Annotated in this window: 52 protein-coding genes and 1 tRNA gene (1 of these 53 cut by a window edge); 31 read left to right on the top strand and 22 right to left on the bottom strand. The window is 62.2% G+C overall.

Annotated elements, in window-relative coordinates; genetic code table 11:
- From JQ624_RS31040 to JQ624_RS31005, 8 genes are all read right to left on the bottom strand, one after another.
- On the bottom strand, window positions 1-150 hold the start of the coding sequence (locus JQ624_RS31040) for a helix-turn-helix domain-containing protein (RefSeq protein WP_249130199.1). The gene continues 636 nt to the left of window position 1, outside the view; only the first 150 of its 786 coding nucleotides appear in the window; its start codon is at window positions 148-150; the stop codon falls past the left edge of the window.
- A 12-nt stretch (window positions 151-162) separates the two neighbouring features.
- Complete coding sequence (locus JQ624_RS31035; RefSeq protein WP_212422706.1) at window positions 163-483, bottom strand: helix-turn-helix domain-containing protein; 321 nt, start codon at window positions 481-483, stop codon at window positions 163-165.
- A 601-nt stretch (window positions 484-1,084) separates the two neighbouring features.
- Window positions 1,085-1,438, bottom strand: coding sequence for a hypothetical protein (locus JQ624_RS31030; RefSeq protein WP_212422705.1), 354 nt, complete (start codon window positions 1,436-1,438; stop codon window positions 1,085-1,087).
- Window positions 1,435-3,930 (bottom strand): arylsulfatase, encoded by a 2,496-nt coding sequence (locus JQ624_RS31025; RefSeq protein WP_212422728.1) that lies wholly within the window; start codon window positions 3,928-3,930, stop codon window positions 1,435-1,437. The genes JQ624_RS31030 and JQ624_RS31025 overlap by 4 nt, the downstream gene beginning before the upstream one ends.
- Before the next feature lie 356 nt (window positions 3,931-4,286).
- The gene (locus JQ624_RS31020; RefSeq protein WP_249130198.1) at window positions 4,287-4,571 is read right to left on the bottom strand and encodes a hypothetical protein; all 285 of its coding nucleotides are present in this window, start codon (window positions 4,569-4,571) and stop codon (window positions 4,287-4,289) included.
- Window positions 4,572-4,927: 356 nt separating this feature from the next.
- Window positions 4,928-5,299, bottom strand: a complete 372-nt coding sequence (locus JQ624_RS31015; protein WP_212422704.1) for a hypothetical protein — start codon at window positions 5,297-5,299, stop codon at window positions 4,928-4,930.
- An 83-nt stretch (window positions 5,300-5,382) separates the two neighbouring features.
- Entirely contained in the window at window positions 5,383-5,679 is a 297-nt protein-coding gene (locus JQ624_RS31010) for an outer membrane protein (RefSeq protein ID WP_212422703.1), read from the bottom strand.
- An 89-nt stretch (window positions 5,680-5,768) separates the two neighbouring features.
- Window positions 5,769-6,425: a hypothetical protein gene (locus JQ624_RS31005; RefSeq protein ID WP_249130196.1), complete on the bottom strand. Its 657-nt coding sequence runs from the start codon at window positions 6,423-6,425 to the stop codon at window positions 5,769-5,771.
- Between the two features lie 645 nt (window positions 6,426-7,070).
- On the opposite strand from JQ624_RS31005, the gene JQ624_RS31000 reads away from it, so the two are divergent.
- Window positions 7,071-10,208 carry an ABC transporter substrate-binding protein gene (locus JQ624_RS31000; RefSeq protein ID WP_212422702.1) on the top strand — a complete coding sequence of 1,046 codons (3,138 nt, stop codon included), beginning with the start codon at window positions 7,071-7,073 and terminating at the stop codon, window positions 10,206-10,208.
- A 105-nt stretch (window positions 10,209-10,313) separates the two neighbouring features.
- On the opposite strand, the gene JQ624_RS30995 is transcribed toward JQ624_RS31000, so the two are convergent.
- Window positions 10,314-11,357, bottom strand: coding sequence for a transporter (locus JQ624_RS30995; RefSeq protein WP_212422726.1), 1,044 nt, complete (start codon window positions 11,355-11,357; stop codon window positions 10,314-10,316).
- Window positions 11,358-12,383: 1,026 nt separating this feature from the next.
- Here JQ624_RS30995 and JQ624_RS30990 point away from each other — a divergent pair.
- The 4 genes from JQ624_RS30990 to JQ624_RS30975 all read left to right on the top strand — a co-directional run bounded on the left by JQ624_RS30990 (window position 12,384) and on the right by JQ624_RS30975 (window position 17,976).
- On the top strand, window positions 12,384-14,870 hold the full coding sequence (locus JQ624_RS30990; protein ID WP_212422701.1) for an arylsulfatase: 2,487 nt from the start codon (window positions 12,384-12,386) through the stop codon (window positions 14,868-14,870).
- Between the two features lie 156 nt (window positions 14,871-15,026).
- Window positions 15,027-16,463 carry a DUF1254 domain-containing protein gene (locus JQ624_RS30985; RefSeq protein WP_212422700.1) on the top strand — a complete coding sequence of 479 codons (1,437 nt, stop codon included), beginning with the start codon at window positions 15,027-15,029 and terminating at the stop codon, window positions 16,461-16,463.
- A 70-nt stretch (window positions 16,464-16,533) separates the two neighbouring features.
- Window positions 16,534-16,986, top strand: a complete 453-nt coding sequence (locus JQ624_RS30980) for a DUF2721 domain-containing protein (RefSeq protein WP_212422699.1) — start codon at window positions 16,534-16,536, stop codon at window positions 16,984-16,986.
- A gap of 72 nt (window positions 16,987-17,058) precedes the next feature.
- The gene (locus JQ624_RS30975; protein ID WP_249130195.1) at window positions 17,059-17,976 is read left to right on the top strand and encodes a hypothetical protein; all 918 of its coding nucleotides are present in this window, start codon (window positions 17,059-17,061) and stop codon (window positions 17,974-17,976) included.
- Between the two features lie 196 nt (window positions 17,977-18,172).
- On the opposite strand, the gene JQ624_RS39565 is transcribed toward JQ624_RS30975, so the two are convergent.
- A complete protein-coding gene (locus tag JQ624_RS39565) occupies window positions 18,173-18,514 on the bottom strand; it encodes a hypothetical protein (protein WP_312014522.1) in 342 nt (113 codons plus the stop codon).
- Between JQ624_RS39565 and JQ624_RS30970 the strand changes: the two genes are divergently transcribed.
- Complete coding sequence (locus tag JQ624_RS30970) at window positions 18,506-20,452, top strand: cytochrome c3 family protein (protein ID WP_312014521.1); 1,947 nt, start codon at window positions 18,506-18,508, stop codon at window positions 20,450-20,452. The two genes, JQ624_RS39565 and JQ624_RS30970, sit on opposite strands and share 9 nt — an antisense overlap.
- Window positions 20,453-21,046: 594 nt before the next feature.
- On the opposite strand, the gene JQ624_RS30965 is transcribed toward JQ624_RS30970, so the two are convergent.
- From JQ624_RS30965 to JQ624_RS30955, 3 genes are all read right to left on the bottom strand, one after another.
- On the bottom strand, window positions 21,047-23,137 hold the full coding sequence (locus JQ624_RS30965; RefSeq protein WP_249130194.1) for a DUF3363 domain-containing protein: 2,091 nt from the start codon (window positions 23,135-23,137) through the stop codon (window positions 21,047-21,049).
- Window positions 23,138-23,625: 488 nt separating this feature from the next.
- Window positions 23,626-24,894 (bottom strand): site-specific integrase, encoded by a 1,269-nt coding sequence (locus tag JQ624_RS30960; protein WP_212422697.1) that lies wholly within the window; start codon window positions 24,892-24,894, stop codon window positions 23,626-23,628.
- Window positions 24,895-25,076: 182 nt separating this feature from the next.
- Window positions 25,077-25,166: transfer RNA gene (locus JQ624_RS30955), tRNA-Ser, on the bottom strand.
- 122 nt (window positions 25,167-25,288) lie between these two features.
- Between JQ624_RS30955 and JQ624_RS30950 the strand changes: the two genes are divergently transcribed.
- Window positions 25,289-26,191: an alpha/beta fold hydrolase gene (locus tag JQ624_RS30950; protein WP_212422696.1), complete on the top strand. Its 903-nt coding sequence runs from the start codon at window positions 25,289-25,291 to the stop codon at window positions 26,189-26,191.
- A 152-nt stretch (window positions 26,192-26,343) separates the two neighbouring features.
- Here JQ624_RS30950 and JQ624_RS30945 read toward each other — a convergent pair whose 3' ends face one another.
- The gene (locus JQ624_RS30945) at window positions 26,344-27,444 is read right to left on the bottom strand and encodes an ROK family protein (RefSeq protein ID WP_212422695.1); all 1,101 of its coding nucleotides are present in this window, start codon (window positions 27,442-27,444) and stop codon (window positions 26,344-26,346) included.
- A 375-nt stretch (window positions 27,445-27,819) separates the two neighbouring features.
- Here JQ624_RS30945 and rplU point away from each other — a divergent pair, with 375 nt between their 5' ends.
- The 3 genes from rplU to JQ624_RS30930 all read left to right on the top strand — a co-directional run bounded on the left by rplU (window position 27,820) and on the right by JQ624_RS30930 (window position 29,399).
- On the top strand, window positions 27,820-28,311 hold the full coding sequence (gene rplU / locus JQ624_RS30940; protein ID WP_212422694.1) for a 50S ribosomal protein L21: 492 nt from the start codon (window positions 27,820-27,822) through the stop codon (window positions 28,309-28,311).
- A 90-nt stretch (window positions 28,312-28,401) separates the two neighbouring features.
- Entirely contained in the window at window positions 28,402-28,671 is a 270-nt protein-coding gene (gene rpmA / locus JQ624_RS30935; protein ID WP_028348532.1) for a 50S ribosomal protein L27, read from the top strand.
- Between the two features lie 125 nt (window positions 28,672-28,796).
- On the top strand, window positions 28,797-29,399 hold the full coding sequence (locus tag JQ624_RS30930) for a GNAT family N-acetyltransferase (RefSeq protein ID WP_212422693.1): 603 nt from the start codon (window positions 28,797-28,799) through the stop codon (window positions 29,397-29,399).
- 158 nt (window positions 29,400-29,557) lie between these two features.
- Here the strand turns inward: JQ624_RS30930 and JQ624_RS30925 are convergent, their stop codons facing one another.
- Window positions 29,558-30,472 carry a DMT family transporter gene (locus JQ624_RS30925; protein ID WP_212422692.1) on the bottom strand — a complete coding sequence of 305 codons (915 nt, stop codon included), beginning with the start codon at window positions 30,470-30,472 and terminating at the stop codon, window positions 29,558-29,560.
- Window positions 30,473-30,737: 265 nt separating this feature from the next.
- Between JQ624_RS30925 and JQ624_RS30920 the strand changes: the two genes are divergently transcribed.
- The 17 genes from JQ624_RS30920 (at window position 30,738) to JQ624_RS30840 (ending at window position 45,607) form a co-directional block, all read left to right on the top strand.
- Window positions 30,738-31,217: a MaoC family dehydratase gene (locus JQ624_RS30920; protein WP_212422691.1), complete on the top strand. Its 480-nt coding sequence runs from the start codon at window positions 30,738-30,740 to the stop codon at window positions 31,215-31,217.
- Between the two features lie 113 nt (window positions 31,218-31,330).
- Window positions 31,331-32,383: a GTPase ObgE gene (gene obgE / locus JQ624_RS30915; protein WP_212422690.1), complete on the top strand. Its 1,053-nt coding sequence runs from the start codon at window positions 31,331-31,333 to the stop codon at window positions 32,381-32,383.
- Window positions 32,384-32,474: 91 nt separating this feature from the next.
- Complete coding sequence (proB, locus tag JQ624_RS30910; protein ID WP_212422689.1) at window positions 32,475-33,617, top strand: glutamate 5-kinase; 1,143 nt, start codon at window positions 32,475-32,477, stop codon at window positions 33,615-33,617.
- A 116-nt stretch (window positions 33,618-33,733) separates the two neighbouring features.
- Window positions 33,734-35,026: a glutamate-5-semialdehyde dehydrogenase gene (locus tag JQ624_RS30905; protein ID WP_212422688.1), complete on the top strand. Its 1,293-nt coding sequence runs from the start codon at window positions 33,734-33,736 to the stop codon at window positions 35,024-35,026.
- A 31-nt stretch (window positions 35,027-35,057) separates the two neighbouring features.
- On the top strand, window positions 35,058-35,687 hold the full coding sequence (locus JQ624_RS30900; RefSeq protein ID WP_212422687.1) for a nicotinate-nucleotide adenylyltransferase: 630 nt from the start codon (window positions 35,058-35,060) through the stop codon (window positions 35,685-35,687).
- Between the two features lie 219 nt (window positions 35,688-35,906).
- Complete coding sequence (rsfS, locus tag JQ624_RS30895; protein WP_212422686.1) at window positions 35,907-36,260, top strand: ribosome silencing factor; 354 nt, start codon at window positions 35,907-35,909, stop codon at window positions 36,258-36,260.
- A 96-nt stretch (window positions 36,261-36,356) separates the two neighbouring features.
- On the top strand, window positions 36,357-36,839 hold the full coding sequence (gene rlmH / locus JQ624_RS30890) for a 23S rRNA (pseudouridine(1915)-N(3))-methyltransferase RlmH (protein WP_212422685.1): 483 nt from the start codon (window positions 36,357-36,359) through the stop codon (window positions 36,837-36,839).
- A 40-nt stretch (window positions 36,840-36,879) separates the two neighbouring features.
- A complete protein-coding gene (locus JQ624_RS30885) occupies window positions 36,880-38,259 on the top strand; it encodes a peptidoglycan DD-metalloendopeptidase family protein (protein ID WP_212422684.1) in 1,380 nt (459 codons plus the stop codon).
- Window positions 38,256-39,614, top strand: coding sequence for a S41 family peptidase (locus tag JQ624_RS30880; protein WP_212422683.1), 1,359 nt, complete (start codon window positions 38,256-38,258; stop codon window positions 39,612-39,614). The genes JQ624_RS30885 and JQ624_RS30880 overlap by 4 nt, the downstream gene beginning before the upstream one ends.
- Before the next feature lie 281 nt (window positions 39,615-39,895).
- Window positions 39,896-41,095, top strand: a complete 1,200-nt coding sequence (locus tag JQ624_RS30875) for a divergent polysaccharide deacetylase family protein (protein ID WP_212422682.1) — start codon at window positions 39,896-39,898, stop codon at window positions 41,093-41,095.
- Between the two features lie 96 nt (window positions 41,096-41,191).
- Complete coding sequence (locus JQ624_RS30870; RefSeq protein ID WP_212422681.1) at window positions 41,192-41,695, top strand: RNA pyrophosphohydrolase; 504 nt, start codon at window positions 41,192-41,194, stop codon at window positions 41,693-41,695.
- 53 nt (window positions 41,696-41,748) lie between these two features.
- Window positions 41,749-42,246: an RNA pyrophosphohydrolase gene (locus JQ624_RS30865; protein WP_212422680.1), complete on the top strand. Its 498-nt coding sequence runs from the start codon at window positions 41,749-41,751 to the stop codon at window positions 42,244-42,246.
- A 187-nt stretch (window positions 42,247-42,433) separates the two neighbouring features.
- On the top strand, window positions 42,434-42,706 hold the full coding sequence (locus JQ624_RS30860; protein ID WP_212422679.1) for a hypothetical protein: 273 nt from the start codon (window positions 42,434-42,436) through the stop codon (window positions 42,704-42,706).
- Window positions 42,707-42,900: 194 nt separating this feature from the next.
- Entirely contained in the window at window positions 42,901-43,353 is a 453-nt protein-coding gene (locus tag JQ624_RS30855; RefSeq protein WP_212422678.1) for an Hsp20 family protein, read from the top strand.
- A 97-nt stretch (window positions 43,354-43,450) separates the two neighbouring features.
- Window positions 43,451-43,951, top strand: a complete 501-nt coding sequence (locus tag JQ624_RS30850; protein WP_212422677.1) for an Hsp20/alpha crystallin family protein — start codon at window positions 43,451-43,453, stop codon at window positions 43,949-43,951.
- An 83-nt stretch (window positions 43,952-44,034) separates the two neighbouring features.
- Window positions 44,035-44,364 carry a hypothetical protein gene (locus tag JQ624_RS30845; protein WP_249130193.1) on the top strand — a complete coding sequence of 110 codons (330 nt, stop codon included), beginning with the start codon at window positions 44,035-44,037 and terminating at the stop codon, window positions 44,362-44,364.
- A gap of 184 nt (window positions 44,365-44,548) precedes the next feature.
- Window positions 44,549-45,607: a Do family serine endopeptidase gene (locus JQ624_RS30840; RefSeq protein WP_409334392.1), complete on the top strand. Its 1,059-nt coding sequence runs from the start codon at window positions 44,549-44,551 to the stop codon at window positions 45,605-45,607.
- A 100-nt stretch (window positions 45,608-45,707) separates the two neighbouring features.
- Here JQ624_RS30840 and JQ624_RS30835 read toward each other — a convergent pair whose 3' ends face one another.
- The 6 genes from JQ624_RS30835 to JQ624_RS30810 form a co-directional block, all read right to left on the bottom strand.
- Entirely contained in the window at window positions 45,708-46,115 is a 408-nt protein-coding gene (locus JQ624_RS30835; protein WP_212422675.1) for a F0F1 ATP synthase subunit epsilon, read from the bottom strand.
- Window positions 46,116-46,208: 93 nt separating this feature from the next.
- Window positions 46,209-47,651: a F0F1 ATP synthase subunit beta gene (gene atpD, locus JQ624_RS30830; protein ID WP_212422674.1), complete on the bottom strand. Its 1,443-nt coding sequence runs from the start codon at window positions 47,649-47,651 to the stop codon at window positions 46,209-46,211.
- A 59-nt stretch (window positions 47,652-47,710) separates the two neighbouring features.
- Complete coding sequence (locus JQ624_RS30825) at window positions 47,711-48,589, bottom strand: F0F1 ATP synthase subunit gamma (RefSeq protein ID WP_212422673.1); 879 nt, start codon at window positions 48,587-48,589, stop codon at window positions 47,711-47,713.
- A 121-nt stretch (window positions 48,590-48,710) separates the two neighbouring features.
- Entirely contained in the window at window positions 48,711-50,240 is a 1,530-nt protein-coding gene (gene atpA, locus JQ624_RS30820; RefSeq protein WP_212422672.1) for a F0F1 ATP synthase subunit alpha, read from the bottom strand.
- Complete coding sequence (locus JQ624_RS30815) at window positions 50,240-50,800, bottom strand: F0F1 ATP synthase subunit delta (RefSeq protein ID WP_212422671.1); 561 nt, start codon at window positions 50,798-50,800, stop codon at window positions 50,240-50,242. The genes atpA and JQ624_RS30815 overlap by 1 nt, the downstream gene beginning before the upstream one ends.
- Window positions 50,801-50,886: 86 nt before the next feature.
- The gene (locus tag JQ624_RS30810) at window positions 50,887-51,183 is read right to left on the bottom strand and encodes a hypothetical protein (RefSeq protein WP_212422670.1); all 297 of its coding nucleotides are present in this window, start codon (window positions 51,181-51,183) and stop codon (window positions 50,887-50,889) included.
- Window positions 51,184-51,455: 272 nt separating this feature from the next.
- On the opposite strand from JQ624_RS30810, the gene JQ624_RS30805 reads away from it, so the two are divergent.
- Window positions 51,456-51,953 (top strand): septal ring lytic transglycosylase RlpA family protein, encoded by a 498-nt coding sequence (locus JQ624_RS30805; protein WP_212422669.1) that lies wholly within the window; start codon window positions 51,456-51,458, stop codon window positions 51,951-51,953.
- Window positions 51,954-52,193: 240 nt separating this feature from the next.
- Entirely contained in the window at window positions 52,194-52,817 is a 624-nt protein-coding gene (locus tag JQ624_RS30800; RefSeq protein WP_212422668.1) for an MSMEG_1061 family FMN-dependent PPOX-type flavoprotein, read from the top strand.
- 31 nt (window positions 52,818-52,848) lie between these two features.
- Here JQ624_RS30800 and JQ624_RS30795 read toward each other — a convergent pair whose 3' ends face one another.
- The gene (locus JQ624_RS30795) at window positions 52,849-55,059 is read right to left on the bottom strand and encodes a primosomal protein N' (protein ID WP_212422667.1); all 2,211 of its coding nucleotides are present in this window, start codon (window positions 55,057-55,059) and stop codon (window positions 52,849-52,851) included.
- Between the two features lie 119 nt (window positions 55,060-55,178).
- Between JQ624_RS30795 and JQ624_RS30790 the strand changes: the two genes are divergently transcribed.
- Both JQ624_RS30790 and JQ624_RS30785 read left to right on the top strand, forming a co-directional pair.
- The gene (locus tag JQ624_RS30790; RefSeq protein WP_212422666.1) at window positions 55,179-56,150 is read left to right on the top strand and encodes a tyrosine recombinase XerC; all 972 of its coding nucleotides are present in this window, start codon (window positions 55,179-55,181) and stop codon (window positions 56,148-56,150) included.
- Between the two features lie 116 nt (window positions 56,151-56,266).
- Window positions 56,267-56,857, top strand: a complete 591-nt coding sequence (locus JQ624_RS30785; protein WP_212422665.1) for a DUF4337 domain-containing protein — start codon at window positions 56,267-56,269, stop codon at window positions 56,855-56,857.
- The last annotated feature ends 165 nt before the right edge of the window (window positions 56,858-57,022 follow it).

Here is a 57,022-nt window from a genome sequence, read left to right as displayed (position 1 = left end):
GACGTATTCGAGTCGAACGCGCCACATGTGCGGACGCGACAGAAGATAGCCGAGCACGCCCTTGGCCTCGACTGAGAGCCGCGTGTCGGTGAACAACGCATTCGGCACGATGGTGAAATGCGCCCTGTGCTCGCGACGGACAATGGTCACCGCCAGCGCCGTTCAAACCTTCGGCCGCCGGCCCGATGCGGCGTGCAATGCTGCGCTCTTCAGCCTTGTCAGGAATGCCGCGAGATCCATCGCGTAGAACAAGGTCTTCTTGCCGAATTTGATCGGCGTCAGTTCGCCGCGCTTCACGGCCGCATAGAGCGACGTTCGCCCGATGCTGAGCAACTCGATCGTTTCGCCGACCCCGTAGGCGACCTTCGTCAGACCGAACGCGCGTGGATCGGTGTGACTTGCATCGATGCCGCTTGGGAGATTCTGGCTCCCCGTATCTTGGATCGTGCGCTGTTGGCCGTGGGAATGATCGCGAGCAGGCATGAACACACTATGCCACAAGTGTCGCGTCTCACTAATACGCCAAGTCTGCGCTTTCCTACGCCGTTGCTTTCGATGAAGCCGCAAGCTGACCGATCAGTTTTTCGATAGACTTGATCAGCATAGTTGTTTGATGGAGAGCGGGGGGTGGCGAACTTCCACATGCCTTCGGTGCGTGCCGGACCTGTGCCGTACGAGACGATCTGTCAAACCGCGAGGCCCATAGGGCGCGCTCGAAGCGCGTGGGCTTGACGGATCGGCTCGCTCCTGCCGCGTAGCCCGCGCGCGCGGAAGGCGACTTACGACCGATGCGGCGCGGTCACATGCCGGCACACGAACTCTCTGGCGTGTACGAGGGTCCCAAGACTAGGAAATGTCGCCGGCGCGTGTCGCAGCGGTGACCTGACGTTGGATGCAGTTAGCGATGAGATGACTTGCCGCCTGAGGCCGGTAGCGCCAGTGGGCGCTTGCGAGCGAAACTGAACCAGCGAGCAATCGCCCTCGAACGATCCTGTTCGGAAAGGCGCGCCACCCAGAACAACACCACGAACTCTTATGTGATTGGTCGCATGCCCGCTTTGTGCGGCGCATGATGATCAGCTCACTAGCGCAGTTCGTACTGCATTCGCACGGCGTCACGAGTCAACAGCACGGTCAGGATCGCGTGAAGGATGACCGCTGGCCACAGAAGGACGCCGGACAAACCACCTGCAAAACCGAGGTAGGCAAGAAACAGCGTTACCAGGGCGCTGTAGGTCAACATGCCAAGGAGTGGAGGACCTGGCCAGCAGGCGATCCCCAAAGCAATCAAAGCGATCCCGCTTACGCGTGCAACCGGTAAGGCGACGCCCGCAAGTTGCTCACCAAGCAACAACTGACCGACCAGCGAGGGAGCGATCAGCAACGCCAATCCTGTGATCGCCTCGCCTACGGCCGCGAATGCCAGCGCGCTTTTCATCGTTTCCCGGCGTTCGTGCCTGTTTTTTTGGCCTTCGGCTCTTCAATAGGATCTGGCTCCGGCGCTGGCGTAGCTCCGAGTTCTGCCTTGGCTTGCATCGGGTCCTTGAGCTCCGGTTCGAGCTTGAACGTCAGCTTGTTGATCTTGCCGGTGAACTTGAACGGAGGATCGTAGCGATATTCGATCATCGCGACGCCTGAGCGGGTGTCCATGCCGACGTCGAAGGTCTCGTCCTCAGGGAATGTGACCGGTGTGCCGTGTTCGATGGACTTCTTATCCACTTCCTTGCCGTCCACAACGAGAACACCTGTGCCTCCCTTGCCCAAGCCCGGACCATCCGACTTGAAGTCAAAGACGATGGTGTGCTTGCCGGCGCTGAGCTCCGGCCCGGACCAGATCGTGCGCTTGAGGTTGAGCAGGTTGTAGAGGAACACGGGCTTGCCAGAACGAATGCCCGCCACACCCTTGCTCAGGAACAGCCCGTAGCCGCCGAAGCGCCCACCTTCCGTGACGATCATGCCTTCTGCGCCGCCCTTTGGAATCTCGACCTCGGCGGTGATGGTGTAGGACTTGTTCAGGATGCTCGGCGCAGCGCTGGCCGGCACGCCGCTAAGTTCGCCCGAATAGGTGAAGATCGTGCGTCCGGCCGTGAGGCTCGGGCGCGGCGCATTCCAGCGCGGGAGCGTCGTGTTATCGAGCGGCAACACATTGTACTTCTTCGCCTCGGAATCGAAGATGGCCTGCAACTCCTTGACCTTCTCCGGCATCTGGGTGGCGAGGTCGTTGTACTGGGTGGGGTCTTCCTTGACGTTGTAGAGCTCCCACTTGTACCCGGTGATGACGTCCGGTGCCGGGGCGCTGCTCAGCTCCCACGGCAAGGTCACCGGCGTGGTCGCCGCCACCCACCCCTCGTGATAGATGGCGCGATTGCCCAGCATCTCGAAATACTGCGAGGTGTGCCGGGTCACTTCGTTCGCGTTGGCCTTGTCCCACGTGTAAGCCATGCTCACACCTTCAATAGGACTTTGCTTGATTCCGTTGACCATCTCCGGCTGCGAAATGCCGGTCGCTTCGAGGATGGTCGGGACGACATCGATGACGTGGTGGAACTGGCGGCGGATGCCGCCGACGTCCTTGATGTGGCCGGGCCAGGAGATGGCCATGCCCTGAGCCGTTCCGCCAAAATGTGACGGCACCTGCTTCACCCATTTGAACGGGGTGCTCATCGCCCATGCCCAAGGCGCGGCAAAATGCGGGAAGGTCTTGTCCGATCCCCAGAATGGGTACCAGAGGTACTGAGCCTTCACCGGTACCGGCACACCATTGAAGGTGGTGAACTCGTTCGGCGTACCCTTCAGCATGCCTTCGGCGCTCGCGCCGTTGTCGCCACTGATATAGATGATCAAGGTGTTGTCGAGCTGGCCGAGGTCTTCGACAGCCTGGATGACCCGGCCGATCTCGTGGTCGGTATAGGCGAGGTAAGCGCCATAGACATCGGCCTGCTTGATGAAGAGTTTCTTCTCCACCTCGCTGATGGAATCCCACTGCGGCAGTTCTTTCGGCCACGGCGTCAGCTTGGCGTAGTCGGGCATGATGCCCAGCCGCTTCTGATTGGCGAAGATCGTTTCACGCAGCTTGTTCCAGCCTTCATCGAACAAATGCATATCGCCGATCTTCTTGACCCACTCCGGCGTCGGATGATGCGGCGCGTGGGTGCCGCCGGGCACGTAGTACACAAAGAACGGCTTTTCGGGCGCGATCTCCTTCAATTGCTTCATGTGCTGGATAGCATCGTCCGCCATCGCGGTCGTCAGGTTCCAGCCGGGATTGTCCTGGAACGGATAGATCGCCGTCGTATTGCGGAACAGGTTCGGTTGCCACTGGCTGGCGTCACCTCCGACGAAGCCATAGAAATACTCGAAGCCCATGCCATTGGGCCACTGATTGAACGGCCCGGCCTGGCTTGATTGGAATGAAGGCGTGTTGTGGTTCTTGCCGAACCACGAGGTTGCGTAGCCATTCTCCTTCAGGATCGTACCGATGGTGCCTTTGTCGATTGGGATGATCGTGTCGTAACCGGGAAACCCCGTTGCCAGTTCGCCCACCACGCCTGTACCCACCGAGTGATGGTTGCGGCCCGTGATGATGGCGGCCCGCGTCGGCGAGCAGAGCGCGGTGGAGTGGAAATTGGTGTAGCGCAGCCCCTGCGCGGCGATACGGTCGAGCGCCGGTGTGGGGACCACCCCGCCAAACGTACCCGGCGCACCAAAGCCGGCATCGTCGGTCATGATCAGCAGCACATTGGGTGCGCCCTTCGGCGGCACGACGCGCGGAGCCCACCACGCCGTCGACTCCGAGGCCTTTTCCTTGATCACCCCGCCGAAATTCGGTTCGGGGGGCGGAAGTTGTTTTCCGTCGATGGTGGTAGTGGCACCGGGCGAACCTGGAGTGCCCGTGATCTGCTGTGCCATCGCGTTGGGCACAAGTAACATACAAACCAGAATGCTTGATGCTGATAGGACATTTGCGATTTTGATCACGACGGCTCTCCAGTGCTGGCCAGTTGCGAGAGGCAGCATGCAAGCTTGCTAAACAGGGCGCGGTCTTCAGCGTCTACTCGCAGCTTCTCAAGCTGCGCTTCCGTATTCCATGGAGCGGCCTGCGGTGGCGTTGTAAGTCCTTGGCAAGATGCGGACGATCCTGCCTCCATTATCAATAGACCGCGGCAGGCATACAACCTATTCGCATTCAACTCAGAACGCTGCCAGTTCCAGTCATTCAGCTATCTCCGCTGGCGAGGAGGCGCAATTGGACCGAGGTCGCGCTGCCAGACCGTGCCATTGTCGAACTAGATCAGCATGCCGTCCGGTGAATAGACCGCGCTATAATTCAATGCATCGATCCAGATCCTGTTTGCAGGGGAGAACCAGTCCGGCCAAGCCCGCGACGAAAGACCCGCTTCCGTCAACAGATTAAGTTCGGTCCCGTTCTGGGTGACATAGCCCGGCAAATCTCCACGACATATTTGAATGCATTTGTAGATGCCCGTCAGATTAATCGATTGGGCCGAAGCGCCGGTGATCACAAGCGCGACCGCGACGCCTAAAGCCAGCGATAAGCGTTTCATCAGCATTAGCTCGTTTTCGAATGATCGGGCCCCGCCACGGGGCCACTGCCTACCGACAGACCCAAACTCCGTTCACCAGCACGCGGGCGCATTTTGGCGCCACGACCGTCGCCGCTGCACCTGCCGCGGCTGCGCCGCCGACTACCGCCCGACGTGTGGTCCGGCGCGCGACGCCGGCAACGCTTCCGGGAGTGGCCGGACGCCCCACCCTGGCCTCCGCGCTGCCGATCGAGAACGAAAGGCCATCCTGTTGCGACCAATGCGCGGAGCTGATCGTTGCGCAGGCAATAATCACGACGCCAAGCCAGTACTTTCTACAAGCGTATTTCATGAGGACCTCCTCTGGTTAAATTAACTCTCACCTACTTCTTGTTCCGGTTCTTGCTCGCACCTCTTAGGTTGGGCGCCGCCGTTGGTGCACTCACTAGCCCTGCCATCTGGATGCAGGTGAGAAGATCGACATAGCTTTGGCTGTCACCGGCGATTGCCTCCCCTTCGCACCTGTCTCGGACCGAGGTCGCGGTCGCTTGCCAGAGTGGGCGCAGCTGCTGCTGCGCGTCTGTTTCATCGCGTATGCAGTCCGAAAAACTCTGAGCTTCGCTGAGCCCCATTTTTTTGTCGTCGGCGGTGGTGGCTTGGCACAACGCCTCTACCTTTAGTTCGGGTACGCGATCAGAGATGAGTGTCAGAAAGTTGCTTCCGAGCATTGCAAGCGAGAACAAGATCGCCTTCATCTGCTGAGTCCTTTCAAGCTTTTTGACTGGCGGTACTTATAGGTGCCGATCAGTTCTCCCGCTTCTGGCAAGCCGATGCATCGTCAGACCGCCCTTGCAAAGAGGAGCTCCGACTGGCGATCTCGATCCAAAAACTTGTAGTTCGCACCGAAGCGAATCAAATTGAGATGGTCCTTGCTCACGCCAATTCCCGCCGCGGAGATGTAGTGATATTCTCCCTTGACGGTCCAATTCGGCGTGAATGTATATTCCGCACCAAGACCTGCGGCGAGGCCGGGACGCCAATGTGACTCGGTGCAGCCAACCAGAACGCCAGCCGTTCCGCAGGGCACGCCCGCAAAGCTGGGACCGTTGGCCGTTTCTCGCAGGAATGGCTTCATAGGCTTTCTTCATCAAGTCTCGCGTGCCCAACTGCTTGCTCGACCAGCGCGCGTGGACACCCACCCAGGCACCGGCGTCTGCGTGGTCATTAGCAGGGCGGATACGGGTAGTACCCGCAACGCGGCGCATATGCCCCGTAAGCAGCCGCACCGACTGCTGCAGCCCCAACGGCCGCCGCGCCGGCATAGTAAGCGCCTCGGTACGCCGTTCGGCGGCCTACCCCCGCAACTGACATGGGTGTGAGAGGACGACCGATGATGTCGATGAACACCGAAGCAGCACCATCTGCACCCCTGATGTCACCCTCTAGAACATCAACATCAAATGCCAGATTTTCGCCTTCGAGCTTGGGATTCTTCAGAACAACGACTGCGTCACGCACGCCATTGCCGTCCTTCTGAAATGCGGACACGGTCGCGTTTGGTGGATCCTTCTGGAAATTGTCGCTGCCTGAAGCCCAGTCCTCAACAATGCGGCTGGTCAGATCGTGGCCTGCGGAGCGTACGGGACGATCAGCGAACACGATCGCGTTCGGTGACACTCCGACGAGAACGAGCTTTCCATTCTGCAGCGTCGCACCTTTGGAGTTCAGCACGAAAAGCGAAGGCACAACTTCCGGCTTGGCGGCACCGATCGTCTTTTGCAGCGGCACGTGCGCCGGCGGCGCGTTCTGTGCAAATGATGAGCCCGCAATTGCGACAGCTGCTGCAGCAAGGAAAACGCGCAATGGAGGATTGAACAACATGGCAAACCTCACAAAAGAATATTTTGATAACGAGCCACGGAGTTCCGGGCCGCGCGTTGATGCAAATCAATCTCTGCGCGTCGAAGACGGTGGCGGTGGGGCGCGTTGCGCGCGACGAGGCAAAACGTTCTATCGAACCAACTCAGTGACTTATGGGAAACCGTGCGGTTTGCGATCGCTGTATGTCAGTAGTGCTTACAGAGTAAAGACAGGCATTGCATCGCCTTGCCGCAACGGTCTCAGCCTGCAAGCGCAGCCGATTTTGTTTGGCGCAAGACCACTGACTCGGCGCTGTTTCTAGCTTTCGCGTCAGGAAGGACGCCGCGACGGATCGGTTTGATCCATTTCAAACGACTCGAGCACTTTAATGAAAAGCGAAGGCTGACTGCCGATCGGTGCCAGCCTTGGCGAGAAATCCGGGCACGTCTGCCGCTGGTCCAAAGCGACTGCCCCGGTGAAGGCGATTACCTTGCGATCATCCGCTTCGGTGGCGTGGGCAAAGGGCCCGGAAATGGTGAGACTTGATCTAAGTCACGCTCCCGAACGGCGCGCCCGCTTATTTTTGATGGTGGTGCGACATTATAAACATTAAGGCTGGCAATGCGCGCACAGCCCGGCATGTCCAAGGCAAGGGAAAGTTGCTCGATGTGGCGACGGCGGGTTTGGTCGTCTGCCTGCGTTATCGCATGCGCCGCCGCGCTGACGATTAGCTCCGCCCGCGCGCTCGATCAGGTCTCGCTACAGCTCAAGTGGAAGCACCAATTCCAGTTCGCCGGCTACTACGCGGCGATCGAGAAGGGCTTTTATCGCGACAAGGGCCTCGAGGTCGAGCTTCGCGAGGGTGGCCCTGGCCTGGATGCAGGTGCCGCGGTAGCCGCAGGCGCCGCAGATTTTGGCGTGTGCTCGACCAGCGTACTCGTCGATAGAGCCGAGCGCGCGAACAACGTGGTCCTCGGCGTGGTTTTTCAACACTCAGCGGCCGTTATCCTGGTGCCGTACCGCGCTGGCATCCGTACGGTCTCCGAATTGAAGGGACACCGTCTGATGGATGCGCCCGGCAGCGACGACATCGCTGCGATGCTGAAGCATGAAGGCGTCGACTACGCAAGCCTGCCTCGCATCGACCATGATGGTAACCCGCGCGATCTGCTCAGTGGCAAGGCGGATGCGATGGTGGCCTACAACACCAACGAAACTTATGCGCTCGAAAAGCTCGGCACGCCATATTTGACGTTCGCGCCCCGCTCCTACGGGGTCGACTTTTACGGCGATAATCTGTGCACCTCGAAACGGCAAGTCGCAGAGCACGCCGAGCGCGTGCGGGCGTTTCGCGCGGCCAGCCTGATGGGCTGGGAGTATGCTCTCGCCCACAAGGACGAGATCGTCGACCTGATCAGTCGCAAGTACGTGACGCAGAAGAGCCGTGAGGCGCTGCTGTTCGAGGCGGCGCGGACCGAACTGCTGATCCAGCCACATCTCACGCCGATCGGCGATCAAAGCCGCGAGCGTTGGCAGTCCATAGCCAAGACCTATGTTGATCTTGGCATGACGCGTGAGGGGAATCTGCCCGAGGGACTGATATACATGCCCACCGACGGAGGATGGCGAGCGTGGCTGCATGTAGCGTTGTGGACTCTGCTCGCGACAATTCTTGCTTTCGCTTTGGTTTGGGTTCTCTACCGAAACGCCCGCGCGTTCGGCGCAATGCGGCTCAGCGCGGTGATGTCGGGATTGTTCGTCCTTCTCAGCATTCCCGTGCTGATCTTCATCCTGGTCTACAATTATCGGCAGAACGCCGCCGCGATCAACGCGACTCTGAACGACGTTGTCGCCAAGACCAAACAGGCGAGCGTTGAAGACGCGGAGAACCTGATCAATCCGGTTGCAGCCACGCTGACGCTGCTTGCAACAGTCGCCGCACAGGATCCGGAGGCGTTTCGAAAGGAGGAGAGCCGGGACCTGCTCTATCAGGCGCTTACCTCGGCGCGGCAGATTGATGCCGCCTATGTCAGCTTAGAAGACGGCTATCATCGTGTAGTGACCCGGATCGACGACGACCGCAGGCGCTCCGATCCAAAGATCCCGTCGTCAGCGAACTGGCACTCCAGTTATATCGACAGCTTTTCCGGCTCGACGCGACGAGTCCGGCATCGGACGTTTTTTGACATTTGGCCTCATGTCGTCGGGAATTACGATGTCGAGACAACCACCGATATCAGGACTCTACCTGGGTACCAGGCTGCGAAGGAAGCGCGCGCTCTCATCGTCGAAGCACCATCCCTCAATCCGGATACCGGCTATCCGATCATTTCCATCCGATTTCCGATTATCAGGGACGGCACGTTCATTGGCTGCGCCTCGGCCAATCTTACGCTCGACGTGTTGTCACGGTTTCTCACCAGCCATCGCGCCAGCCCCCACAGCACCACGATCATCGCCAATCCGAGCAACGGCACGATCATCGCGGCGCCCGACCTCCGAAAGGCCCTTCGGACGGACAACGGCCGACCGGAACTAGCGAGACTTGACACGATCGCCGACGATGACGTGCGCGAAGCCTATCGCCTCCAGAGCAGTTCGAACAACGACGACTTCTTGTTCCGCTCGCCGCGGAGCGGCGAAGAGATCAGTGCCTCGTTTGCCCGCTTTCCTGGCAGTTTCGGTTCCCCGTGGGAGGTCATCATCCTGACTCCGACTGCCGACTTTGTCGGCACGCTCGAACGAACGAACAGGCAGATGATCGTCCTGACTGCCGCCCTGACCGGCATCGAGCTGCTGCTGATCTATGTGTTCTCACGACGGCTGTCGCGGCCGATCGAAGGTGTGTCGCAGGAGTTGCGATCGGTCGAGGACCTGACATTCTCGCACTCGTTGTCGCAGTCGTCGAACATAAAGGAGATCAAGGCGCTTCAAACCGCCGTGTCGCTGTTCGAGACCTCGCTGCGCTCGTTCTCCTCGTTCGTACCGCTCGACTTGGTCCGACAGCTGATCAAGACCGGAACTCCGCTGACGCTCGGCGTTGAGCCGCGCTTCATGACTGTGCTGTTTTCCGACCTACGGGATTTTTCCAGTCTCGCGGAGCAGATGGCGCCGAACGAGTTGCTCGCTCAATTGTCGGTCTATTTTGAGGCCGTCTCGCAGGCAATTGCGGAGGAGTCCGGCACGGTCGACAAGTTTATCGGCGATGGCATCATGGCGTTCTGGGGTGCGCCGAGCCATCGCGACGACCACGTTCTCCGAGCCTGCTGTGGCGCGTTGCGGTCCGCACGGCGGATGCAACAGCTCAATGCGGAATGGAAAGCACAGGGACGGCCGCAGTTGCACCTGCGTGTCGGCTTGCACAGTGCGAATGTCCTAGTCGGAAATGTCGGCTCAAGCTCGCGGCTGAGCTACACGGTGATGGGCGACGGTGTCAACGTCGCCTCGCGGCTCGAAGGCATCAACAAGACCTTCGGCACCACAATCTGCATCAGCGACAGTGTCGTCGAGGCCATCGGACCGGACATCGTGGCAAGGCCCATCAGGAAAGTTCAGGTCAAGGGGCGCAAGCACGAGTTCATGATCTACGAGCTTCTCGGAATCAGGACCAACAACGATCCGGACTTGAAGGCATCATCGGAAGTCGTCAGGCTGTGCGAGATGACGCGGGATGCTTCAAGCTACTTCGATCGTGGGGAATTCGATGTCGCTGCCCGCCGCTACGAAGACATCCTGCGGGCGTTTCCTGACGATCCTGTGGCAAGGTCGTTGCTCGCGATGTGTTCAGCAAACGCGCCACTATAGCGGACAGGTACCCAATCCAGCAGACTCGACAGCTTAGCGGAAAGCCGCCCGCAAGCACGCCGAGGCATCGTGACGACCACAACGGTTGACACGCGGTGAAGCCGACTACTTCGTTATCATCCGCTTCGGCGGCGCGGTCGGCGCAGGCGCTGCCGGCGAGATGACAAACGTCACCCAGGCGTTCCAGCCGTCAGGCCGGTTTTCCGCGGCGAATTCCTTGTAAGCCTTGAAGTTGAGGTAGCCCTGCATGTCGCCGACCGGGAATATAAACCCGATCTGCGGGCCAACGGCGGCCACCTGAGAGCGGAAGCAGCCGACGCGATCCCCGGAGCCGCTGTCGCAGCCGAGTTGCTTGTAGACGTAGCCCACCAGACCGACCTGGACCTGCTTGCTCAGGAATTGCGAGGCGCCCCAGTCGAAGTGCATGTCGACGCCGCTTTGATACTGCGTGTCGGGATTCGTGAAATTGTAGGTGAAGCCGAGCACGCCGGAAAGTTCATGTCCGGTCTGTGGATTGAAGTAGGTATAGCCGCCGCCCGCATCGATCGTCCCATGCCCGAGCCCGATATTGGCGAGGCGCGTGGACTGGTAAGCGCCGACAGGGATATCACCGGTGATGTAGGTCATGTAGTTGTTGACGCCGGCATTCCAGCGCAGTGCAAACTGTGGGATCAAATCACCGAAGCCGGTGATGGAGTCGCTGATGGAATCAAAGCGCGAGAACGGAATTGAGCCGCCCGGCGTTGAAAGTGAGCCCGTCACCAGTCCGTTGAGCGAGGTTGTATTTGCGCCGTAGATTCCGATCAGGCTGGCAGACGCCTGACCACCGAGAACTGGTGTTGCAAAGACGTAGGTCGCGTTCAGCAGGCCAAGATCCACGTTCGCATTGACGTTTGCGTTCAAAGTAGCTGTCAAATTCGCGGGAATACGACCGATCTGAATCTCGCGGGCGCGCGCCACGTCCCCACCGGCAGACACTGAGGTATGATAGTAAATTGACGCAGCCGTCCAGCCGGGCTGCTGAGGTGTGGCCGCGAGGCTGCCGAATGTGCCCGGAATCCAGAAGCTGATGCCACTCTCATCTGCCCAGACAATCGTCGGTACTGATGCAACGGCCGCGAATGCAATAGCAACAAGCGCTTTCGTCATTCTCATGGCAATCCCCTGCCGAACCAAGAGCCTCGCTCCGAGTGAGCGCTGAATATGATACTGACAATATGACAGGCATGCTGCGCCGGGCGATAGCCGTCATGGTGACAGGAATATTTGGCAACCGGATGTAGCAAAAGGAGCACAGTACAGCGCTATTGTGCAGCTTGGGTGGATGCCGATTCCGGGATTCTACGGGAATAACTGCCCCCGCCCCTGAGGCAATGCCCGTGTCTCGTTTGACCGAGATCGAGAGGTGTCACGTCGCCTAGTCCGCGAGAGATTCCAAAGTTCCGCCGCAGGTATTTTGAGAGCGGGTAGCTGCTGATTATTCCCTTAACGAAATTCACGCCGCCCGGCGGAGCCGCAAGCTTCGCGCGTGATCATGAGAGAAGCCAAAACAACCCCTGCCGCCGCTTGGGTGAGTGCCTTTTTGTTTCTCGTCTTTCCGGAGGCAGTTGCCAGCCACATCCATAGGGCCACGCGGCCTGTGCACAGCCACCCCCCAGGTCACGACGATTGCTCTGCTCGAGACGATCGCTCTTGATCGCAAGCCGATGCTTCGCAGGAAGTTTCTGCCAAGAAACCAACGAAATTGCTGCAACCAAGGTGATCGCGACCACGACGCCGGCGACCGGATGATTGAGCTTGTGAGCGAGCATAGCGTGTCGCGGTCGATCCAAGGTGAAGATCAGGAAAGCTTGCCGTTGAAAGTTTGAGACCCTGAAATTTCTTCCCGTTGATTTCGCTCAACGTCCGTTGTTCGGCTCGTTCGGTGCCGCACGATGACGAGTGTGAGCATGTTCTGCTCTTCAATGTGATGGCGTGTCGCAGATGCTTGACCGGCGTGACACCGGTAATCCTATACAAAAGATGAGCGTGCCCCGCTGGTTAGCGTAGCGAGGCGACCGAATCTGCCCCTAGGCGCCGCCACCGCGTGGGTTGATCTGTGTCAACGCTGCTCTCTGCTTGATCCTCAAGACTGAGAATATCCGCGCGTTTGCGCGCCTCTCAGGAGGGCTTGCAATGATTTTTCGTGCGATTGCTTCCATACTGTTCTTGACATCGGCGATATCCGCCCCGGCGTTTGCACAGCAAGCGCAGTCAACCACGCCGCCGCCTGGCTCCCCGGCTGCGACCATCACCATTCCCGGCGACCAGCTTCCACCGCCGCCGCCGAAATTCGGCGGCACAATCACGCAGGACGCCAAGAGCTCGAAGCCCTGGTGGCCCCCGACCGTCGTGCCGCCCAAAGGCGCGCCCAACGTGCTGCTGATCATGACCGACGACTCCGGGTACGGTGTGCCCAGCACCTTCGGTGGCGTGATCCCGACACCGGCTTTGGATCGGATTGCCAAGGCCGGATTGCGCTATACGCAGTTTCACTCGACTGCCCTGTGTTCGCCAACGCGGGCGGCATTGATTACCGGTCGCAATCATCACTCGGTCGGCTTCGGCCAGATCAGCGAATTTGCGACCGGCTACCCCGGCTACAACTCGATCATCGGTCCGGAGAACGCGACCATCGGCCGGATCCTGAGCGACAACGGCTATGCCACCTCCTGGTTCGGCAAGAACCACAACACGCCGGCGTTCCAGTACAGCGCGGCGGGGCCGTTCGACCAATGGCCGAGCGGGATGGGCTTCCAGTATTTCTATGGCTTCATGGGCGGCGAGTCCGACCAGTGGACCCCGTATCTCTTCCGCAATCACAGCCCGATTTATCCGTGGGTCGGCAGGAAGGAGTACAATCTCGTCACCGACATGGCGGACGAGGCCATCAAGTACATGAAGGAACTCGGTGCCTCGGCTCCGGACAAGCCCTTCCTGGTCTATTACGTGCCTGGGGCGACGCACGACCCGCACCAGCCGACCAAGGAATGGATCGACAAGATCAGCAAGATGCGCCTGTTCGACGAGGGCTGGGAGAAGCTGCGCGAGAAGATCTTCGCCAACCAAAAGCGCCTGGGTGTGGTCCCTGCAAACACCCAGCTCACCCCATGGCCAGACTCACTGCCGAAGTGGGATTCGCTCTCGGAGGTGAAGAAGAAGATCGTCATTCGCGAGGCCGACGTGTTCGCGGCCTACACCGCCTATAATGATCACGAGATCGGCCGTGTGATCCAGGCCGTGGAGGACATGGGCAAGCTCGATAACACGCTTATCATCTACATCAACGGAGACAACGGCACGAGCTCGGAAGGCTCGATGATGGGCACGCCGAACTGGTTGACCGTCGCCAACGGTGTGCTTGATCTGCCCGAGATCGAGTATCTCCGCTACTACGAATCCTGGGGTTCCGACCAAACCTATCCGCACATGGCAGTGCCGTGGGCGTGGGCATTCGACACGCCCTTCAAATGGACCAAGCAGATCGCGTCGCATTTTGGCGGGACGCGGCAAGGCATGGCCATCTCATGGCCCGGCCACATCAATGACGTCGGAGGCGTCCGCACCCAATTCCATCATATGATCGACATTGTGCCGACGATCCTCGAGGCGGCCGGCATCAAGGCGCCGGACATGGTCGACGGTATCAAGCAGAAGCCCATCGAGGGCGTCAGCATGGCGTACACGTTCGACAAGGCGAGCGCCGACGCACCCTCCAAGCGCACCACCCAGTATTTCGAGATGTTCGCGAATCGCGGCATTTATCACGATGGCTGGTATGCGGCCACGACGCCGCCGGAGCCGCCGTGGCTAGTCGGCACGAAGCCGTTGCCGCCGGTCGAGCAGTACAAGTGGGAACTTTACAACATCTCCGAGGACTTCTCTCAAGCAAACGATCTTGCTCCCAAGCAACCTGAGAAGCTCAAGGAGATGCAGGCATTATTCCTCGAGGAAGCGAAAAAGTATCAGGTGCTACCGCTGGACAACTCTGTCCTGCCACGTCTTCTCACGGCACGGCCCAGCGGGACTGCAGGGCGATCGGAATTCACCTACACCGGCGAGAATGTGGATATTCCAATTGGCAACGCGCCGAGCCTGCTCAACCGAAACTACACGATCACAGCACAAATCACGATGCCGAGCGCCGGTACCGAGGGCATGATCGCAACTTTCGGCGGTCGGTTCGGTGGCTACGGCCTCTACCTGCTCAAGGGCAAGCCGGTGTTTGTCTATAACATGCTGAACCTGAAGAGATACCGTTGGGAAGGCGGCGTCGGAGCCGAAGACTGGCTGGGCAGGTCGCTCGAGCCTGGCAAGCACACCATCGTGTTCGACTTCAAATACGATGGACCGGGCTTGGGCAAGGGTGGAGCTGGTGTGCTGTCGGTCGACGGGAAAGTTTTAGCGCAACAAAAGATGGAGCACACGATTCCCTTCATGATGGCGATCGATGAGTCCTTCGACATTGGAATGGACACCCGTACGCCGGTGGATGACAGCTATACGCTGCCCTTCAAATTCACAGGCACCATCGACAAGCTGACTATCAAGATCGGCCCGGAGCAACTTGCGGAGACAGATCGTAAGGCCATGCAGGACGCAGTGAAGAAAGCCAGCGACTGACTGGGAAGTCTAGAACTCAACCGTGGGGGGGAGCGTGTGGAGAACTCGCGCTCCTCCTTCGATCGCGTGGCTTCCGCAAACCAGGCATCGATCATGATATTGAGCGAGCTAATGCGCAGCTTTCAAGCACGCCAGCAATGACACGGGAGACGAACCATGTTGACCAAGCGCGATTTTCTTCTGTCCGGCGTGTCTCTTGCGGTTGCCGGCGCGGCGTTCACGCCGATCTGGTCGTTTGCTCAACAAGAGCGGCCCGGCTTCTTCGACGTAAAGGCTATCGCCGAAGAAGGATTCATCTATGGTTTGCCGATCGTGATGAACTACGCGGTGATGTACGAGTATGCCATCGACCGCTCCTCAAGCCAGTTCAAGGCGCCGTTCAATCAAATCAACAACGAGGCGCGAGTCTTCACCTACAAGGATACGGCGGTCATTACGCCCAACAGCGATACGCCTTATTCCATGCTGTTCATGGATTTGCGGGCCGAGCCGATCATCCTGTCCGTTCCAGCCGTCGACCCGAAGCGTTACTACTCGGTCATGCTCTGCGACGCCAATTGCTACAACTACGGCTATATCGGAAGTCGGGCGACTGGAAGCGAAGCCGGTGACTACATGGTCGCCGGACCGGACTGGAAAGGGGAAACGCCCGCCGGCATCAAGAAGGTTTTCAGGTCGACCACGCAGTTCTCCGCCGCGGCCTATCGCACCCAGCTCTTCGGCCCGGATGACATGGAAAACGTGAAGAAGATTCAGGCCGGGTATAAGGTGCAACCGCTTTCCAGGTATCTCAACCAGCCACCGCCGCCGCCTGCGCCGGAGATCAAGTTTCCAAAGATCAATAAGGAACTGGTGAAGACGAATTTCTTCGAATACCTCGACTTCGCGCTCCAGTTTGCGCCGGCTCAGCCCGTGGAAGCGGATATCCGTGCCAAGCTTGCACGCATCGGCATCGGAGCCGGCAAGACATTCAATTTCAAGGATCTCCCGCTGAAGCAGAAGGCGGAGGTTGCCCTGGGCATGAAGGAGGGCGAGCGCAAGGTGGACGAGTATCTCGCCAAGGCCGGCACCGACATGAACGGCTGGCGCGTCGCGTCCTATTTCGGCGACAGTGCCTTCTATAATGGCAACTGGCTCCTGCGCGCGGCCGGTGCCAAGGGCGGAATCTACGGCAACGATGCCGTGGAGGCGACATATCCCATGTCGCGTGTCGACAGCGACGGCCGGAAGCTCGACGGCAGCAAGTACGCCTACACGATCACTTTCGCCGCAGGTCAGTTGCCGCCGGTGAATGCGTTCTGGTCTGTGACGATGTATGACGGCAAGACGCAGTTGCTCATTAAGAATCCGATCAACCGCTATCTGGTCAACTCGCCCATGCTGCCCGATCTCAAAAAGAACGCGGATGGGTCGCTGACGATCTACATCCAGAACAAATCGCCCGGCGCGGACAAGGAAGCCAACTGGCTGCCAGCCCCGGATGGTCCGATCTATCTGGCGATGCGCCTGTACTGGCCCAGGACCGAGAAGCCTTCGATCCTTCCCGTCGGCAAAGGAACCTGGCAGCCTCCCGGCGTGAAGCGTGTCTCGTAGAAAGCCGTGCGTCCGACATGGCAGCTAATGCTCCATTCGCGGCTCATCCGTCCAACGGGAGGGGCACCGCATGCAGAGCGTGATCGAGCTCCTGCCGGTGACGCCGTCGATCGACCAGCTTGGCCGCATCATCGGCAATGTCGCCGCGCCGGCGTTCCTTCTTGGCGCGGTCGCGGCGTTCATTTCGGTGGTGATATCCAAGATCAATCGCGTGGTCGACCGTTCGCAATACCTGCATGGTATCGCCGACAGCGACACTTCGAAGGCCTATCTGAAAGGGGATATTCCCCGTCTGCGCCGTCGCGCGGCGCTGCTGAACCGTTCGCTGTTCTGCTCCGTTCTTGCTGCCATCCTCACGGCGCTGATCATCGTCGTCGCATTCATCAGTGCATTGATGAGCGTGGCGCACGAATACGGCATCGCCATACTGTTCATGGCAGCGCTCCTGACGTTTTGCGTGTCCCTGATTGACCTCGCACGCGAGACAAGAATTGCGCTTCACGACAATGATCTTCGAATGTAACCTTGTGTGAGCTTTCACGCCGACCGCTGCAGGATCGTTGGCGATTGAATTGCTGCGGGGAGCTGTCTGCAAATGCGAAGCCCGACACTTGAGCCGCTTCCAATCGGTGGCAGGGCGGTGCTTGCCGCCCTGATCTGGACGGGCCTTGGCGGTCTTGCGTTTGGCGGCGATGCGGACGACGATGCTGGTTCTTCGCAGGCACCGCCGAACGTCTACCTCGACATGAGGACGAACTACGCCAGCGTTCCTGCTGGCTCCCTGCCCATCTGGCTCGGCGGTTCCGCGCTGTTCACAGCCTTGCATCGCATCGTGTTCATGAACGCCCAGACCCCGGCTGCGCTCACTGGCGGGTCGTTGCCGCCGGTCCAGGCCGCAGGCGTTGATCTGCCGCTGACCGTTGACGTAAGCGATCGCGTTTCCCTCTATGCAGGAATTTCTGCGACTTCGACCGAGGCGGGCTCGGGTTGGTCTGCGCCGGCGATCACGAGCTGGAATGTTGGGTTTCAAGCCGACGTGTATCAGCAGAACGGCGGTTCGATTCCCACCGTGACCTGGCAGTCAACAATTACACAGTCGATACCCAATGGGGCTTTCGCTACCACGACGTTCACGAACATTGTCGAGCTGGATTATGCCTTCGACAAGGATGAGACGAGGGGATTGCTTGCGGGTTTCCAGGACACGCGTGTTGAGGTCGGAAGCACTTTGGCCCGGATCCACCCCAGTGTGATTGGCTTTGTCGGCGGCTATTACCAATGGCCGGACAACTGGAAGTTCACGGCCCGCGCCGGCGTTCAACATTTTGGTGGGGCGCAACTGCTGAACATCGCGTCGATTCAGCCATTCACTGAACCGATCGTCCGGTTCGATCTTGACCGGATGGACGATAGCGACAATCGCCTGTTTGGCGTAACTGCCCAGGTCATGTGGGTGCCCAAGCCTGCCTATCAATTGATGCTCCGAACGCCGCTCTATTTCGCGCGCCATTAGCTAAAGCGGTCCTGTATGGTACGGTGCTCGCAAGTTCAATTGGACCGAGGACGTGGCAAAAGCTTCCGGTAAGCGGCCTAGGCGGAAGAAAGTTAAGCAGGCAGAGCAGCCGTCCCGGCCTAAAGGCGATTCTGGGACGACCGCACCGCTCATGAACTTCCGGAGCGCTGTCCTGCTCGCGCTGGCATCGGGCCTTCTATTCCTGCTGGTTGGGGGTGGACTGTTCTTGAGCCGTAACCGCGATACCGGCCGCCCGTTGCAGACAGCGGGCGCCGGCTTTGTCGGCAGCGAGAAATGCGCCGACTGCCATCCCTCCGAAGCGCGGCTGTGGCGCTCGTCGCAGCACAAGGGCGCGATGGCTCATGCCAGCGCGCAGTCCGTGCGTGGCGATTTCAATGATGCCATCTTCGATTATCAGGGCACGCGCTCGCGCTTCTTCCGGTCCGGCGACAAATTCCTCGTCGAAACGGACGGAGCGGCCGGAACGCTTGCTGCGTTCGAGGTGAAATACACCTTCGGCGTCGATCCGATGCAGCAATATCTGATCGAGTTTCCGGACGGCCGTGTGCAGGCTCTCTCCATCGCATGGGACACCAGGCCCAGGGACCAGGGCGGCCAGCGCTGGTTTCATCTCTATCCCGACGGCGGGATCACGCATAAGGATCCCCTGCATTGGACGAAGCTGCGTCAGAACTGGAATTTCATGTGCGCGGAATGCCATTCGACCGGCGTGCGCAAGAATTACGACGCGAAGGAAGATCGCTTCGCGACCAGCTTCGCGGAAATCAGCGTGGGTTGCGAGGCCTGCCATGGCGCGGGCTCGAGCCACGTGGCGTGGGCGAGGGAGGGCAAGCGCGGCGATCCCCTCAAAGGCCTGCTAGCAAGGTTCGACGAGCGGACAGGGGTATCGTGGAGCGCCGATCCCTCGAACGCGTTCCCGCGGCGGAGCGCACCGCCTGCCTCATTGCGCAAGGAGGTGGAGACCTGCGGCCTCTGCCATGCACGGCGCGGGCAACTGGCTGAGGACTGGAAGCCGGGCCAGTTGTTGTCTGAGACGCACCGGGTCTCGCTGCTTGACCGCCGACTGTTCCATGCCGACGGCCAGATGCGCGACGACGAGGAAACCTACAACTACGCGCCGTTCAAGCTGAGCAGGATGTTTGCCGCCGGCGTCACCTGCAGCGATTGCCATGATCCGCACAGCGGCAAGCTCAAAGCCGCGGTCAACGACGTCTGCGGGCAGTGCCATGCACCCGCGAAATACCAGACGGTTGCGCATCGTCAGCATGCCGGCCCGGACCTGAACTGCGCGTCGTGCCACATGCCGGCGCGAAGCTACATGGTGGTCGATCGCCGCCATGACCACGGTTTTCGAATTCCGCGGCCCGATCTTTCGGTGAAATTCGGCACCCCGAACGCGTGCAATGACTGCCACAAAAATCAATCGGCGCAATGGGCGGCCGAAAAGGTCGCCGGCTGGTTCGGCGAGAGGAAGCCCGATGACCGCGCCTACGTCGCGGCGTTTCATGCCGCGTGGACGGAGCAGCCAGATGCCCAGCGTCTGCTTGCCACGGTAGCTTCGTCGACCGACATTTCCAGCTATGCCCGCGCCAGCGCGATGGCAGAGCTGCCCGGCGCGGATGTCGAACTGGCCAAGCGATCGCTGGCTGACCCTGATCCGACGGTGCGGATCGGCGCGCTCGACATGCTCGAAGGCCTGCCGGCAGGCCAGCTTTTTCCGATTGCTGGTCCGGCATTGACGGACCCGATACGCGGCGTGCGCATTCGTGCCGCCGAGCTGCTGGCGTCGGTTTCCTCGACAACCCTAAGCAAGGCGGATCGCGAGGCCTTCGCTGGAGCCGCAACCGACTTCGTCGCGGCGCAGCGGCTGAATGCCGACCGGCCGGAGGCACGCACGGCGCTCGGCAACTTCGCGGCCCGGCAGGGCAATGTCGGCGAAGCCGAGGCGGAATACCGTGCCGCGCTTCGCCTTGATCCTTTCTTCTCGGCCGCGGCCATCAATCTTGCGGATCTCTACCGGGGTAGAGGACGGGACAGCGAAGGCGAACAAGTGCTGCGCGACGCGATTGCAGAATCGGGGCAGGACGCGTCCATTCACCACGCGCTGGGCCTGACCCTCGTTCGCCTGAAGCAATCTGACGCCGCGCTCGATGAGCTGCGCCGTGCAGCCGACCTCGCGCCGGAGCAGGCGCGGTACGCCTATATCTATGCCGTGGGCCTACAATCGGCCGGACGACGCGGCGACGCTATCGGGATTCTGAGAGCCAATCTGCAACGTCATCCCAACGATCGGGACTCGCTCGCCGCGATGATCAATTTCAGTGGTGAAGTCGGAGATACCAAAAGTGCGCTGGATTATGCGGAGCGTCTCGTAAAGCTCACGCCAAATGACGCTTCTCTAGCAAAGCTGATTGACGACCTACGTCGTTTGCCAATCCAGCAAAATCGCCACTGATCAGGCCTTTGCGCGCGGATTTGTGTCGCCGACATGCCCGCAACATCTCTTGGCCCATGGAGCAGATGCCGCCGGAACGACAGCAACTGTCCCAGACTACGACGCCGGTTAGCTGGCATACGTGGTTCGACCTGTATGCTGCTCGATATGCCAGATTTCTCTCGCTTGTAACCCTTATGCCACGGACTTCGGCCGTCGCATGTGCGCTAATCAATGTCCGAAGCGGCCGTCGGTCCGCAATATATTTCGCGCGTGAGAGCTTGGGAATCGGCCGGCACCAAGACTTCCAGAACCTCATCGTCGACGGCGGCAACTTTTCCTAGACATAGTCTGTCGAAATCAAACTTGCCTAGGAGACTTCTTAGCATCGTCCTCAGGGCGCGTTCTTGGCCCTTTGTTGGTCTCACTTTATCGAGTGAAGGAGTCGGTGTCATTTGAGCCTCCTGACCCCGACGCTCACGCCGCCCAGTAGGTTTGATCTAGATCGTGTGGAGCAGAGTGGATCTCGGCAAACGGCGGCCCCGGCTCATTCGAAGGGCCAAGAAACTGAAGCGCTTCGGAGCGGTAACGACGCGCGAGCTTTGAAGCTATCTCCTAAATCCCGAGTCCTCGCTTCCGCCCGAATTGCCAGGAGATGTCGGCCCCGCGCACGACGCCGACGATCTCGCGGCCGATTTCCTTCTCGATCACCGGCCGCAAGGGCACGAGACTGAAACCGAGGCCGTCGTCGATCATGGCAAAGCGCCCGCTGGCAAGCTGGGTCGAGCCTATCAACTTGCCGCGAATGGTCTGACCATCTTCTATTGACTTGAACGCAAGGCCTCGTTGCACCGCCAGCTTCCGTCCGACGCGTTCGACCTCCAGCCGTTCGAGTGTGGGCAGGAGGTCGCCTCTCGCCCGCACGCCTCCCTCGGGAGTGCGCCAAGCATGGCCCCGCCGGATCAATTCGTCCTTGCGCTGTTCGAGTGCGCTCCGCACTTCCGCGCCGAAGGCAGCATCGGCAAGAATGCCGGTGTTGCGGTTGATCAGTTGACGGTCGAGCCAGGTCGCACCGTCGCTGGTTACTTGACGGTCGAGATCGTAGGCCGAGAGGACTCGAAGACTGGCCCGGCGACCCTGACTGGCATCGTAGGTCTGGGCGCGGGCCTCGAGATCGTCTGGGATCAGCCAGCGGTCGGCATCGGCCCGCTCCACAATGCCGGCACGGCGCAGGGCCTCCAGTCGACGCACATGACTCTCGACATATGCATCGTAGTCGCCCCCGGGAACCCGCACTTGACCAGTTTTGGCGATCGCTCGATGTTCGCTCGGACGGTATTCGCCAGTGTCCTTCGCAAGCTCAGCGATGTTGCGATCGGCCGGCCGTGGCGCGGAGGGTGCACGCCCAATCTCGACGATGGCGCCGATCTTCGCCTCGTCAGTCATGGCGGCCTCGCCCAACACCACATGGTGGACGCGCCCGTCGATTCCGTCGACGATGATACCGACCCGGTCCCCAAGTTCGTCGGTCAGTTCCTTTCCGATCAGCCGGCCGATCACCGGGACCGAGGTTGTCTGACCATGCAGGAGGATATTTTCGGCGCTCCTTGCCTCACCCCGCGCGGTCAGAGAGCGGTTAATGGACTTGATGATATCGCCGCGTTCACCGAGTTCTCTCAATGCCGGTTCGAGCCGATCGGAAAGGTGCCACACGCCGGGCTCGACCTCCCTCGCCAACCCGAAGCGCCCCAAGACCTGCAAGCGTCCGATGCGCAGCGTCCGATCGAGATCGGCCCGGCTTTGGCCAGCCTCCGGCCGCAGGTCGAGGAAAGCATTGTCGGCCTCGGCGATCATCGCACGATCGATGCGGGTAATGCGCTCGGCGGAGATTTCCGCCTGAAGCTTCGTCCGCAGTTCGAGGTCGGTCTCAGGACCAAGTTCCAAGGTCGCCCGTTCCTGGGCGCGCAGCCTCAACCCATCGGTGATGTAGTCCTGGGCAACGATCAGATCCTTGCCGAGATCATCCTTGCCTCGAATGACGACGTGGCTGTGCGGGTGGCCGGTGTTGAAGTGATCGACTGCGACCCAATCGAGCCGGGTGCCGAGATCCTCTGCCATTTGCTGCATCACTTCGCGGGTGAAACCGCGAAGGTCGGACAGCCGGTCGCCATCTTCGGGCGCGACGATGAAGCGGAACTGGTGGCGATCCCCGCGGCCGCGCTCGACGAAGGTTCGCCCATCCACCCGGTCGTCGTCCGGTCCATAGAGCTGGCCTCGCCCGCCATCCCGGGTCGTACCGTCGCGCTGCAGGTAGTTGAGATGGGCATGGGCTGCCCTGCTGCCGGCCTTCAAGCGAACAATACGCGCTTTGACCACGACGCGGCGCATGCGCCGGCTGGGGCTCCTTTGCTCTGCCGCTAACTTCAACCGGTCGGCCGCGACCTGACCCCGGCCGATCCGCGAGCAGCGGCCCTTCCTGGGACGTGTCGAACGCGGTGAGCTATTGCTCCTGCCGCGCAACTGCGCTGGCGTCAGCAAGCCTCCGTTGGCCTTTGCAGCAGCCTTCATCACTTGTGCGAAGAAGGACTTCGGCCGCCCACGGCGCGCTCCACGATCACGGATGCGTCCGGGTCGCGGGCGGAAGTCGGAGATTTCGTCGCGGCTCATGCCGATGATGTTGCCGCCCGTAACCTCGAACACAACCATAGGCAGGCTGCCATCGCAGGAACGGCAGCAAAAACAAGGGAATGGCGGAGTCCGCGCCGTCGCGCTCTCGGCATCAGACCAAAAATCAGTGTGCAGACAATAGCTTCGAGCAAACGCCAGTTTGCTTTAATCTTGCCCTCCACGGCTGCTTCGCCGATCACGCGCAAATCGACACTGCAACACGACTGCCATTCGAACAAAGATTTCAACACCAACGCCGGAATTGCTCAACGCCGACGTGGCCGTCGACGCAGACCGCCGGCTACCTCGGTCACCGAGGGAAGCTTGAGATGGCCGATATTTCGGTCCAGCAAGACCTCGCTGTCGATCGCTTGGCGGCGCGATTTCCGGGCGGCGGGCGCTGTCAATGACGCGCTCGCCTGCGAGCGCGCCGCGAAGCGGGCGTAGATCGTTGACGGCGCCCGTCGCACGGAAAACCATATCCGCAGAGGTCGGCGCGCCTCGCTCTTCATGCTGCCAAATTGCGCTTACTTCTCCGCGGCAGAGAACGTCGACCAGGCCGCCATCATGCGCCGGCGGCGCTCGAACAGGTCTCCGCGGCGGTACGCCTGTTCCACCTTGCTACTCACGGTGTGTGCCAATGCCATCTCGGCGACCTCGCTCGGGAAATTCGTCCGCTCGGCGGCCCAATCGCGGAACGTCGAGCGGAAGCCGTGGGCGGTGAGATCATCGCGTTTCATTCGGCGCAACAACATCAGGAATGCCATGTTGCTGAGCGGCTGACCGCGTTTGCCGCCAGGGAACACGGGCGCTCTTGCCCCTTCGCCTGCATGATCGCCCCCGGTGCACGCATCGCTGAGCTGTTTCATTTCCTCGACAATGGCAACCGCCCTTGCGCTGAGAGGCACGCGATGCTCCTTTCCGGCCTTCATCCGGCCGGCAGGCACAGTCCAGAGTTTCGCGGCGAGGTCGACCTCGCCCCAGCACGCGCCAATCACCTCTCCGGTGCGCGCGGCGGTCAGGATGGCAAACTCCAGGGCGCGTGCAGCGACACCCTCCTGCTTGCGAAGCTCCGTCATGAAATCGGGGAGCTCGCGGTATGGCAGTGCAGCGTGATGCTCGACCCTTCGCACCTTGGCGCGGGCAGGCAGCAGCTTGTCGAGATGACCGCGCCACCGCGCCGGATTTTCGCCGTCGCGATATCCGCGCACCCTTGCCCAATCAAGGATGGACTCGATGCGCCCGCGCAGCCGGCTCGCCGTCTCGGGTTTTGCCGTCCAAAGGGCAATCGCAGGCTTGTCGGATGCATCGCGAACCTCTTGTTCCAACACTTTCATGACCAGCGCGGTGTCGATCGCTTGCACCGGCAGCGAACCGATGATCGGTTCTGCGTACGTCGAGAGCGTCGCGTCCCATTGCGCGGCATGCTTGGCATTGCGCCAGCCGGCGCGGTGCGCCTTGATGAAGGCCTCGGCGCACTGTTTGAAGGTCAGCGCTTTCGCGGCGTCCAGCTTTGCTTGTGTGCGTATTGCGCGCCTCGCGTCGATAGGATCGATGCCCTCGTGACGCAATCGGCGCGCATCGAGTGCCTTCAGGCGTGCTTCCTTCAGGCCATAGAGCGCGAGCGGGCCGAGTCCCATCTCTCGCGCGACACCCTTGAGCATGTAGCGATAGATCCAGGATGCGCTGCCGTTGCTCACCTGCAGATAGAGGCCGCCGCCGTCGGCGTACATGCCTGGTTTGCGGATCGCGTGGGTGACTTTCAACGCTGTCAGTCGATCTATCGTGCGCGGCATGGGAGGCCTCGGTGGCGACGGCAAAAGTCTGTCGCCACCCACAATTCAACCCACGAATGCGTTCAAAATTGTGACGACCGAACGCAAACGCGCACGACCAATTCTCTCTCCTCAAGCAACTGAAAACAATGGAATTTTGTCGTACAATATCGCGGAGGATCGCAGAACATCGTAGGCAGTTCTGGCGGAGAGGGAGGGATTCGAACCCCCGATAGGCTTGCACCTATGCCGCATTTCGAGTGCGGTGCATTCGACCACTCTGCCACCTCTCCAGGCGCCATGACGGGCAGATTCGGCCCGCGGTCGGGGCGAGTTCTAGGCGAGGATGGCGGGCCAGACAAGGCACGGGGCCAAGAAATCCGTGCCGGCCTTGGGAAGCAAAAAGGAGCCAAAAATGGAGCATTTGACGGTTCAGGCCAATGGCGCGGCACTTCACGTCGCCCGCATGGGTGCCGGAAGACCGCTGCTGTTGCTGCATGGCTGGCCCGAATTCTGGCTGACCTGGGAGCCTGTCATGACGCGGCTCGCCGATCGCTTCACGCTATATGCACCCGACCTGCGCGGCTTCGGCGACAGCGACAAGCCGGAGGGGCTGTTCGGACCCGACCAGCAGGCCGCCGACATGCTGGCATTGATGGATGCGCTTGGCCTCGCGCAGGCCGGTATCGTCGGTCACGATGTCGGCGGCGCATTGATGCAGCCGCTGGCGCGGCTGGCGCAGGAGCGCATCGCCGGCCTGTTCTTTTTCGATTTCGTCTATCCTGGAATAGGACCCCGGATGGCGGAGCCGGATCGCCTCAACAACATCTGGTATCAATCCTTTCACCAGATGGAGATGGCGCCAGCCCTCGTCGGCGCGAGCCGCGAAAGCTGCCGGCTCTATATCGGGCATTTCCTGAAAGCCTGGTCGCATCGCAAGCACGTCTTTGACGATCAACTCGAGGCCTTCACCGACAATTTCCTTAAAGCCGGAAACCTTGCCGGTGGCTTCGCGCATTACCGCGCAGCCCATGCGGGCCGGCTCAGGATGATGAAGGGTGAGGCGCCGGCGCTACCGCCGATCGGCGTGCCAACCTGTGTTCGCTGGGCCGAGCATGATCCGCTGTTTCCCTATCAATGGACCGACCGGCTCGGCGAGACCTTTACAAATCTCGATCTGGCGATGTTTGGGGATGTCGGTCATTTTCCCCATCGCGAGGATCCCGATCGCGCAGCATCGGACATCGCGGCGTTCTTTACGCGCATCGGCTGGCTTTCGGAAAAATGGGTGGGACCGCCAGACGCGACAAAAAACTGACGGTCCCGTGCCGCTGCTTTGAAATTCTGGCCGGGAAGTGCGGCTTCGCCGGCCAGCCGGAGCGACGAAATGACGGTAGCAACCGCTGTGGAAACGGCAACGCGAACCCGGTTTTAACCTAACCAGTCAACCTTACCCGCGCGGGGACAGCGTTAATCCTTGCCCTTTTTCGTCTTCTTGTCGTCCTTGCCGTTCTCTTTCCGGCGGTTGGTGAAGCGCGCATTGCCGAGGCCGGTGCCGATGGTCAGCACGCCCCAGCGCTCGACATCCTGCATGAAGGGAACTTCGGACAGGCCCTGCACCACGCCGTCATTGTGCATCAGCACGGCGGTGTCGTGATCGCCGATCTGAGGGATCGCCTCCACCAGGCTTGCCGGCAGGTTGAACTTGCTGCTCTCCCAATTGCCCGGCAGGTTCTGCGCGCCCTTTTCGATCGAGCCGTCCCCGTTGATCACGCCGGGACAGGCGATGCCGATGAAAGGCGCGAGCTTCAGGCCTTCGGCCTCTGTGGCCGCGATCAGGTCCTTCAGCATCTTGACCAGCCGCTTCACCGCGCCTTCGCGCGTCGGCTCATCGTCGGCATGCCGCCACAGCTCGGACTTCCAGACGTCGGCCTTGGAAAGATCGGGCGCCTTCTTCCAGCGCGTCTCCACCACGCCGCAGCGGATGTTGGTGCCGCCGATATCCACCGCGAGAATGCTGTCATGGCCCTCGAATATCCATGACGGCGCCAGATGCAGCGTGCCGATCAGGCCCGCGTCATCGGGATGAAAGCGGATCGGCACCAGATCGACGTCAAAATCCTCGGCCTTGAGGATGATGTCGGTGCGGGCAATGGCGATCTCGCCGACCCGGCTCTGCCGAAAACCGCCGCCGACCACGATGCGCTCGGTATCCGCCCACGCCTTGGTCTTGAGGAAACGCCGCGTCACATGGGCCAGCTCCTGGGCAAACTCCTCGATTGCGCCATGCACCAGGGCTGCGGCGCCGACATCGGCGCCAACCAGCGCCTCATCGAGTTCGCCCTTGGGAATCTCGACGGCCGACTTTTTGCCCAGCGGATCGTCGCCGTTTTTCCTAAGCGGCTTGCGCAGGCTGTCCAGGATCTTGCGGAAAGCCCCCTTGCTGGCGCGGTCGCCGAGAAAGCCTTCGTCGTCCTTCAACTCGATGTTGAAACTGTCGACCTCGACCGACGGCAGGCGGGTGGCGCCGTGGCGGGCGATGCCCGTGGTCGTTATGGTGTCTTCTGCCATGTCGCCCAAGCCCCTGCCGGATTTCGCTGGCGACAACGGGCGGGGAACCCATTGGTTTCAATAGGTGGCCCGGGTCCGGCCCCGCTGCGGCGGGCCGGGCCGGCGAGAAATGCGCCAAATCCTTCATTTTTGGCCGGTTTTTGGGTCTCCTTGCCTTGACTCCCGGCGCTCTGCGGCTATAAGTCCCCGCATCCGGCGCGGGATTTCTCGCGCCGCTTGTTTTTGCGCGAATTCTGTGGAGCTCGCCCTTGTTCTATGGGGCTCGCCCTTGGCCGCGCGAAAATCGTACCCATAACGACTGACCAAAAAGCCGACCCGGGCAAGCCCTGTTGGGAATATGTCCGAGGCCGGGATCGAACACGAAGGAAAAAAACGATGTTCGCAGTCATCAAAACCGGCGGCCGGCAATACCGCGTCGTTCCGGATGATGTGCTCGAGATAGGCAAGATCGCCGGCGATGTCGGCACGATCGTGCAGCTTGGTGAAGTTCTGGTGGTCGGCGGTGACACGCCGGTGCTGGGCGCGCCGACGGTGGCAGGCGCCTCCGTTGCGGCCGAAGTGCTGGACCACAAGCGCGGTCCCAAGGTGATCGCATTCAAGAAGCGTCGCCGCAAGAATTCGCGCCGCAAGCGCGGCTATCGCGACGAGATCACGGTGCTTCGCATCACCGAGATCCTGACCGATAACGCCAAGCCCTCGATCGGCCCGCGGCCGAAGAGGGAAAAGGTCGTGGCGCCCGCCGCCGAGGGCGACGAGGCACCGAAGGCCGCCAAGAAGAAGGCGCCCGCGAAAAAGGCTGCGGCGAAGCCCGCTGCAAAGAAGGCCCCGGCCAAGGCCGCCGCGAAGGGCAAGAGCGACAAGAAGTGATGCGCTTCAACGAAAAGTTGAAGCGTGACAAAAAGTGAAATGATTCCGTCAAGGAATTGATCTAAAATTTAGCGAAGTCGGAGACGGGCCATGGCTCACAAAAAAGCAGGCGGTTCATCGCGAAACGGACGCGATTCAGCGGGCAAGCGCCTGGGCATCAAGGCCTATGGCGGCGAGCACGTGATTCCCGGCAACATTATCGCGCGTCAGCGCGGCACCACCTGGCATCCCGGCCTTAATGTCGGCATGGGCACCGACCATACTCTCTTTGCCAAGGTCGAAGGTCATGTCGAGTTCCGTGCAAAAGCCAATGGTCGCACTTTCGTATCGGTAGTCCCGATGACGGAGGCGGCCGAATAGACGGTGGACACATCTTAAGTCCGCCGGGTCCTGTTGAACCGGCGGAGTCGAAAAGGGCTCCAAGGGGAGGCGGGAAACCGGCCTCCCCTTTTTATTTTGCGCATTTTCGCAATCAGGAGCCCGACATGTTGCAGGACATCCCGATCCCAACCCCGGCCTTGCGCGAGGCAAGTAGCTGCGTCCTCGAGACCGAACGGCTGACGTTGCGCCGGCCGACGCTCGCGGACGTAAAAGCGATTGCGCATCTCGCCAACGATCGGCGCATTGCGGAAAACACCCGCCGCCTGCCGCATCCCTATCTGCAGGACCACGCGGTCGAATTCGTGCGCGCGACGTCCGCCGATAACAGCGAGACCGTGTTTCTGATCGAACAGAACTATTCGCCGATCGGCATGGTCGGCATCGACCGCAGCGCGCCTGACGCGCCGGAGCTCGGCTACTGGCTCGGCGTCGCGCATTGGGGCCAGGGCTTTGGCACGGAAGCCGCGCGCGCGGTGATCGATTTTTTCTTCGAGGAATTCGATGCCGAGCATCTGATTTCAGGCGCCCGCGTCGCCAACCCGGCCTCGCGCAACATCCTCGAGAAATGCGGCTTCCAGTGGAGCGGCGTCGAGTTGCACCGCTTCGAGGCGCTGGGATCCTCGACCCCGGTCGACCGCTTCCGCCTGACCCGCGGCGTCTGGTCGTCGCTGAAGAACTGGGGGAGTTCGACGAGGAGAGAGCGGTAGTTCGCGGCCTCGCGATAACAATTGTCGTCCCTGCGAACGCAGGGACCCATACCGCGTTGTGCTCTCGATTGAAGCGCGATGGCTGACACCTTGCAAAACAATTGCCGCCGCGGCGTATGGGTCCCTGCGTTCGCAGGGACGACGGCGGTGCAAGCCGCTTAAGCCGGCGGATTGACGACGGCTTCCTCGCGGCCGAGCTGCTGCTCGCGCAGGAAGATATAGATGCCCGCGCCGATGATGATGGCCGCGCCGATGATGGTCGAGATCGACGGCACATCGCCGAACACGACAAAGCCGAAGATCACCGCCCAGACGATCATCGAATATTGATAGGGTACCACGACGCTGGCCGGCGCCAGTTTCAGTGAACGGTTGATGCACACCAGCGCACCTACCGAAACAATTCCCGCCGCAGCGAACAGGCCCAGACTGCCGATTGTGGGCGTCACCCAGCCGATCGGTGACATCAGCGCGCCGAGCAGAAACGTGCCGCCGAATTGCGACGTGGCCAGCACGATATCCGGCGTCGCCCGCAGCGAGCGCGTGATCAGCATCAGGAACGCAAACGACAGGCTGCCACCGAGCGCGATCATCGCGGGCCAGCTCACGGTCTGCGTGGACGGGCGCAGCGCAATCAGGACGCCGCAGAACCCGATCAGGATCGCGGTCCAGCGCCGCCAGCCGACGCGCTCGCCGAGCACGATGCCGGAGAGCGCGGTGACGAAGATCGGCGAGGCCAGATAGTAGGTGATGACGTCGGCGAGCGGCAGATAGACCGTGGCGAGAAAGAACGCGGCGACTTCGAGCGTCGAGAGCGTCACGCGAAGCAATTGCAGCCACGGCCGTTCGAGACGGGTGAATTCGGCGCGCTGCTTCCAGATCATCGGCAGCAGCACCAGCAGTGCCGCGCAGGCGCGCAGCCACAGCAATTGCCCGACCGAATAGGTCGCGACCATGTATTTTCCGAGCGCATCGCCGAACGAGAACATGAAGATCGACAGCAGCATCAATCCGATGCCGGCCAGGCGTGCGGAGCGCTCATCATAGGTGGAGATTTTGGCGAAGAGGCTCATTGGGGGATTCGACGCTTCCTGCAGTTTCTCCGGCATGACCGGACATAGCCGTCTGAAGGACGGCGTCGCTTCCGCTCGCCTATGTCCAGCCATCCACGTTTCTTTGTGTCGCTGTTTTAACGACGTGGATGCCCGGGACATCTAGCGCGAAGACGCGTTTCGCGCTATCGCCCGGGCACGACGAATTGAACGAATTGCCGCAGCCAAATTGGTGAGATACCGGTACGCCGTGGACCAATAGCAAGACATCGCAGGAAAATCCGACATGACCGACTTCGACCCCGCACAGCATCGCATGGTGAGCGAACAGCGCTGGTTCGAGGATTTCGTGCTCGGCGAACGCTTTATGATCCCGAGCCGGACCCAGACTTCGGCGGTGTTCGCCGCGTTCCAGACCGCGAGCGGCGATACCCATCCGATCCACTACGACGTCGAATATTGCCGCGCCCGCGGCATGCCGGACCTGCTCGCGCATGGTTTTCAGACCCTGGTCCACACCGCCCCGGGCGCCGGGCTGTTTCCCTATCTCGTCGAGGAATCGCTGGTCGGATTCCTCGAACAATCGAGCAAGTTCCTGAAGCCGGTCTATGCCGGCGACACCCTTTACCCTGCGCTTGAAGTCACCGAGCTCGTTCCCGGCCGCAGCACCGGCGTGGTGACGCTGCGCTCGACCGTGTTCAACCAGCGAAAAGAACTGGTGCTCGAAGGCATGCAGAAATTCCTGATCCGTCGCAGGGCCGGATGAGCGGGCCGCTGACCCTGCGGGCATCAAAAAGGCCCGAAAATTAAGGCTTTTCGCCAATGTTACGGGCCTTGAGGGTTGCCGCACGGGCCCCCCTGCCCTAACTAGTACACATCATGAAATTCCTTGACGAGGCAAAGGTCTATATTCGCTCCGGCGACGGCGGAAACGGCTGCGTGGCGTTCCGCCGCGAGAAGTTTATCGAGTTCGGTGGCCCCTCCGGCGGCAATGGCGGTCGCGGCGGCGACGTCATCGTCGAGGTCGTCGACGGGCTGAACACGCTGATCGACTATCGCTACCAGCAGCACTTCAAGGCGCCGAAGGGCACCAATGGCATGGGCAAGGACCGCCATGGCGCCAACGGCAAATCGATCGTGCTGAAGGTGCCGGTCGGCACCCAGATTTTCGATGAGGATCGCGAAACACTGATCCACGACTTCACCGAGCTCGGCGAAAAATTCGTGCTGGCCGAAGGCGGCAATGGCGGCTTCGGCAACGCGCATTTCAAATCCTCGACCAACCGCGCGCCGCGCAACGCCAATCCCGGCCAGGAAGGCGAGGAGCGCTGGATCTGGCTGCGGCTGAAACTGATTGCGGACGCCGGCCTCGTCGGCCTGCCCAATGCCGGCAAATCGACCTTCCTCTCCGTCGTCAGCGCAGCGAAACCGAAGATCGCGGATTATCCCTTCACGACGCTGCATCCGCAGCTCGGCGTCGTGAACGCGCAGGGCCGCGAATTCGTGCTCGCCGACATTCCCGGCCTGATCGAGGGCGCGCATGAAGGCGCGGGGCTCGGCGACCGCTTTCTCGGCCATGTCGAGCGCTGCCGCGTGCTGCTGCATCTGATCGACGCCACCTGCGAACATGCCGGCAAGGCCTACAAGACGGTGCGGACCGAACTCGAGGCGTATGAGGGGCATCTCGCCGAGAAGATCGAGATCGTCGCACTGAACAAGATCGACGCCGTCGCGCCGGATGAATTGAAGAAGCAGAAGGACCGGCTAAAACGCGCCGCGAAAAAGACGCCGCTGTTGATTTCGGCCGCGACCGGCGAAGGCGTGCCCGAAGCGCTCAAGGCGCTGGTCGAAGTGATCGGCGAGGCCCCGGTTTCGCTCAAGGCCAAGGGCGGCCAGGACCCGTGGACACCGGCGACGCCGCCGCAGGGCTGATGCAAACTTGAGCCTCCGCCGGCCGCGCCACTTCCAAATCGGGGAGCTGGCGCGTATTGCTTCCCGACCATCCGTATCATTCGACCGCATCATGAAACGCCCCGCGCTCAAAAGCTTTCGCCGCATCGTCGTCAAGGTCGGCTCCTCGCTCCTGATCGACTCCCATGCGGGCGAGGTTCGCTCGGCGTGGCTGTCGGCGCTGGCGGCCGATATCGCCAAGCTGCACGGCGAAGGCCGCGACGTTCTGGTGGTCTCATCCGGCTCGATTGCGCTCGGCCGTAGCCGTTTGAAATTGCCGCGCGGCCCGTTGAAGCTCGAGGAGAGCCAGGGCGCCGCCGCGGTGGGCCAGATCGCGCTGGCGCGGATCTGGTCGGAAGTGCTCGGGGCCCACGGCATCGGCGCCGGACAGATTTTGGTGACGCTGCAGGACACCGAGGAGCGCCGCCGCTACCTCAACGCCCGTTCGACCATCGGCAAACTGCTGGAATGGCGCGCGGTGCCCGTGATCAACGAGAACGACACGGTGGCGACCAACGAAATCCGCTATGGCGACAATGATCGCCTCGCCGCGCGCGTCGCCACCATGGCAAGCGCCGACCTGCTGATCCTGTTGTCCGATATCGATGGCCTCTATGATGCGCCGCCCGGCGCCAATCCCAACGCAAAACTGATTCCGATCGTCGAATCCGTTACCTCCGAAATCGAAGCGATGGCGGGCGCGGCTGAATCCGAATTGTCGCGCGGCGGCATGTTCACCAAGATCGAGGCGGCCAAGATCGCGACGACGTCGGGTACGCATATGCTGATTGCGTCCGGCAAGATCGAGCATCCGTTGCAGGCGATTGCTGATGGCGGCCGCTGCACCTGGTTCCTGACGCCGGCCAATCCCGTCACCGCGCGAAAACGCTGGATCGCGGGCTCGCTGGAGCCGAAGGGAACGCTGACCATCGATGCCGGCGCGGTCGCGGCGCTGCGCGCCGGCAAAAGCCTGCTGCCGGCCGGCGTGATCCGGATCGAGGGCCAGTTCGCCCGCGGCGATGCGGTCGTGGTGCGCGGCCCCGACACCCACGAGATCGGCCGCGGCCTCGTCGCCTACGACGCCGAGGACGCCGAAAAGATCAAGGGCCGCTCGTCGCCGGACGTGATGGCCATTTTGGGCATCAGCGGTCGGGCTGAGATGATCCACCGTGACGACCTCGTCGTGGGCCCGGCCGGGACCATTCCGGCCAAGTAGGCCACTGGCCGATCTGCCTGTTTCTGATAGCGCCAGCCAGCCATGCTGGTTCCGGACCTCGCAAGAGCGGGATTTCCGTGCTAGGACATGGCCTTAATCAAGCCACGAGCCTCCCCATGACCGCGCCTCTCAAGGCAATCGACGGCACCGCCGATCTGCCCGCTTTGATGACCGACCTCGCGACCCAGGCGCGCGCCGCTGCGCGGGTGCTGGCGCTGGCGCCGCCGGAGCAGAAGGACCGCGCGCTGGAAGCGATCGAGCGGGCGATCCGCGCCAACGCGGCAAAGATCCTCGCCGCCAATGCCGAGGACGTCGCGGAAGTGCGCGCCGCCGGCGCGACCTCTGCCTTCATCGATCGCCTGACGCTGACGCCGGGGCGGATCGATTCCATGGCTGACGGGGTCGCCACGGTGCGCGGCATTCCCGATCCGGTCGGCACCGTCACCGAGAGCTGGCAGCGACCGAACGGCATGACCATCGAACGCGTGCGCGTGCCGCTCGGGGTGATCGGTGTGATCTTCGAGAGCCGTCCCAATGTCGCGGCTGATGCCGGCGTGCTTTGCCTGAAGGCCGGCAATGCCGTGATCCTGCGCGGCGGCTCCGACAGTTTCCGCTCCTGCCGCGCGATCCATGACTGCCTGGTGCAGGGCCTGCGCGAGGCGGGCCTGCCGGAGGCCGCGATCACGCTGGTGCCGACGCGCGACCGCGCGGCGGTCGGGCTGATGCTCGGCGGACTGGGTGGCGGTATCGACGTGATCGTGCCGCGCGGCGGCAAGAGCCTGGTCGCGCGCGTCGAGGCCGAAGCGCGCGTGCCGGTGTTTGCGCATCTCGAAGGCGTCAACCACGTCTATGTCGATCGATCCGCCAATCTCGAGATGGCGAAGTCGATCGTGCTGAACGCCAAGATGCGCCGTACCGGCGTCTGTGGGGCAGCCGAGACGCTGCTGGTCGATCGTGCTGCGGCGGCGACAAATCTGAAGCCGCTGGTCGAGATGCTGATCGAAGCCGGCTGCGAGGTGCGTGGCGACGCCGCCGTGCAGAAGGTCGACGCGCGAGTGAAGCCGGCAACCGACGAGGATTGGGACACCGAATATCTCGACGCCGTCATCGCGGCGCGCGTTGTCGACGGCGTCGATGACGCGATCGCGCATATCCATGATCACGGCTCGCATCATACCGATGCGATCGTGGCCGAGGATATCAAGGCGGCTGAGAAATTCCTCAGCGAGGTCGATTCCGCGATCGTGCTGCACAACGCATCGACGCAGTTCGCCGATGGCGGCGAGTTCGGCTTCGGCGCGGAGATCGGGATTGCCACCGGCAAATTCCATGCCCGCGGCCCTGTCGGCGCCGAGCAATTGACGAGCTTCAAATACCGCGTTCACGGCACCGGGCAGACGCGGCCGTGAACGCCAGCCCGTGCACGCGGTGACCCGGCTGATGCAATCGCAATCGGCCGCGCAAGCCATCCCCTTCCATACCAACGGCATGCGCATCGGCCTGCTCGGGGGCTCATTCAATCCGCCGCACGCGGCGCATCGCGCCATCAGCCTGTTTGCGCTGAAGCGCCTGAAGCTCGATCGCGTCTGGTGGCTGCTGACGCCGGGCAATCCGCTGAAGGATACCGGCCGGCTGCATGGCCTTTCCGAGCGCGCCAACGCCGCGCGCGAGGTCGCCGACGATCCGCGCATCGACATCAGCTGTCTCGAAGCTGTCATCGGCGTCAGGTACACTGTCGATACGATCATTCATTTGCGCCGCCGCGTTTCCGGCGTGCGCTTCGTCTGGATCATGGGCGCCGACAATCTCGCGCAGTTCCATCGCTGGAAGCACTGGCGGCGCATCGCCTCCGAGGTGCCGCTCGCCGTGATCGACCGTCCGCCGCAGAGTTTCCGGGCGCTTGCAGCCCCCGCCGCCCAGGCCTTGGCGCGCTACCGCGTGCCCGAGAATCAGGCGGCCCGGCTAGCGGATCAGCAGGCCCCTGCCTGGGTTTTCCTCACCGGCATGAAACTGAACCTGTCGTCCACGGGCCTCCGGAACTCCGACGGCAGCTGGAAGGCAAAGAAGTGACAGTCTGTTCGAACCGGCAAGTAGGGCTCACTGGAATATTGAAACCATTAACCCCACATGCCTAATATAGTCGGCGGACGTCGGGATTCGGCGTTCGCGATACAGTGAAAGGAATGGTCCCTGGCCACATCTGTATTGTCCAAGTCCAAGTCTGTTTTACCCAAGGTTCCCAGCAAATCTGCCAAGACCCCGCGTAAAACATCGACACAAGCTGCGGCCTTGAAGGCGCAACCCGACGCCGACAAGACGCTGAATATGATCCTCTCCCGCCTCGACGATATGAAGGCGGAAGAAACGATCACCATCGACCTTCGCGGCAAATCCGCATTTTCCGATTACATGATCGTCACGTCAGGCCGGGCCAACCGGCACGTCGGCGCGATCGCGGAAAACGTCACGAAAACCCTGAAGGAAAACGGCATCAAGAACATCCATGTCGAGGGCTTGCCCAATTGCGACTGGGTGCTGATCGATTCCGGCGATGTGGTCGTGCACGTGTTCAGACCCGAGGTGCGCGAATTCTACAATCTCGAAAGGTTGTGGGCGCAAAACCCGGCGGCGGCAGCGATCTGAACTCTCGGCCGATGCGAATCGGCTGAAGCGCATGTAGTCTGCTTGCGCGCGCTTTAGGGCGCGCGTGCCGGAAAGTGCACGCCAGAAACAGCATTCATGCGCCTTGTCGTGGTCTCAATCGGCCGGCTGAAGCAGGGCCCGGAGCAGGAACTGGCCGAACGCTATCGCGAGCGCTTCGAGGATATCGGGCGCAAGCTCGGCTTTCGCGGCCTTGCGATCCAAGAAATTCCCGAAAGCCGCGCGCGCGACACCGCGACCCGGATCTCGGAGGAAGCCGCGGCGATCGCGGCGGCAATACCGGAGAAATCCGTGCTGGTGGCGCTGGACGAGCACGGCAAGAGCATCGATAGCGCGACCTTCGCCCGGCAGCTCGGCCAATGGCGGGATGAGGGGATCGCCAACACTATTTTCGCGATCGGCGGCGCGGACGGACTTTCGCCCGATTTGCAGCGCAAGGCTAAACTACGCATTGCGTTCGGCTCGGCGACCTGGCCGCATCAAATGGTCCGCGTCATGCTTCTTGAACAGATTTACCGGGCCGCGACCATCTTGGCCGGCCACCCCTACCATCGCGCGTAAGGCACGGTGACGTGAATACAGATAACGCCGAATAGACCGGATGCATTCAACGCGGGACATTCACCCATTCGACACCGCCGGCCGCGGCAGGCCGCTGATGTCGGCTGTCTCGCTTTCCCTGCACCTGCTGTTCGCAAGCTTCGCCGCTGCATCGCTTTCGCCGGCGATAGCGCAGTCCGCAGCTCCGGCACAGCAGGCGACGGCCGTTTCCCCCGATGCCATCAAGCAGCGCGAGGAGGAACTGGAGGCCACGCGCGAGCAGCAGCGCAAGGCGGCCGAGCTTCAGCAGAAACTGAAGGCCGATATCGCGGCGATCGGCCAGGACCGCTCCAAGCTCAACCAGCAACTGATCGATATCGCCACCCAGGTCCGCAGCGTCGAGACCCGCATCGGCGAGACCGAGGCCGGTCTGCGCCCGCTCGACAGCCGCGAGCAACAGGTCAGGGCTTCGCTCGATTCACGCCGCTCCGAAATCGTCGAGGTACTGGCGGCGTTGCAGCGGGCCGGCCGACGCACGCCGCCGGCGCTGCTGGTCCGGCCAGAGGACGCGCTGCAATCGCTGCGCACCGCCATGCTGCTCGGATCCGTCGTGCCCGAACTGCGCGGACGCGCGGAGAAACTCGCCGCCGATCTCGGCGAACTGGTGAGCTTGCGCCAGCGCATCGCCACCGAGCGCGATGCGCTGGCACGGGACCGCGACAGGCTGAAGGACGATTCAGTCAGGCTGGCCGCGCTGGTGGAAGAGCGGCAGCGCAAGCAGAGTGCGATCGAAAAGGACGTCGAGGCCGAAGGCGCGCGCGCCATCAACCTTTCCAGACAGGTCGAGGGCCTGCAGGGCCTGATCACGAAAATGGAGCAAGACCTGAAGAGTGCGGCCAAGGCGGCCGCAACCGCCAGCCTGCAGGGCGCTCCGGCCTCCCCGGGCGGCAAACCCAACCTGGGGGCACTGAAGGACCCTGCCCGATTAAGCCCGGCCATCGCCTTTGCCTCCGCCCGGGGCCTGTTCGCCTTTCCGGTCAATGGCCGCAAGATTCGCGATTTTGGCGGTTCCGATGGTGCGGGTGGCGTAGAAAAAGGCATTTCCTTGGCAACCAAGGCCGGCGCTCAAGTCACAACACCGTGTGACGGCTGGGTTGTTTACGCCGGGCCCTTCCGCAGCTACGGACAACTCTTGATCCTCAATGCCGGGGGCGGGTATCATGTCCTGATCGCCGGGATGGAGCGCATTTCGGTAAACATCGGCCAGTTTGTACTTACGGGGGAGCCGGTCGCGACCATGGGATCGAGGTCCCAGGTTGCATCCATTCTCGCGACGACCGCGAGCCAGCCGGTGCTCTATGTCGAGTTCCGTAAGGACGGCACTCCAATCGACTCAGGCCCATGGTGGGCCGCAAGTGAAGGCGAAAAGGTTCGCGGATGATGCGCAAGACTTCTGTAATTCTTCTTAGCGCCGCCACCGGTGCGGCTTTGACGCTCTTCGTTACGCAGCCTCGTTCCGTGCTGATGGGATCGAGTGCGCGTGCGGCCACCTCCGACACCTACCGCCAACTCAATCTGTTCGGCGACGTGTTCGAGCGCGTGCGCAGCGACTATGTCGAGAAGCCCGACGACTCCAAGTTGGTCGAGTCCGCGATCTCGGGCATGCTGGCCGGCCTCGATCCGCATTCGAGCTACATGGATGCGAAGAGTTTTCGCGACATGCAGGTGCAGACCCGCGGTGAATTCGGCGGGCTCGGCATCGAGGTCACGATGGAAGATGGCCTGATCAAGGTGGTCTCGCCAATCGACGATACTCCGGCGTCGAAGGCCGGCATCATGGCCAACGACATCATCACCAATCTTGACGACGAAGCCGTGCAGGGTCTCACCCTCAATCAGGCCGTCGAGAAGATGCGCGGACCGGTCAACACCAAGATCCGTCTCAAGATCATCCGCAAGGGCCAGGACAATCCGATCGAAGTCACCTTGGTGCGCGACAACATCCGCGTCCGCTCGGTGCGCGCCCGCGTCGAACAGGACGACATCGCCTATATCCGCGTCACCACCTTCAACGAGCAGACCACCGAGGGCCTGAAGCGCGAGATCAACAACCTGTCGAACCAGATCGGCGACAAGCTGAAGGGTTACATCATCGATCTCAGAAACAATCCCGGCGGACTGCTGGAGGAGGCGGTCACCGTCTCCGACGCCTTCCTGGAGCGCGGCGAGATCGTCTCGACCCGCGGCCGCAATGCCGAGGAAACCCAGCGCCGCGCCGCCCATTCGGGCGACCTCACCAAGGGCAAGCCGGTCATCGTCCTGGTCAATGGCGGCTCGGCTTCGGCGTCCGAAATCGTCGCCGGCGCACTTCAGGACCACAAGCGCGCCACCCTGGTCGGCACGCGCTCGTTCGGCAAGGGCTCGGTGCAGACCATCATCCCGCTCGGCAGCGGCAACGGCGCGCTGCGGCTCACCACCGCGCGCTATTACACGCCGTCGGGCAAATCGATCCAGGCCAAGGGCATCGTGCCCGACATCGAGGTGCTGCAGGACGTGCCGGACGAGCTGAAGTCGCGCACCGACACCAAGGGCGAGGCCTCGCTGCGCGGCCACTTGAAGAACGACGGCGACGAGAAGACCGGCTCGCAATCCTACGTGCCGCCGGACGCCAAGGACGACAAGGCACTGAAGACTGCAGCCGACCTGCTGCACGGCATCAAGTCGACCGCGACCGCTGCCCCCGCAACCGGTGACAAGGCGGCGATCGACAAGCCAGGCACCAAGGCCGCGAACTGATCGGCTCCACCGGCCAGCATTCGAAAAGGGCGACCTTCGGGTCGCCCTTTTTGCTGGGCGGCGGAATAGCCGGACCCTGCCTGCGATTCGGCCAAAGATTCCGGCCAAGACAAGGACCGAGGCCTAGAAGCCCCGATCCGATGATATCGGAACGGGGCTGTAGATTTCGTTTTGACGCGTTTTCTTGACGCGAACCGGTCTCCACTTCGCTGGAAAACGCTCTGGCTGCCGTCGTCCTGCCCCGCCGTGGTATCGTCGGCCCCGGTGATTCGGGGAGGTCCATGACGGAAATGACCGACGATCTGAGCACGCCGCTCGGACAGGAGACGGAGCGCCAGAAGCGCCGGTTCCGGTTGCCCTTCACTGCGGTGCAGGCGCTGGCTGTGCTGCTCGGCCTGTTCCTGGTTGCCTTCCTCGCCGTCGCGCTTTTCACCGACAACCCGTTCGGCGGCGAGCCGGTCGCCCGTGTCGCGCTGCGTACGCCGGCGGCAGACGAAAAGCTGCCCGCAGCCGCCTCCGGCCGCCCCGAACCGGCTGCGAAATCTGCACAGCAGGCTGCAACCGGCGACAACAAGACCGTCACCATCATCGACGGCTCCAGCGGCAAGCGCCAGGATGTCGTGATCGGCAGCGATGCCGCCGACAAGACCGGCGCCGAGCCTGCGCCGGCGATGGCAATGGCCGGCATCGATCAGCGGCTCTTGGAAAAGTCCCGTTACGGCATGATCCCGGTGGTTGCCGACGGCCTAAAACCCTTCACGGTCTATGCGGCCGACGCCGACCGCACCAAGGCCGCCAAGATGCCTGTCATCGCCATCGTCGTCGGCGGGCTCGGTGTCGGCGCCGCCAAGACGGCCGATGCCATCATGAAGCTGCCGCCGGCCGTGACGCTGGCATTCACCCCCTACGGGGCAGACCCCGCCAAGCTCACCGAGCGGGCCCGTGCGCAGCGCCACGAAATCCTGCTTCAGGTTCCGATGGAACCGTTCGATTATCCCGACAATGACCCCGGCCCGCAGACCCTGCTCACGACGCTGACGCCTGAGCAGAACATCGACCGTCTGTACTGGCACCTCAGCCGGTTCCAGGGCTATGCGGGGATCGCCAATTTCATGGGTGCGCGTTTCACGGCCACCGACGCCGTGATGCAGCCGATCGTCCGCGAGGCGGCCAAGCGCGGCCTCGGCTATCTCGATGACGGCTCCTCGCCGCGCAGCGCCGCGCCCTCCCTGACGGCGGCCCAATCGATGCCCTTCGCCAAGGCCGACTTCACCATCGATGCCGTGCCGACCTCGGCCGAGATCGACCGGACGCTGGTAAAGCTGGAGACGCTCGCCAAGGAGCGCGGGCTGGCCGTGGGCATAGCCTCGGCGCTGCCGATTTCGATCGAGCGGCTTGCCGCCTGGATCAAGACGCTCGACAGCCGCGGCATCATGCTTGTGCCATTGACAACGGCGATGCTGAAATCAAAATCAGGCTAGAGATCAAGCTGATGGCGGCGATCCGGAATTTCCCGGACTGCGCCGGACCGACCGATTGCGGGTGGACTTGATGCAGGCAAAGGAATCGTGAGGGACATGGCGCGCTACGAGGACCTGCCTTACCGGACCTGCGTCGGCATGATGCTGATCAATGCGGCCGGATTGGTCTTCATTGGCCGCCGCGCCGGCGGCATCGAACATGTCGATGAAACCCACGTCTGGCAGATGCCGCAGGGCGGCGTCGATCCCGGCGAGGACACCTGGGAGGCCGCCAAGCGCGAGCTTTACGAGGAAACCAGCGTCCGCTCGGTGGAAAAACTCGGCGAAGTCCCGGATTGGCTGATCTACGACATTCCACGCACGGTGGCCGGCCGCGCCTGGAAGGGCCGCTATCGCGGGCAACGCCAGAAATGGTACGCGGTGCGCTTTACCGGCAAAGACGCCGAAATCAACGTCTCAAGCCCCGGCGGCGGACACAAGGCCGAATTCGTGAACTGGCGCTGGGAGCCGATGAAGAATCTCCCCAACCTGATCGTTCCGTTCAAGCGGCCGGTCTATGAACGCGTGGTCAAGGAATTCTCCAGCCTCGCGGGCGGCTAGCCTTTTTCATGTTGACGCGCTGTCGCGGCGCTACCCGGTATCCCTCAAACGCCATGTCCGACAAACCCTATCGTCCCAACGTGGGAATCGCGCTGTTCAACGCCTCCGGCGAGGTGCTGATCGGGCGGCGCTTCCGTGACGACGGACCGGAAATCATTCTTCCGGGGTTAGAATGGCAGATGCCACAGGGCGGCATCGACGCCGACGAGGACCCGCGCGATGCCGTCATGCGCGAACTCTGGGAGGAGACCGGGGCAGTCAGCGCCGAATACCTCGGCGAGACCGATTGGATAAAATATGACTTTCCGCCCTATGACGGACCGTCCACGCATCGTCTCGCCCGGTTCCGCGGCCAGCGGCAGAAATGGTTCGCGCTGCGGTTCACCGGCCGCGACGACGAGATCGACCCGCTGACGCCGCGCAACGGCCAGCCGGCCGAATTCGATTCGTGGCGCTGGGAAAGGCTCGACCGCGTCGCCGACCTCGTGGTGCCGTTCCGGCGCGACGTGTACCGGATGGTGGCGCGGGCATTTGCGGAATTCGCCCGGTAGATTGCATTGCATGGTGCGACGAGGCGCTTGACGGCGTCTTGTCGCTGAATATTTTCCGGCCCGGCCGAACTCGCGAGAAAGGCGCCCGATACCGTCGGTGGTTTGGCGTCAGCGAACCTTTTTGTATCGACGGCAGACTAACGGACTCAGCTTTGAATAATCCGCACTGTACGGTGTCTTGCCTCGCATGATGGAAGTGACTGTAGCCAAGCGCCGCCGGAGTTGGGAGTGGCGGGTGCACAACCACAACGGCGCGCTGCTCATGCACGGGCGCGAACGTACCCGTCCGGCTGCCCGCTACCAGGGTTACCGGAGCCTGTTCCTGCTGCTGGCCATCGGCCGGAGGCCCGTCGAACCGCGGGCGTCCAAGGTTCATCCGGAGCCGGAAACCGGCCGCAAAGCCGACGGGGCCGATCTGGCGCAGCTTTGGCGCCCGGCCCGGCCGTTAACTCCGGATTGAGCCTGCCCCAGCCGCGAACGGCCCGCGTCGAATAATTTTGAACGCAGCCCCTTGAAACTTTTTGGTGATTTTCTAATTCGATTTCTGCCGCTGACAGCGGTGCCGGACGCCAGCCTGGGTCCGGCGAGTTGAGTGGGCGCCGGACGGTGTCCGACGCCCCTTCGTATCCATCTTGCTCCTAGGAGGACTTGGCTATGAGGACCTTTGACTTCTCGCCCCTGTGGCGCTCCACGATCGGCTTTGATCATCTGGCCGACCTGCTCGACAGCAATTTGCAGCAGTCTGCCGACGACAATTATCCGCCCTACAACGTCGAACGCTGCGGCGAAGACGCCTACCGGATTTCGCTGGCGGTTGCCGGTTTCGGCATGGACGACATTGCCGTCACCGCAGAACAGGACACGCTTGTCATCGAGGGCAAGAAGCCCGACGCCGAACGACGCCAATACCTGTATCACGGCATCGCGGCCCGGCCGTTCCGCCGGGTGTTCAACCTCGCCGACTATGTGCAGGTCAAGCAGGCCTCGTTCAAGGACGGCCTGCTGATCGTCGATCTGGTTCGGGAAGTGCCTGACTCGATGAAGCCGCGGCGCATTCCGATCGGGAACGCCGACGCTTCCCGCCAGATCGAACAGAAGGCGGCCTGAGTCGCGCTTTCGGCCAGAAAGGCCTGGCGCGCGGCTCATCCGGCGCGCGCCAGCCGACCAATCTGTCAAATGCAGAAATCTCTATGAGGAGGACACTATGGCTATTCGTGATCTGATCCCATGGTCGAGAAACCAGGAGCTTGCGCCGGCACGCGACAGCTTCGATCCCTTCATCACCCTGCACCGGGAAATGAACCGGCTGTTCGACGATGTCTGGCGCGGATTTGGGACGCCTGCGCGTTTCGGCGGTTCACTGATGGAAGGCCGCTTCGGGTGGCCGAGCATCGAGCTCAACGAAACCGACAAAGCTGTGACCATTTCTGCGGAGCTGCCGGGACTTTCGGAGAAGGACGTTCAGGTCGAGATCGCCAACGGCGTTCTGACCCTGCGCGGCGAGAAGAAGTCCGAGCGAACCGATAGTGGCGGCAGATACTTCTCCGAGCGGTATTACGGTTCGTTCGAGCGGCAGATTCCGCTCGATGGAGTCGAGGAAGACAAGGCCGAAGCCAAATTCCATGACGGCGTCCTGACGGTCACGCTGCCGAAATCCGAACAGGCGCGTTCGGCCGTCAAGCGCATCCCGATCAGCAACCAATGACGGCAATGGGGCGGCGTCGAACGGCGCCGCCCCCCGACGACCACCCAAACGTCTCACTGGAAGGGAGAGTAAGGAGACAATCGATGAGCGAGGCTAAATTGAACGCCCCAGAACTCGCGCTATTTCATCCTGCCGCACATTACGATTCCCCCGACGAAGTCCTGAGCGACGCACAACTTACCGACGCCGAGAAACGAATCATCCTGTCGTCCTGGGCGTCTGACATATTTGCGGTCGAGTCCTGCCCTGGCCTGCGTGACATTCCGGGCATCGGCCACACCCTCCGTCTCGCCGACATTCTCGCCGCCTTGCGCCAGCTCGATGGCGACGATGATGTTCGGCACGAGGAAATCGACAGGCGATGGTGGCGACCGCGCCCGGCAACCGAAACGCGGGGGCTTTCGTCATGCTGACTCCTGCCATTCTGGTCGTCGCATGGATCAACCAAGCGACCGCATGGTGGGCCGCTCCCTGGCTCGGGCTGCAGCGGAGCGAGACCCCGCAAGGCAGCTCCTGATCCGCATGATCCATCTGCGAATGAGAAAACACGTGAACCGACTGATTGCGATCGCGCTGGTGGGCCTGCTCGGCGCGACGATCCCGGCAACTGGCGTTTCGGGACAGATTGCTAACCTGCGAACCGGCGGCACGCTGCCGACGCTGGCGCCGCTGGTTCGCGAGGTCACCCCGGCGGTGGTCAACATCGCCGTCCACGGCAAGATCCGTCAGGACAACCCGCTCTATCGCGACCCGCTGTTTCGGGAGTTTTTCGACGTGCCGAAACAGCTCGAGAAGGAAATCAACGCGACCGGCTCCGGCGTTATCGTCGACGCGCAGAAAGGTTACGTCCTGACCAACAACCACGTTGTCGATCAGGTCAGCTCGGTCCAGATCAAGACCAAGGACGGCCGGCCATTTTCGGCCAAGGTCGTCGGGCGCGATCCCGCCACCGACATTGCGGTGTTGCGGATTCAGTCGCCCTCGACCCTGAAGGCGATCGTCTTCGGCGATAGCGACGCACTCGAAGTCGGCGATTTCGTCCTCGCCATCGGCAACCCCTTCGGCCTCGGCCAGACCGTGACCTCCGGCCTCGTCAGCGCGCTGGGCCGGACCGGGCTTGGCAAGCAAGGCTACGAGGACTTCATTCAAACCGACGCGGCGATCAACCCCGGCAATTCAGGCGGTGCGCTGGTCAACCTCAAGGGTGAGCTGATCGGCATCAATTCGGCGATCATTTCGCCTGCCGGTGGCAATGTCGGCATCGGCTTTGCGATCCCCGTCAACATGGCACGGCGCGTGATGGAGCAGATCGTCGAGAAGGGTCGCGTCGAGCGCGGGCGGATCGGCATCTCGCTTCGCGAGCTGAATCCTTCCACCGACGGCGGACGCAGCGAGGGCGCCCGGATTGCGGACGTAAGCCCGGGATCGCCCGCGGAATTGGCGGGGCTGCGCAAGGGCGACGTCGTGCTGAAGGCCGACGATCGTCCGATTCATTCGGCCGCGCAGTTGCGCAACCGGATCGGCCTCGCCCGGATCGGCGAACAGGTTCGCTTGACCATCGAGCGTTCGGGCGCCGCCCAAGCCGTCACCGTCGCGGTGGGAGCAGCCTCGGAAGCGAACGACGGCCAAAGCGACCGCTCTGTGCAACGCCGCTAGAGCGAGAAACACTGCCGCAAAAAGCGCAGCGCCCGTCACGGGGTGACGAGCGCTGGCGTTATCAGGGCCTTCATTGCGCCCCGGAGCGGTGCCCCGGGGCTTAGTGCATAGCGGTCGAGCTGAGTTCCTGCTGGATGCTCTTGTAGTGATCGAGCCGCGCGATCCCAAGATCCAGTTCAGAGCCTTCCTTCTCGGAGAGCTTTTCCTGCATCTCGGCGATCTTGTCGGCAAATTGCGCCCGATCGATCTCGTCGATCGAGGTAGCGACATCGGCGAGCACCGTAAGGCGATCATCCGACACTTCGGCAACGCCACCGAGCACGATCAGCTTGGTGCGTGTGCCGCCGCTGATGATGGTGAGGATACCTGGCCGCACCGCCGCCACGACCGGGGCGTGGCCGGCAAGCACGCCGAAATCACCCTCCCAACCTGGAACGTCAACCTGATCGACCTCGCCGGAGAAGGCGAGCTTTTCGGGAGAGACGAGATCGAAGTGAAAGGTGGCCATGGTGAACCTGTGAATAGCGAGTGGCGAATGGCGAGTAGCGAAGGAAGGGAATGGCGTTTATCTATTCGCCACTCCCTATTCGCTATTCGCCCCTTAGGCTGCTTCAGCCGCCAGCTTCTTGCCCTTCTCGACGGCTTCCTCGATGGTGCCGACCATATAGAAGGCTGCTTCCGGCAGGTGATCGTACTTGCCTTCGCAGATCGCACGGAAGCCCTTGATGGTGTCGGCGAGATCGACGAACTTGCCGGGCGAGCCGGTGAAGACTTCGGCGACGTGGAACGGCTGCGACAGGAAGCGCTCGATCTTGCGGGCGCGCGCAACCGCGATCTTGTCCTCTTCCGACAGTTCGTCCATGCCGAGAATGGCGATGATGTCCTGCAGCGACTTGTACTTCTGCAGCACCTGCTGAACCATGCGCGCGGTGTTGTAGTGATCCTCGCCGACGACCAGCGGCGAGAGCATGCGCGAGGTCGAGTCGAGCGGATCCACCGCCGGATAGATGCCCTTTTCCGAGATCGCGCGGTTCAACACCGTGGTGGCGTCCAGATGGGCGAACGAGGTCGCGGGCGCCGGGTCGGTCAAGTCGTCGGCCGGCACGTAGATCGCCTGCACCGAGGTGATCGAACCCTTGTGCGTGGTGGTGATGCGCTCCTGCAGCGCACCCATGTCGGTGGCAAGCGTCGGCTGATAACCCACGGCCGAAGGAATGCGGCCCAGCAGCGCCGACACTTCGGAGCCGGCCTGGGTGAAGCGGAAGATGTTGTCGACGAAGAACAGCACGTCCTGGCCCTGGTCGCGGAAGTGCTCGGCGACCGTCAGACCGGTGAGGCCGACGCGGGCGCGGGCGCCCGGGGGTTCGTTCATCTGGCCGAACACCAGCGCGCATTTGGATTTCACGCTCGGATCGGGATTTTTCGGATCGGCGTTGACCTTGGATTCGATGAACTCGTGATAGAGATCGTTACCTTCGCGGGTACGCTCGCCGACGCCGGCAAACACCGAGTAACCACCATGCGCCTTGGCGACGTTGTTGATCAGTTCCTGAATCAGCACGGTCTTGCCGACGCCGGCGCCGCCGAACAGGCCGATCTTGCCGCCCTTGGCGTACGGCGCCAGCAGGTCGACGACCTTGATGCCGGTCACGAGAATTTCAGCTTCGGTGGACTGGTCGGTGTAGGTCGGCGCTTCCTGGTGGATGGCGCGCATGTCTTCGGCGGTGACGGGACCGGCTTCATCGATCGGCTCGCCGATCACGTTCATGATGCGGCCGAGCGTGCCGGCGCCGACCGGGACGCGGATCGGCGCGCCGGTGTCGGTGACTTCCTGACCGCGGACCAGACCCTCGGTGGTGTCCATCGCGATGGTGCGCACCGTGGATTCGCCGAGATGCTGCGCCACTTCGAGCACCAGACGGTTGCCGCCGTTCTTGGTTTCGATCGCGTTCAGAATGGCGGGCAAATGTCCCTCGAACTGCACGTCGACGACGGCGCCGATGACCTGCGTGATGCGTCCGGTCTGGTTGGCGGGTGTGGCCATAAACTCTCTCCTTCGAATTCGTATCTAGACAACCGTCAGTTTGATCGTGCCTGTCGCCGTTACATCGCCTCGGCGCCGGAGATGATTTCAATCAGCTCCTTGGTGATCATGGCCTGACGGGTTCGGTTGTAAATCAGGGTCTGCTTGCGGATCATGTCGCCGGCGTTACGGGTGGCGTTGTCCATCGCGCTCATCTGCGCGCCGTAGAACGAGGCGTTGTTTTCCAAGAGCGCACGGAAGATCTGCACCGCGAGATTGCGCGGCAGCAGGCGGGTCAGGATCTCGTCCTCTTCCGGCTCGTATTCGTAAGACGTCGACGGGCCGGCATTCGCTGCCGGCGCTTCCACCACCAGCGGAATAATCTGCTGGGCGGTCGGGATCTGCGAGATCACGGATTTGAAGCGCGAATAGAACAGCGTGCAGACATCGAACTCGCCGGCCTCGAAACGCGCCAGAACCTTTTTGGCGATGTCCTCGGCATTGACGAAGCCGAGCTGGCGGACCGAACGCAGATCGACGTGCTCGACGATGTTCTTCTCGAAGGTCCGGCGGAGCTGCTCGTAGCCCTTGCGGCCGACGCAGAAAATCTTGACCTCTTTGCCCTGGCTGGTCAGCGACAGCGCACGCTCGCGCGCCAGGCGCACGATCGAGGAATTGAAGGCGCCAGACAGGCCACGCTCGCCGGTGCAGACCAGCAGCAGATGCACCTGGTCGCTGCCGGTGCCGGCCAGCAGCGCCGGCGCGCCGGGCGAACCAGCTGCGGCACTGGCGATATTGGAGATCACCGCGTCCATCTTCTCGGCATAGGGCCGCGCCGCTTCGGCAGCGGTCTGCGCGCGGCGCAGCTTCGAAGCCGCCACCATCTGCATCGCCTTGGTGATCTTCTGCGTCGCCTTGGTCGAGGCGATGCGGACCCGCATGTCTTTAAGTGAAGCCATTCTCAGTTCACCCCGGCGATCCGGCGTCTAGACCCGACCGCAAGCCACTCTTTTGTTGGACCCGGCCAAAAGCGCGAAGCGCGTCTTCAGGCTAAATTCGCCGGGCCTCAACGGCAAATCATCAAGCAAACGTCTTGGCGAAACCTTCGACCGCGCTCTTCAGCTTGCCGGCGAGATCGTCGGGGAGATCGCGGCTGTCACGGATGCCGTTGAGGATCTCGACGTTCTTGCCGCGCAGCAGCGACAGCAGGCCGTCCTCGAAGGCGCGCACCTTGCTGAGCGGAAGCGCGTCAAGATAGCCGTTGGTGCCGGCCCAGATCACGCAAACCTGCTCCTCCATCTTCAGCGGCGAGAACTGCGGCTGCTTCAGGAGTTCGGTCAGGCGCGAGCCGCGGTTCAGCAGGCGCTGCGTCGAGGCGTCGAGGTCGGAGCCGAACTGCGCGAACGCCGCCATTTCGCGGTACTGCGCCAGCTCACCCTTGATCTTGCCGGCGACCTTCTTCATCGCCTTGGTCTGCGCCGACGATCCGACGCGCGACACCGACAGACCGACGTTGACCGCGGGACGGATGCCCTGGAAGAACAGGTCGGTTTCCAGGAAGATCTGGCCGTCGGTGATCGAAATCACGTTGGTCGGGATGTAGGCCGAGACGTCGTTGGCCTGGGTTTCGATCACCGGCAGCGCGGTGAGCGAGCCCGAACCATGGTCCTTGCTGAGCTTCGCCGCGCGCTCGAGCAGGCGGGAGTGCAGATAGAACACGTCGCCGGGATAGGCTTCGCGGCCCGGCGGGCGGCGCAGCAGCAGCGACATCTGGCGGTAGGCGACGGCCTGCTTGGACAGATCGTCATAGATGATGACGGCGTGCATGCCGTTGTCGCGGAAATACTCGCCCATGGTGCAGCCGGTGAACGGCGCAATGTACTGCATCGGCGCCGGATCGGACGCGGTGGCGGCGACGATGATCGAATATTCCAGCGCGCCCTGCTCTTCGAGCACCTTGACGAACTGGGCGACGGTGGAACGCTTCTGGCCGATCGCGACATAGACGCAATACAGCTTGATGTTCTCGTCGCCGGTGGCGTTGAGCGGCTTCTGGTTCAAAATGGCATCGAGCGCGATCGCGGTCTTGCCGGTCTGGCGGTCGCCGATGATCAGCTCGCGCTGACCGCGGCCGATCGGGATCAGCGCATCGATCGCCTTGAGGCCGGTCGCCATCGGCTCGTTCACCGATTTGCGCGGAATGATGCCGGGCGCCTTGACGTCGACGCGCATACGCTTGTCGGCCTGGATCGGGCCCTTGCCGTCGATGGGATTGCCGAGCGCGTCGACCACGCGGCCGAGCAGGCCCTTGCCGACCGGCGTGTCGACGATGGCGCGGGTGCGCTTGACGGTCTGACCTTCCTTGATCTCGCGGTCGGCGCCGAAGATCACGATACCGACGTTGTCGGTTTCGAGGTTCAGCGCCATGCCGCGCGTGCCGTTCTCGAACTCGACCATTTCACCGGCCTGGACGTTGTCCAGACCATAGACGCGGGCGATACCGTCACCGACGGACAGCACCTGTCCGACTTCGGTAACCTCAGCCTCCTGGCCGAAATTCTTGATCTGGTCCTTGAGGATCGCGGAAATTTCCGCGGCGCGGATGTCCATCAGCCTGCCTCTTTCATCGCGTGCTTGATCGAATTGAGTTTGGTGCGAAGCGAACTATCCACCATGCGGCTGCCGAGCTTGACCACAAGACCGCCAATGATGGAGGGATCGACTTTCACGTTGAGCGCGACGTCCTTGCCCGTCACCGATTTCAGTGCGGTCTTCAGCGCGTCGAGATTCTTTTCATTGAGCTGCTCGGCGACGATGACGTCGGCGGTCGCCTCGCCCTTGTACTTCGCCACCAGCGCGCGGAAGGCGCGGATCACATCGGCGACTGCGAACAACCGGCGGTTGGCGGTCAGGACTTTAAGGAATTTGGCGGTGGTGCCGGAAATTCCGGCCTTGTCGAGCACGGCATTGAGCGCCTTTGCCTGCGCATCCGCCGAGAAAACCGGGCTGCGAACGAGGCGCGTCAGATCGGCGCTTTCGTTCAGCATGGCCTCGAATTTATCGAGATCGGCCTTGACCGCGTCGACGGATTTCTCGTCGCGCGCCAGCTCGAACAAGGCCGTAGCATAACGGCCGGACACTCCCGAAACGGACGGATCTTCAGCAGCCACAGACTCGCTCTTTTCAGCTGTTCAAACTCGCAAGGGAAAAACCGTCGCCACAAGTAGCGGCGCCTAGCGATCCAAGCCCTTGGAATTCAAGCGGGACTTCGATTTTCGACCGGCACGCGAGGCGCCGGGATCGTTAAAATCGCGGCTTTGCTAACATAGCGAGCGCGCAGGTGCAACATGACCGCGCGCTCGGGCGATGCCTTGTCGCACGTCAATTTTCCGGCCCGACAGAACGCCGTTTCGACGGAGATCAGTGCGCCGAATTTTGGCCCTGGCACCGCATGACGATCTGCGCCCTCCCCCACGAACGCATCGGTTCCTGTCGTATTTGCATGGCGGCCATGAGGCGTCATCGCGGAACGATCCAGGCCGATCCGCTTCATTTGTCCATTACTTGCCTAAATCTTTTTGCGCCAAAAGATGACTGTATTCGTAAGTAATGAACAGCGTCTAATTGGTTAAAAGTTCGTTAACGAACAAGATTACGGAATATCATTTGATTAGTTGATCTCGGTAACAAGATATGTCAGCCCGCGACATTCCCGATTTACTGCCCAATTCATGCCTCATTGCCTGATCAAACGGCACCCACTGAAACTGGGACGGGGGTTCCATTTGCCATGCATGTGGCAATACTATCTGAGGGACTAGTTTAATGTTGCATACCAATAATGTGGTGCCGGGAACTCTAACCCGGTCGCGTACGGCGCTCGCCTTGATCGCCGCAACTCTCCTGGTCGGCGGCAGCATCTCCGAAGCGTCCGCCAAATCCAGGCACCATCGCCATCACGCCCATCACGCCAGCAAAGCCCAGGCAGCCGGCGGCAGCTGGCTGGACGCCAATGCCTCGATCGGCTCCCAGAGCTCCGGGCGCAGCTTTGCGGGAAAGGCCTCTTATTACGGCAATGAATCCGGCAGCCGGACTGCCTCCGGTCAGCGCTTCAACCAGAACGCCATGACCGCCGCCCACCGCTCGCTGCCGTTCGGCACCAAGCTCCGGGTCACCCATCGCGGCCAGAGCGTCGTGGTGACGATCAATGACCGTGGTCCCTTCATCAAGGGCCGCGTGCTCGACCTGTCCACGGGCGCTGCCCGCGCCATCGGCCTGACGGGCGCCGGCGTCGGCCACGTCACCGCCGAGGTCGTCTCGTAAGGCGCGCGCCTCACGCGCCGTTTTCCGGTCCATCAGATCGAGTAAGCGTTGCGTTGCGTAAACGGTCGCGGAACTTTCCGCGGCAACAAAGGCCTGCCGTCGCAAATGACGGCTGGCCTTTTTTGTTTTGGCGCCGCCGCTCTGGCCACGACGGTGGCAGGGGGTCCGTGTTAGGTTCCGCCGAAACACAGGCAGCTTTCCCCCTCGATACCAGCACACCTCCCTGACGAGATCGCAATCATGAGCCAGGTCAAAACCGTGGAGCAGCTGAGAAACGTTCTCCCCGCGCCCCGCGAGACCACCAAGGCCAAAATCCTCCCCTTCCTCGACGGACAGGCGATCGACTTCCTAAAGACGTGTCCGTTCGGGCTGATGGCCACGGCCGGGCGCGAGGGGCCGATTGAGGTGTCTCCAAAGGGCGACGAACCCGGGTTTGTCCACGTCGAAAACGAAAGAACGGTTTTGCTTCCCGAGCGGGCAGGCAACAACCTCGCGTTCGGCCTGCAGAACATTATCGAGACCGGCCGGATCGGCATGATCTTCCTGCGACCTCGGACCGGCGAGACGTTGCGGCTGTCCGGCCGGGCAGAGATCTTTGACGATGCCGACCTGTTGGCCGCACTTGGCAAGCCGGGCCGCCCGGCGCTGCTTGCGATCCGGATCCACATCGAACGGTGCTATTTCCACTGCGCTCGTTCGGTGCTCCGATCGCGGCTTTGGCAACCGGAACACTGGCCGGAAGCCAAGCGTATCTCGTTCGGAAAGGTCTTCGCGGCCCGGACCGGCGCCGACGAGGATCAAGCGGCGAAAATCGACGCCTTTGTCGAGCAGGGGTACACGACCAATTTGTGGTCCAATGGCTGACATGCGCCTTCCCGTTTGAACGGTACAGCCCTCACAAAAAGCTCTGCGGATCGACGTCGACTTCGAGTTTGAGGTTGCCCTTGGTCTTCGGCCCGGCGGCCAGCCACTCGCGAAGATATTCCGACAGGTCGACATTGCGCAGCGACTTCACCAAAAGCCGGAACCGGTAACGGCCCTTGATGACCGCAAGCGGCGCTTCGGCAGGCCCCAGCACCTGAATGCGCTCGTCGATCGGCGCGACCGCAGCGAGCCTGCGCGCAAAACCTTCCGCGGTCGGACGGTCGCCTGCGGAAATGATCAGGCTGGCGAGCCGGCCGAACGGCGGATAGCCTGATCGTTCGCGCGCTTCGATTTCGCTGGCATAGAACGCTTCGCGGTCGCTTGCGATCAGCGCCTTCATCACGGGATGTTCGGGCTGATGGGTCTGCAGGTAGCCAACGCCGCGGCCCTGATCGCGCCCCGCACGCCCGATCACCTGGTTGAGCAGCTGGAACGTCCGCTCGGCGGCGCGCGGATCGCCATTGCCGAGGCCCAGATCCGCATCGACTACGCCGACCAGGTTGAGCCGCGGAAAATTATGTCCTTTCGCCACCAGTTGCGTGCCGACGATGATGTCGACGCGGCCTTCCGCGATTTCGTTCAGTTCGCTGCGCATGGTCTCGATCGAGGTGATGAGATCGCTCGACAGCACCATGGTGCGCGCATTCGGAAACAGCGCGGCCGCCTCTTCCTGCAGGCGCTCGACGCCGGGACCGACCGCGACCAGCGATTCCTCGGCCTGGCAATGCGGGCAGATGTTCGGCCGCGGCATCGAGAAGCCGCAATGGTGACAGACCAGACGCTGGCGAAACCGATGATCCACCAGCCAGGCGTCGCAGATCGTGCAGGCAAAACGATGCCCGCAGGCCCGGCACAAAGTCAGCGGCGCGTAGCCGCGGCGGTTGAGGAACAACAGCGCCTGTTCGCGCTTCTCGATCGCGAATTGAATTTGTTCGGCGAGCGGCGGCGAGATGAAGCGGCCGCGCGGCGGCGGCGCGCGGCGCAGATCGATCGCCTCGATATGCGGCATGTGCTGGCCGCCGAAGCGCGACGGCAGCGCGACGCGCTGATAGCGGCCCTTGCGCGCGTTGACTTCGGTTTCGACCGACGGCGTCGCAGACGCCAGCACGATCGGAATTTTGGCGATATGCGCGCGCACCACCGCCATGTCGCGGGCGTGGTAATGCGCGCCGTCGTCCTGCTTGTAGGCCTGGTCGTGCTCCTCATCGACGATGATCAGGCCCAGATCCGCATAGGGCAGGAACAGCGCCGAGCGCGCGCCGACCACGACCGGCGCCTCGCCCGCCGATATCGCCGCCCAATTGCGCTGCCGCGTGCGCGGCGTCAGTTCGGAATGCCATTCGAGCGGACGCACGCCGAAGCGCTGGGCAAAACGGTCGAGGAATTGTCCGGTCAGCGCGATTTCCGGCATCAGGATCAGCGTCTGCTTCCCGCGCCGGATGATTTCGGCGATCGCCTCGAAATAGACTTCGGTCTTGCCCGAACCGGTGACGCCGTCGAGCAGCGCGACGTGGAAGCTGCCATTGGCCGCGAGCGCCCGCATTGCATCGACCGCCGTACGTTGCTGGGGAGAAAATTCCGGCTGCGCGAAGGCGGGATCGGGCGCGGGCGGCGCCAGCGGCGGCGGCATCGCCTCGACGGCAAGCGTGCCTTCGTCGACCAGGCCGTCGACCACGCCGGCGCTGACGCCAGCTTCCCGCGCGGCCTCGGACTTGCCGTGCAGCAGGCCGTCCGACAGCACCTCGATCAGCCGCCGCCGTGCCGGCGTCAGACGCCGTGGCGGCTCGCCCACCAGCCGCACGCCAAGGCGCATCCGCTCGGGCCCGAGATTTTCGCCCATCCGCAACGCCATGCGCAGCACCATGCCGCGCGCCGACAGGGTGTAATTGGCGACCCAATCGACGAGGCTGCGCAGTTCCTCTTTCAGCGGCGGCACGTCGAGCTTTTCGCCGACGTCCTTGAGACGGTTGTGCAGGCGCGGATCGGGGTTGGCGTTCTCGGCCCACACCACCGCCACCACCTCGCGCGCCCCCAGCGGCACGCAGACGACGTCACCGGGCTTCAGCGCCATGCCGCGCGGCACGCGGTAGGAATAGTTCTGATTGAGCGCGACCGGCACCAGCACGTCGACGACGTGGGTCGCCGATGCGGATGAGGTGGTTTCGCGGGTGGTGTGGTCCATCAGGGAATCGGGCTTGAGGTGTCCGGGGCAAGGCTAGCGCCGCGCCGCCAAGTTAGCGAACAGTAAACGAAAGAGGTGCGATATAATGGATGGAATCACCGCCTCCAAGGCATAGGCTCATGGTCAAGCCAGTTCCGGCACTTCAACCGATCGAGCTTGATTGCGCCGACGAAAGCTTCGCGCTGGAGATGGCGCGGTGGCTGACGCATCTGCGCGCCGAGCGGCGGCTGTCGCCAAAGACGCTCGAAGCCTATGCCCGCGACCTCCGCCAATGCCTGACTTTCCTCAGCCAGCACTGGGGGACCCGGGTTACGCTGAAACGGTTTGCGGCGCTGGAGGCCACCGACGTCAGGGCCTTCATGGCGATGCGCCGCGCCGACGACATTGCCGGGCGCTCGCTGATGCGGGCGCTGGCGGGCTTGCGTTCATTCGGGCGCTATCTGGAACGCGAGGGCAAAGGCAAGGTCGGCGCCCTGTCGGCCATCCGCGCGCCCAAGGTTGCAAAGAGCCTGCCGAAACCGATCCAGATGGCCGCCGCCAAGCGTTTTGCGGATGCCGACGAGCGCGCCGGCGAGGAGCGTGATCCCTGGATCTGGGCGCGCGACGCTGCTGTCATGGCGCTGCTCTATGGTTCGGGCCTGCGCATCTCCGAGGCGCTGGGACTGAAACGGCGCGACGTGCCCAAACCGGGCGAAGGTGACGTTCTCATCGTGACCGGAAAGGGCAACAAGACCCGGATGGTGCCGGTGCTGCAAAACGTGCTTGTCCTGATCGCCGATTACGTTGCGATGTGTCCGCATTCGCTTGCACCGGCCGGCCCGATCTTCGTCGGCGCGCGTGGCGGACCGCTGTCCCCGCGGATCATCCAGCTCACCATGGAGCGGCTGCGCGGTGCACTCGGCCTGCCCGACAGCGCTACCCCGCACGCGCTGCGGCATTCCTTCGCCACCCATCTGCTCAGCCGCGGCGGCGATTTGCGCGCGATCCAGGAACTGCTCGGCCACGCCTCGCTCTCGACCACGCAGATCTATACCGGAATCGACAGCGAGCGGCTTTTGGAAGTGTACAAGAGCGCGCACCCGCGCGGATGAACGCCCGCATACCCCGCCGACACACTCCCGTCACATCGATGGCCTCTTAAGCTAGCCTCTTGCGCTTGCATTGCGGTTCGGCAATCGTGCGCCGTCAATTTCGAGAGGGGAATCTCATGGGCGCACATGAAAGCATGGAGCACGCGGAGCATGCCGAGCACGCTTCGGGCTCGAACAAGAAGATCGCGTTGCTGATCGCCGTGATCGCCTTGTTTCTGGCGTTGTCGGAAACGCTGGGCAAGGGCGCGCAGACCGAAGCCATCAGCAAGAATGTCGAGGCCTCGAACCTGTGGGCGTTCTTCCAGGCCAAGAGCATCCGCCGCACCGTGGTGCAGGCCACCGCCGAACACGCCAAGCTCAGCCTCGGCACCGTCGCTGACGATGCTTCGAAGGCGGCGCTGCAGAAGCAGATCGACGACTGGAACAAGACCGCGGCGCGTTACCGTTCGGAGCCGGAAACCGGCGAGGGTTCGGAAGAACTCGCCAAGCGCGCCAAGCACGCCGAGCACGAGCGCGACGAAGCCACCGCAAAATACCACCATTACGAAATCGCTTCGGCCGCCTTCCAGATCGGCATCGTGCTGGCGTCCGCCACCATCATCACCGGCATGATCGTGCTGGCCTGGGTGTCAGGCATATTGGCGGTCGCGGGCATCGCGATCACCGCGCTGGGCCTCTACGCGCCGCATCTGTTGCATCTGCATTGAGCGGGAACCTTTACTCGTCATCACCCGCGAAAGCGGGTGATCCAGTACGCCGCGGCCTCTCGATTCAGAAACAGACGTCTCTGGGATACTGGGCGGATTCAACCGGTCGTCGCAACACTTCATGTATGGCTCACTCGGAGAAATTCGTCGAGAGTTTCCGCTGGT

Source organism: Bradyrhizobium sp. AUGA SZCCT0283 (genome assembly GCF_018130385.1).
In the GTDB taxonomy this organism is placed as follows: Bacteria; Pseudomonadota; Alphaproteobacteria; order Rhizobiales; family Xanthobacteraceae; genus Bradyrhizobium.
The sequence above is the reverse complement of the archived record's forward strand: the minus strand, read 5'-3'. Positions and strand labels throughout refer to the sequence as shown.

Excerpts from the sequence above, each read along its gene's own strand:
- rpmA (WP_028348532.1), top strand. The coding sequence starts at position 28,402 with ATGGCTCACAAAAAAGCAGGCGGTTCATCGCGAAACGGACGCGATTCA.
- rplU (WP_212422694.1), top strand. The coding sequence starts at position 27,820 with ATGTTCGCAGTCATCAAAACCGGCGGCCGGCAATACCGCGTCGTTCCG.
- JQ624_RS30835 (WP_212422675.1), bottom strand. The coding sequence starts at position 46,115 with ATGGCCACCTTTCACTTCGATCTCGTCTCTCCCGAAAAGCTCGCCTTC.
- JQ624_RS31015 (WP_212422704.1), bottom strand. The coding sequence starts at position 5,299 with ATGAAGGCGATCTTGTTCTCGCTTGCAATGCTCGGAAGCAACTTTCTG.
- JQ624_RS30900 (WP_212422687.1), top strand. The coding sequence starts at position 35,058 with ATGCAATCGCAATCGGCCGCGCAAGCCATCCCCTTCCATACCAACGGC.
- JQ624_RS31010 (WP_212422703.1), bottom strand. The coding sequence starts at position 5,679 with ATGAAGCCATTCCTGCGAGAAACGGCCAACGGTCCCAGCTTTGCGGGC.
- JQ624_RS30930 (WP_212422693.1), top strand. The coding sequence starts at position 28,797 with ATGTTGCAGGACATCCCGATCCCAACCCCGGCCTTGCGCGAGGCAAGT.
- JQ624_RS30905 (WP_212422688.1), top strand. The coding sequence starts at position 33,734 with ATGACCGCGCCTCTCAAGGCAATCGACGGCACCGCCGATCTGCCCGCT.
- obgE (WP_212422690.1), top strand. The coding sequence starts at position 31,331 with ATGAAATTCCTTGACGAGGCAAAGGTCTATATTCGCTCCGGCGACGGC.
- JQ624_RS30990 (WP_212422701.1), top strand. The coding sequence starts at position 12,384 with ATGATTTTTCGTGCGATTGCTTCCATACTGTTCTTGACATCGGCGATA.
- JQ624_RS30875 (WP_212422682.1), top strand. The coding sequence starts at position 39,896 with ATGACGGAAATGACCGACGATCTGAGCACGCCGCTCGGACAGGAGACG.
- JQ624_RS30795 (WP_212422667.1), bottom strand. The coding sequence starts at position 55,059 with ATGGACCACACCACCCGCGAAACCACCTCATCCGCATCGGCGACCCAC.
- JQ624_RS30865 (WP_212422680.1), top strand. The coding sequence starts at position 41,749 with ATGTCCGACAAACCCTATCGTCCCAACGTGGGAATCGCGCTGTTCAAC.
- JQ624_RS30850 (WP_212422677.1), top strand. The coding sequence starts at position 43,451 with ATGGCTATTCGTGATCTGATCCCATGGTCGAGAAACCAGGAGCTTGCG.
- JQ624_RS30825 (WP_212422673.1), bottom strand. The coding sequence starts at position 48,589 with ATGGCTTCACTTAAAGACATGCGGGTCCGCATCGCCTCGACCAAGGCG.
- JQ624_RS30885 (WP_212422684.1), top strand. The coding sequence starts at position 36,880 with ATGCATTCAACGCGGGACATTCACCCATTCGACACCGCCGGCCGCGGC.
- JQ624_RS30945 (WP_212422695.1), bottom strand. The coding sequence starts at position 27,444 with ATGGCAGAAGACACCATAACGACCACGGGCATCGCCCGCCACGGCGCC.
- JQ624_RS30845 (WP_249130193.1), top strand. The coding sequence starts at position 44,035 with ATGAGCGAGGCTAAATTGAACGCCCCAGAACTCGCGCTATTTCATCCT.
- JQ624_RS31035 (WP_212422706.1), bottom strand. The coding sequence starts at position 483 with ATGCCTGCTCGCGATCATTCCCACGGCCAACAGCGCACGATCCAAGAT.
- JQ624_RS30970 (WP_312014521.1), top strand. The coding sequence starts at position 18,506 with ATGCAGCAATATCTGATCGAGTTTCCGGACGGCCGTGTGCAGGCTCTC.
- proB (WP_212422689.1), top strand. The coding sequence starts at position 32,475 with ATGAAACGCCCCGCGCTCAAAAGCTTTCGCCGCATCGTCGTCAAGGTC.
- JQ624_RS30965 (WP_249130194.1), bottom strand. The coding sequence starts at position 23,137 with ATGGTTGTGTTCGAGGTTACGGGCGGCAACATCATCGGCATGAGCCGC.
- JQ624_RS30880 (WP_212422683.1), top strand. The coding sequence starts at position 38,256 with ATGATGCGCAAGACTTCTGTAATTCTTCTTAGCGCCGCCACCGGTGCG.
- JQ624_RS30925 (WP_212422692.1), bottom strand. The coding sequence starts at position 30,472 with ATGAGCCTCTTCGCCAAAATCTCCACCTATGATGAGCGCTCCGCACGC.
- JQ624_RS30870 (WP_212422681.1), top strand. The coding sequence starts at position 41,192 with ATGGCGCGCTACGAGGACCTGCCTTACCGGACCTGCGTCGGCATGATG.
- JQ624_RS30860 (WP_212422679.1), top strand. The coding sequence starts at position 42,434 with ATGATGGAAGTGACTGTAGCCAAGCGCCGCCGGAGTTGGGAGTGGCGG.
- JQ624_RS30975 (WP_249130195.1), top strand. The coding sequence starts at position 17,059 with ATGCGAAGCCCGACACTTGAGCCGCTTCCAATCGGTGGCAGGGCGGTG.
- rlmH (WP_212422685.1), top strand. The coding sequence starts at position 36,357 with ATGCGCCTTGTCGTGGTCTCAATCGGCCGGCTGAAGCAGGGCCCGGAG.
- JQ624_RS30995 (WP_212422726.1), bottom strand. The coding sequence starts at position 11,357 with ATGACGAAAGCGCTTGTTGCTATTGCATTCGCGGCCGTTGCATCAGTA.
- JQ624_RS31030 (WP_212422705.1), bottom strand. The coding sequence starts at position 1,438 with ATGAAAAGCGCGCTGGCATTCGCGGCCGTAGGCGAGGCGATCACAGGA.
- JQ624_RS31005 (WP_249130196.1), bottom strand. The coding sequence starts at position 6,425 with ATGTTGTTCAATCCTCCATTGCGCGTTTTCCTTGCTGCAGCAGCTGTC.
- atpD (WP_212422674.1), bottom strand. The coding sequence starts at position 47,651 with ATGGCCACACCCGCCAACCAGACCGGACGCATCACGCAGGTCATCGGC.
- JQ624_RS31025 (WP_212422728.1), bottom strand. The coding sequence starts at position 3,930 with ATGTTACTTGTGCCCAACGCGATGGCACAGCAGATCACGGGCACTCCA.
- JQ624_RS30960 (WP_212422697.1), bottom strand. The coding sequence starts at position 24,894 with ATGCCGCGCACGATAGATCGACTGACAGCGTTGAAAGTCACCCACGCG.
- JQ624_RS30810 (WP_212422670.1), bottom strand. The coding sequence starts at position 51,183 with ATGAAGCGGATCGGCCTGGATCGTTCCGCGATGACGCCTCATGGCCGC.
- JQ624_RS30785 (WP_212422665.1), top strand. The coding sequence starts at position 56,267 with ATGGGCGCACATGAAAGCATGGAGCACGCGGAGCATGCCGAGCACGCT.
- JQ624_RS30805 (WP_212422669.1), top strand. The coding sequence starts at position 51,456 with ATGTTGCATACCAATAATGTGGTGCCGGGAACTCTAACCCGGTCGCGT.
- JQ624_RS31000 (WP_212422702.1), top strand. The coding sequence starts at position 7,071 with ATGTGGCGACGGCGGGTTTGGTCGTCTGCCTGCGTTATCGCATGCGCC.
- JQ624_RS30950 (WP_212422696.1), top strand. The coding sequence starts at position 25,289 with ATGGAGCATTTGACGGTTCAGGCCAATGGCGCGGCACTTCACGTCGCC.
- JQ624_RS30920 (WP_212422691.1), top strand. The coding sequence starts at position 30,738 with ATGACCGACTTCGACCCCGCACAGCATCGCATGGTGAGCGAACAGCGC.
- JQ624_RS30790 (WP_212422666.1), top strand. The coding sequence starts at position 55,179 with ATGGTCAAGCCAGTTCCGGCACTTCAACCGATCGAGCTTGATTGCGCC.
- JQ624_RS30855 (WP_212422678.1), top strand. The coding sequence starts at position 42,901 with ATGAGGACCTTTGACTTCTCGCCCCTGTGGCGCTCCACGATCGGCTTT.
- JQ624_RS30980 (WP_212422699.1), top strand. The coding sequence starts at position 16,534 with ATGCAGAGCGTGATCGAGCTCCTGCCGGTGACGCCGTCGATCGACCAG.
- JQ624_RS30800 (WP_212422668.1), top strand. The coding sequence starts at position 52,194 with ATGAGCCAGGTCAAAACCGTGGAGCAGCTGAGAAACGTTCTCCCCGCG.
- atpA (WP_212422672.1), bottom strand. The coding sequence starts at position 50,240 with ATGGACATCCGCGCCGCGGAAATTTCCGCGATCCTCAAGGACCAGATC.
- JQ624_RS31020 (WP_249130198.1), bottom strand. The coding sequence starts at position 4,571 with ATGCTGATGAAACGCTTATCGCTGGCTTTAGGCGTCGCGGTCGCGCTT.
- JQ624_RS30985 (WP_212422700.1), top strand. The coding sequence starts at position 15,027 with ATGTTGACCAAGCGCGATTTTCTTCTGTCCGGCGTGTCTCTTGCGGTT.